Here is a 55748-nt window from a genome sequence, read left to right as displayed (position 1 = left end):
CCGTTTCGACCCGCCCCGTAGGAGCGAAGCTTGCTCGCGATAGCCCCCACGCGGTCCATCTGATGGACCGCGTTTTCGTTGTTCACGGGCAAGCCTCTCCTACGGGGAGTCGTGGCGCTTGCTGCAACCTTCAATTGATTGATTTGTCACAATCCTCGCGCCCTTCGCCCACCTGGCGGCCGGGCGCCCGAATCCGCCGCGGGTCTCGCGGCAGCGGGCCCGATGTGCAAGGATGGCGCGCGGCGCACAGTCGCGCGCTTTGGCGCCCACCGGCGCCTCCTGCTTATCGACATCGACGGCGCCATGTTGCCGCCGATGTATCAACAACGGGTCGGCGAAACGGCCGGCCCGGTCCTCCAGCGGCAACTGCCGATTGCCCGACAGGCGCCTGGAGCTGACCGCCAAGGATTTTTATGACAGCCCACAACACCCACACTGCAGAGCAACAGATCAGCCCCGGCCGCCTGGAGCAGATGGCCACGCGCATCGCTTTTTTCATCGCCGGTTTCGGCATCGCCGCCTGGGCGCCGCTGGTGCCTTATGCCAAAGCGCGGGCCGGGCTCGATGAAGGCACCCTGGGCCTGTTGCTGCTGTGCCTGGGGGTGGGTTCGATCCTGGCGATGCCGATCGCTGGCATCCTGGCTGGCCGCTTCGGTTGTCGCCGGGTGATGGCCGCCGGCAGCTTGCTGATCTGCCTGGCCCTGCCGCTGCTGGCCACGGTGAGCACGGTGCCGCTGCTGATCGCCGGGCTGTTCATGTTCGGTGCCGGCCTGGGCACGGTGGATTCCACGGTGAACCTGCAGGCGGTGATCGTCGAGCGGGCCAGCGGCCGACCGATGATGTCGGGTTTCCATGGCCTGTTCAGCCTCGGCGGCATCGTTGGCGCCGCCGGGGTCAGCGCCATGCTCGGCCTGGGCCTGTCGCCGCTGGGTGCAACCCTGGTGGTGGTGGCCTTGCTGGTGGTCGCCCTGCTCAAGGCGGCGCCGCACATGTTGCCGTATGGCAGCCAGAGTTCGGGCCCGGCCTTTGCCGTGCCCCACGGCGTGGTGCTGTTTATCGGCTGCCTGTGTTTCGTGGTGTTCCTCGCCGAAGGCGCGGTGCTGGACTGGAGCGCGGTGTTCCTCAGCGCCGAACGCCAGGTCGATGCCGCCTATGCCGGCCTTGGGTATGCAGCCTTCGCCCTGACCATGACCGTTGGCCGCCTGACCGGCGATGCCATCGTGCACAAACTGGGGGCCAAGCGGGTGATCGTCATGGGCGGCTCGGTGGCGGCCGCCGGCCTGCTGCTGGCGACCCTGGCACCGGCCTGGGAAGCGGCGCTGGTGGGTTATGCGCTGGTCGGTGTCGGTTGCTCGAACATCGTGCCGGTGCTGTACACCGCAGTGGGCAAGCAGACCGTCATGCCCGAGGCCATCGCCGTACCGGCCATCACCACCCTGGGTTACGCCGGCATCCTCGCCGGCCCGGCGCTGATCGGCTTTATCGCCCACGGCAGCAGCCTGAGCATCGCCTTCGGCCTGATCGCGCTGATGCTGATCGGCGTGGCGGCCAGTGGGAAAGTGTTGAAGGTCTGAGCCCTTTCGCGGGCAATCGAGCGTCCATTGCGTTTTCAAGATTGCAGGAAGGCCCTGCGGGCCTTATCGCAGCCTGCGGCAGCGGCTACAGGGATTGGCGCCGTGCATCAGAACGCGGGTAACCCCCGGTCCCGTAGGAGCGAGGCTTGCCCGCGATACGCCCGTCCAGCCAACACGTACCCCCATGTACCCAGCTGTGTTTTCAGGATTGCAGGAAGGCCCTGCGGGCCTTATCGCAGCCTGCGGCAGCGGCTACAGGTTTGCGCCAGGCATAAAAAATCGCAGGCAAACCCGGCCCCGTAGGAGCGAGGCTTGCCCGCGATTGGCGCGACGCGGTCTGTCAGAAACCGACGCTGGCCTGGACGAAGAAGGTCCGTGGCGCGCCGACATACATGCCGGCGTTGTTGTCGCTGGAGCGGGTGAAGTACTGCTTGTCGAAGACGTTTTTCACCCCGGCGCCGAGCTTGAGGTTCGACAGCTGCGAACCGAAGTCGTAGCCGCCCCGCACATTCCAGGTGACATAGCCCGGAATGTCGCCGTACTGGCCATCGGCGGTGCCTTCGGTGATGTAGTCGTCGTTGAAGCTGCCGTCGGCGTTGACCATGCTGCCCGGCGAACGTTGCTTGGACTGGGCGAAGGCATCGACGTTGTAGGTCCAGCGGTTGACGTCGTAGCGCAGGCCCAGGGTCGCCACCTGGCGCGAGTAGAACGGCAGGTCGCGGCCCTTGAACGCCGAACCGCCGGCTTCATAGGTCGCGCGGGTGTAGGTGAAGCCGGCGTTGGCGGTCAGGCCGTCGAGGCGCGGGTCCAGCGCGGCCAGGTCGTAGTGCACCGAAGCCTCGATGCCCTGGTGCTTGGTCGCCCCGAGGTTGGTCCAGCCGACATCGTTGCTGATGTATTGCAACTCGTCCGAGAAGTCGATGTAGAACGCCGTCAGCTCACCGCCCCACACCGCATCGTTGTAGCGCGTACCGATCTCGTAGGTCTTGGCCTTCTCCGGTTCCAGGCCGTTGGCGGTCTGGTCGCCCACGCCGCCCTGGCCCAGCTGGAAGTACTGCAGGCTGCCGAACGAGGTCTCGTAGTTGGCGAACAGCTTCCACGCATCGGAGAGGTGATACATCACGCTCAGCGCCGGCAGCGCCTCGTTGCTGTTGATCTCGCGGCGCTTCTCCTGCACCCGCACGCCGTTGGTGCCGAGCACCGGGCGGTCGTGCCATTCGGTGCGGATGTTCTCGAAGCGGATGCCCGGGGTGATGGTCCACTTGCCGACGTCGATCTTGTCGTCGATGTAGAAGGCGTTGGCCTCGGTGCCGCCGGTACGGTCCTGGTACACATGGCCGTCGGAGCCCGGGCGCACCACCGGCTGGTTGTTGACCAGGGCCAGGCGGCTGGCCTCCTCGTGCATGCCTTCCTTCAGGTAGCGGTAGCCGACGCTGGCTTCCTGGGTGGTCGGGCCGAGGTCGAACACATGGGACAGCCGCGGCTCGATGCCGAAGGTGTAGTAGGTGCGCGGATAAGAGCTGATGGTCTTCTGGTCGCGGGCGGCGATATTGCTGCCGCGGAAGCTGTCGGAATAGTAGGTCAGCACTTCGAACTGGGTGCGATCGTCGACCTGGCGCAGGTATTTGAACGACACATCCTTGCGGCGGCCGGCGAAGTTGTCCCAGTCGCGGTCCGACTGATAGGGATCGGCGTCGTACTGCTTCTGGGTCAGGCCGCCGGGCATGTCGGCCTTGGCGTCGTAATAGTGGAAGTTGAGGCTGAAATCGTCCTGGTCGGTGGGCGCCCAATGGGTCTTGAGGATCACGTCATCGATATCGTTGTCGTTGTTGCTGGCGCGATACCCGTTACCGTTGACCCCGGAATACAACAGCGCCACGCCCATGCCGTTGTCCGCGGTGCCGCCGAGGAATGCCGTGTCGATATGCTTCCAGCCACCGCGCTGGGAGGTTTCCAGGGTGGTGCCGATTTCCCCGGTGGCCTTTTCCGGGATGGCCCGGGTCACGAAGTTGATCACCCCGCCGACGTTCTGCGGCCCGTAGCGCACGGAACCGGCGCCGCGCACCACGTCGATGCTGTCGAGGTTGCCCGAGGAAATCGGCGCCATCGACAGTTGCGGCTGGCCGTAGGGGGCGAACGCCGCCGGCACGCCGTCGATCAGCACCGTGGAGCGTGGCGACAGGCGCGATGTCAGGCCGCGCACCCCGACGTTGAGGGAAATATCGCTGCCGCCGGTGCCGTTGGCGTCCTGCACCTGTACCCCGGGCACCCGGCGCAGCACGTCGCCGACGTTCATCGCGCCCTGCTCGAGCATGGCCTCGCGGCGGATCACCGTGCGCGCGCCGGGGTGGTTCTGCACCACCGCCTCGTTGGCGTCGCCCAGCCAGTCACCCACCACGCTGATGCTGGTGGCGCCCAGTTCCAAAGGGCCGTCACCCGCTGCCGACGGCGCCGGGCTCAGAGTCACCGAACCGCCATCGATCTGGTATTGCAGACCGCTGCCTTGCAGCAACTGGCGCAGCGCCTGCTCCGGCGACAGGTTGCCATCCACCGCCGGGGCCTGTTTGCCGGCCACCAGCTCGGGGCTGAAAAACACTTGCAGCGAGGTTTGCAGCCCCAGTTGGCTCAGGGCCTGGCCAAGCGGCTGGGCCTGGATATGGATCGCGCTCGGCGCCTGCTCGGCGTGGGCCTGGGGCAGCGCGGCACTGACGGCCAGGGCCAGGGCCAGCGGCAGCCAACGAGTGGAGGACGGGCAAGGATTGTTGTTATTCAGGTCGAGGCGTTTCAAGTTCGAGCAGTCCTGTTGATCGCAAGAAGATGCGTCTGTTAATGCAAACCAGTTGCAGTTGGACAAGAAGACGAAGAACTCGAAAAAAACCTGAATCTATCGCGCAATTATTTCCTGGCTACCGTCGGCCAGGGTCTGCACGGCCACCGGCAGGATGCTCGGCAAGGCCTTGAGCAGCGCGTCGGTGTCGTCGGATTTGAACACGCTGGTCAGGCGCAGCCTGCCCACCGCCTCGCTGCCGACCCGCAGCGGCTGCCCGCGATAGCGCGACACCTCGGCGACCACTTCGCTGAGGCTGGCGTTGTTGAACACCAACTTGCCACTGCGCCAGGCGGTCAGCGCCTGGGCGTCGACCGCGTAGGCCGCGGCCACCTGGCCCTGGGCATCGATGCGCGTTCCCAGGCCCGCGGTCAGGCCGACGAACTCATTGTCGGCGGCATCGCGTCCCTGCACCTTCACGCTGCCCTGCTCCACCGCCACCCGGGTCTGGCTGGCATCGCGGCGCACATCGAAGCGCGTGCCGGTGACCGTGACCTTGCCCGGCCCGGCCGTCACCACGAAGGGCCGGTGGCTGTCGTGCTCGACGCTGAACATGGCCTCGCCTTCGCTCAGCTCGACGCTGCGCTGGCCTTGTTCATAACGCACCCGCAAGCGGCTGCGGCTGTTCAAGTCCACCTGTGAGCCATCGGGCAAGGCCACATGGCGGCGCTCGCCCAGGGCCGTGGTGAATTCCGCGTCGTACAACGCAGGCCGGTTCACGCCGCTGAACAGCCCCAGGCCCACGGCCGCTGCCAGCACACTGGCCGCCACGGCATAACGCAGCAACGGCCGGCGCTTGCCGGCGCTATTGGGGATGGCCTCGGGGGTGGCGCAAAGCGCCTGCAAACGCGCCCTGGGCAGCAGGTCGGTGGCCGACCAGAGCTTTTGCAGAGCCTGGAATTCGTCCTGGTGCGCGTCGTGTTCCGCCAGCCAGGCGTCGAAACGCTGCCGCTCCTCGGCGCTGGTCGCCGGTTCTTGCAGGCGCACGAACCACTGCGCCGCCTCGTCGCGAACCGTCGCTTGCCCGCACGCGCACTCACGAGTCTGCGTCATGAAACATCCTGTTGGGCCGGGGGGTGAACAGTCATGGCATTCATCGCTGCGGTTCGTCCACACGCTCGCGCAGATGCCGCAGGGTGCGGATCATATACTTTTCCACCATGTTTTTTGACAGGCCCAGGCGCTCGGCGATCTCGGCCTGGGTCAGGCCCTCGAGCTTCTGCCAGACGAACACTTTGCGGCAGTTCAACGGCAATTCGCCAAGGGCCCGCTCGATGGAGTCGGCCAGCTGGATCGCATGCATGAAATGCTCCGGGTCGCCGCTGGGCGACGCGCCTTGATACACCGCCTCCAGCTCCATGGCGCCCCGCCGGTCCTCGCGCCGATAGGCATCCACCGCGATATTGCGCGCCGTCTGGTGCAAATACGCCCGCGGCTGCTGCACCGCCGTCGCGTCCGATTCCAGCACCCGGACAAAGGTGTCATGGGCCAGGTCTTCCGCCTGCGCACGGTTCTTCAGCCGACGCGTCCAGGTGCCGATCAACTCTTCATAGTGCTCGAAAAAGCCTGGTCGGCCGGAAGGCTTGGGGGTCATTGCGCTGTGCTGAGGGGTAAAGAGGCGCGAATAGTAATGCTTCTTATTAAAGCCAGCAATTGGTTCGGGACGAGCGTCCTGGGTGAAGGCCCTCCAGCCTTTTTCGCTCGACTGGCCGGCAAGCGAGTCGCCCTACCCGCCCGGCAAGCCGGCAGCCCCGGAGCGCGAAGGCGCAGGACCCGCTCGCTTGCCTTGCTCCAGACTTGCGCCAGGGTCGTGAAGAGGACTTAACACGTCGTTTTGGTGCATATTTATTGGAGGCAGCGTGGCAAGCTGTCCTTATATGCCCTGAAGAGGTGCGGCCAAGACCGCACCGGGCTCAACAAGATGCCCACTCAGGGTGCCTGGCCAACGGCCTGAAAATGCCACGATACCGTGACGTGGCGTGAATGCCGCAGCCGACACTTTCGGACGACCGACAGCCGCCTGGTTTGTCCGTGACCGTGAGGAGTGCCGTATGCCTGATGAGATGTTGCACCTGCCTATGGTCAACAGCCTGCTGGAGCGCCACAAAGGCCGCCCTGGCGCACTGTTGCCGATCCTGCATGAAATCCAGGAAGGCATCGGTTACATCCCCGATGTCGCCATCCCCGAAATTGCCCACGCCCTGAACCAGAGCCAGGCCGAAATTCGCGGGGTCATCAGCTTCTACCATGACTTTCGCACCGCCCCTCCCGCCCGGCATATCCTGCGCCTGTGCCGGGCCGAATCCTGCCAGAGCCGCGGCGCCGAGCAACTCGCGGCGCAATTGCGCGAACGCCTGCAACTGGACGATCACGGCAGCAGCGCCGATGGCAGCATCAGCCTGCGCCCGGTGTATTGCCTGGGCGCTTGCGCCTGCTCGCCCGCGCTGGAGCTGGACGGCCAGGTGCATGCGCGGCTCGACGCCGAGCGCCTGGACAGCCTGCTTGCTGCCTGCCGGGAGGACGCATGATGCCGCGCCTCTATCTGCCCCTTGATTCCGTTGCCCGCGCCGTGGGCGCCGAGCAGGTGGCCAGCGCCCTGGCGCATCAGGCCGCCGAGCGCAACCTGGCGCTGGACCTGCAACGCACCAGTTCCCGCGGCCTGTACTGGCTCGAACCGCTGCTGGAAGTCGACACCCCCGAAGGCCGGATCGGCTTCGGCCCGCTGACCGCCGCCGATGTGCCGTCGCTGCTCGATGCGCTACAAGGCGAGCCGTCCGCCCATCCACTGGCCCTGGGCCTGGTGGAACAGTTGCCTTATCTGAAGAGTCAGCAACGCCTGCTGTTCGCCCGTGCCGGCATCACCCGGCCGCTGTCCCTGGACGATTACCGCGCCCATGGCGGCTTCGCGGGCCTGGCCCAGGCCATCGCCCTGGGCGGCGAGCAGACCGCCACCGCGGTGTTCGACTCAGGCCTGCGCGGCCGCGGCGGCGCGGCGTTCCCGGCCGGCATCAAATGGCGCACGGTGCGCGCTACCCAGGCGGCGCAGAAATACATCGTCTGCAACGCCGACGAAGGCGACTCCGGCACCTTCGCCGACCGCATGCTGATGGAAGGCGACCCCTTCCTGCTGATCGAAGGCATGGCCATTGCCGGCATCACCGTCGGCGCCAGCCTTGGCTATATCTATGTGCGCTCGGAATATCCGCAGGCCGTGGCCACCCTGCGCGAGGCGCTGGACATCGCCCGCGCCGCCGGTTACCTGGGTGCCGATGTCGGCGGCAGCGGCCAGGCCTTCGACCTGGAAGTGCGGGTCGGTGCCGGGGCTTATATCTGCGGCGAGGAAACCGCGCTGCTGGACTCCCTGGAAGGCAAGCGCGGGATCGTTCGCGCCAAGCCGCCGATCCCCGCCTTGCAAGGCCTGTTCGGCTTGCCGACGCTGGTGCACAACGTGCTGACCCTGGCCTCGGTGCCGCTGATCCTGGCCAAGGGCGCGCAGTTCTATCGCGATTACGGCATGGGCCGCTCCCTGGGCACCATGCCCTTCCAACTGGCGGGCAACATTCGTCACGGTGGCCTGGTGGAACGGGCCTTTGGCCTGACCCTGCGGGAGCTGGTGGAAGACTACGGCGGCGGTACCGCCAGCGGCCGGCCGCTGAAAGCCGCCCAGGTCGGCGGCCCTCTGGGCGCCTGGGTGCCGCCCGGGCAATTCGATACGCCGCTGGATTACGAAGCCTTCGCCGCCATCGGCGCGATGCTCGGTCACGGCGGCGTGGTGGTGGCCGACGACAGCCTGGACATGGCCCACATGGCGCGCTTCGCCCTGCAGTTCTGCGCCGAGGAATCCTGCGGCAAATGCACGCCGTGCCGCATCGGCTCGACCCGCGGCGTGGAGGTGATCGACCGCCTGCTGGCCGCGCCCGACCAGGGCGGTCGCGATGCCCAGGCGATCATCCTCAAGGACCTGTGCGACACCCTGCAATACGGCTCGCTGTGTGCGTTGGGCGGCATGACCGCCTATCCGGTGGCCAGCGCCCTCAAGCACTTCCCCGCCGACTTCGGTCTGCAAGCCTCGGAGGCCGAGCAATGATTACTCTCTTCGACCCGAAAACCGACATCGCCCTGGGCACTCTTGACCTGGGTACGCCGGCCCGCGATAGCCAGGTGCAGGTCACCCTGAACATCGACGGCCGCAGCATCAGCGTGCCCGAAGGCACCTCGGTGATGCGCGCCGCCGCGCTGCTGGGCACCAGTATTCCCAAACTCTGTGCCACCGACAGCCTGGAGGCCTTCGGCTCCTGCCGCATGTGCCTGGTGGAAATCGACGGCATGCGCGGCTACCCGGCGTCCTGCACCACGCCGGTGACCGAAGGCATGGTGGTGCACACCCAGACGCCGAAGCTTGCGACCCTGCGGCGCAACGTCATGGAGCTGTACATTTCCGATCACCCGCTGGACTGCCTGACCTGCTCGGCCAACGGCAACTGCGAGCTGCAGACCGTGGCCGGCCAGGTCGGCCTGCGGGAAGTGCGTTATGGCTACGAAGGCGACAACCACCTGGCCGAGCAGAAGGACACCTCCAACCCGTATTTCGACTACGACCCCAGCAAGTGCATCGTCTGCAACCGCTGCGTGCGCGCCTGCGAAGAAACCCAGGGCACCTTTGCCCTGACCATCACCGGGCGCGGTTTCGAATCCCGGGTCGCGGCCGCCGGCGGCGAGAATTTCCTCGACTCCGAATGCGTGTCCTGTGGCGCCTGCGTGCAGGCCTGCCCCACCGCGACCCTGATGGAAAAAAGCGTGGTCGAGATGGGCCAGCCCGAGCGCAGCGTAATCACCACCTGCGCCTATTGCGGCGTGGGCTGCTCGTTCCGCGCCGAGATGAAAGGCGAACAACTGGTGCGCATGGTTCCCGACAAGAACGGCCAGGCCAACCACGGCCATTCCTGCGTCAAGGGGCGATTTGCCTGGGGCTACGCCACCCACCCGGATCGCATCACCAAGCCGATGATCCGCAAGTCCATCCACGACCCTTGGCAGGAAGTCAGCTGGGACGAAGCGGTGACCTACGCCGCCGGCGAATTCCGCCGGTTGCAGCAAACCTACGGCCGCGACTCGATTGGCGGCATCACCTCCAGCCGCTGCACCAACGAAGAAACCTACCTGGTGCAAAAGCTGGTGCGCGCCGCCTTTGGCAACAACAACGTCGACACCTGCGCGCGGGTCTGCCACTCGCCCACCGGCTACGGCCTGAAACAAACCCTGGGCGAGTCCGCCGGCACCCAGAGCTTCGACTCGGTGATGCAGGCCGACGTGATCCTGGTGATGGGCGCCAACCCCAGCGACGCGCACCCGGTGTTCGCCTCCCAGCTCAAGCGCCGCCTGCGCGAGGGCGCACGGCTGATCGTCATCGACCCGCGCCGCATCGACCTGGTGGACTCGGTGCACGCCCGCGCCGAACTGCACCTGGCCCTGCGCCCGGGCACCAACGTCGCCATGCTCAACGCCCTGGCGCACGTCATCGTCACCGAGGGCTTGCTCAACCAGGCCTTTATCGACGCGCGTTGCGAGGGCAGCGATTTCGCCCGCTGGCGCGAGTTCGTCAGCCGTGCGGAAAATTCGCCGGAAGTCCTTGGCCCCCTCTGCGGCGTGCCCGCGGCCGACATCCGTGCCGCCGCCCGCCTGTATGCCACCGGCGGCAACGCGGCGATCTACTACGGCCTGGGCGTCACCGAGCACAGCCAGGGCAGCACCGCGGTCATGGGCATCGCCAACCTGGCCATGGCCACCGGCAACATCGGCCGTGAAGGCGTCGGCGTGAACCCGCTGCGCGGGCAGAACAACGTGCAAGGCTCATGCGACATGGGTTCCTTCCCCCACGAACTGCCCGGCTACCGGCACATTTCCAACGAGGTGGTACGCACGCAGTTCGAGCAGGCCTGGCACGTCAGCCTGCAACCCGACCCGGGCCTGCGCATCCCCAACATGTTCGAGGCCGCCCTGGGCGGCAGCTTCAAGGGCCTGTATTGCCAAGGCGAGGACATCGCCCAGAGCGACCCCAATACCCAGCACGTCACCGCGGCGCTGTCGGCCATGGAATGCGTGGTGGTGCAGGACATTTTCCTCAACGAAACCGCCAAGTTCGCCCACGTGTTCCTGCCAGGCAGCTCGTTCCTGGAGAAAGACGGCACCTTCACCAACGCCGAGCGGCGCATCTCCCGGGTGCGCAAGGTCATGGAGCCCCTGGGCGGCAAGGCCGACTGGGAAGGCACCGTGGCCCTGGCCAACGCCCTGGGCTACCCGATGAACTACCGCCACCCATCGGAGATCATGGACGAAATCGCCAGCCTGACGCCGACCTTCAGCAACGTCAGCTACGCCGCCCTGGACAGCCACGGCAGCCTGCAATGGCCGTGCAACGCCGAGGCACCGGACGGCACGCCGACCATGCACATCGACCAGTTCGTGCGCGGCAAGGGGCGCTTCATGCTCACCGGCTACGTGCCCACCGAAGAGAAGGTCAACAGCCGCTATCCGCTGCTGCTGACCACCGGGCGCATCCTCAGCCAGTACAACGTCGGCGCCCAGACCCGGCGCACCGACAACGTCGCCTGGCACGACGAGGACCGCCTGGAAATCCACCCGAGCGACGCCGAGAGCCGGGGCATCCAGGAAGGCGACTGGGTCGGCATCGGCAGCCGCGCCGGGCAGACCGTGCTGCGTGCCCGTGTCAGCGAACGGGTGGCCCCAGGCGTGGTGTACACCACCTTCCACTTCCCGGAATCGGGCGCCAACGTGATCACCACCGACAACTCCGACTGGGCCACCAACTGTCCGGAATACAAGGTCACGGCGGTGCAAGTCAGCCGCGTCTACCAACCTTCGGAATGGCAAAAGCGCTACCAGGCGTTCAGCGACGAACAACAACACTTGCTCAGCGAGCGCCGGCAGGCGCGTGGCGCTAAAACGGAGGTCCGCCGATGAGCACCGAGAACCTGATCAAGATGGCCAACCAGATCGCCCAATACTTCTCCTCCGAGCCCGACCGGGGCCTGGCCGTACTCGGCGTGCGCAACCACCTGCAGATGTTCTGGACGCCCGGCATGCGCAAGGAATTGCTGGCCTGGCAGACAACCCACCCAGGCGCGGACTTGCACCCTTTGGCACAGGAGGCGGTCAGCGGCGCGGGTTGGGAGGCTTAGACCGACCGGCACACCGCCGCCCGGAAAACGGGAGCCCACCGGCGCCAATCGAAGATAAGGAGGGATAAAGCAATGCCGCTCCCGGACGGGAGCGGCAAAAGCCCGCGATAAGCAGCGCGGGCCCCGCTACGAAGCTGCCGCGGTTATCTCCAGTTGGCCGCCAGCACAGGCTGCAAGGCTTGCTGCTCGGCAGCGCCGAAGGTCATGGTCGCCGGTGCTGCCGGCGCGAACGCCGCCATCGCCTGGACCAGGTTTTCCACGTCATTGTCGAACAACCGATGACGGTCGCCGGCCATGATGTCCCGTGGACGCTCGGGGGTCGCGGCGTACCAGTTGTGCAGCGTGACCTCCTGCTGGCTGCCGATCACCGAGATCTGCAGGTCCTGCCCTTCGTGCTGGAACCACAGGCGCTCGGGGCTGATGTCCTGGCCGAATACCAGCTGGCCCATGCTACCGCTGAACTCGAGGTCGTTGACCCCGTGCCCGACTTCCACGGTGGGCATGTTGCCGCTGACCAGCACCTTGTTGTTGCCATCGCCCAGCTTCACCGTGGCGAAGGAGCCGCTGTCGGTGATGTCGTTGTTGCCATGGCCGACGGTGAGCTTGTTGATGTCGCCGGCGACCACGTTGTTGCCGTTGCCCAGGGTGATCTCGGCGCGGCGCCCCGTCACGTTGACCTTGTTGTCACCGTTGCCGGCAACCACCTTGGCGTTCGAGGCCTCCACGTTGATGGTCTTGCTCTCGTCCCCCAGAGTGACATCGGCGAAGAACCCCTGGACCGTCATGGTATTGGGGTCGCTGGCCACTGGCGCGGGATCGACCGTCGACAACGGGCTCAGCGTGAGCGGGTCGCGCGACGAAGTCGGCACCGGGTCCACGGTCGTCGGAGTGGGACGTACGCGGATCCGGTCGCGGAGCGACGCAAAGGAGAAGTCCTCGGTATCGGCCACCGCCGGGATATCGTCGAACTTCATACGTGGGTCCTGCACCAACGGGATATCCGGCACGGTGACTCGCGGGTGACTCGCAATATTCAGGTCGCGATGGCTCGTATCGACCATTGGGATATCGGGAATCACAATCGGCCTTGGGCGCGGCACGTCCACCGGGGTCCGTCCCACATGATCACGCCCGACCGGGCCGATATCCGGCACCTTCGACGGCTCCAGCGAACCGATGCCGCGCTCGGCGAGAATCTGCTCGATGGTCTTGCGTTCGGGAACCGTCGGCCCCTGGTTGCCGCCACGCTCGGCCAGGATCTGGTCGATGGTCTTGTGTTCCGGCACTTTCGGATTCAGGTCGACGCCGCGTTCGGCGAGGATCTGCTCGATCGTCTTGTGTTCCGGCAGGGTGATGTCCGGGATCGTCACCGAAGGTCGCAATACCGGATCGACCACCGGAACGTTGATGGTCGGGTGCAGATCAACAGGCGGCAGCGGCGGCACCACAACAGGCTTGTCGACATCAGGACGCTCGACAATCGGCGTCAGCGTACCCGGCACAGTCACCGTCGGCTGCTCGGTCACAGCAGGCACCGGACCTACGGTCGGCACTACATCCGGCGCATGCTCGGCGAAGATGAAGTCCGAAGCGCTGACCTGCGCCACATCCAGCGCGTCCAGGTACAGCAGGTTGACGTTCGAGTCGGCGCCCTGGGCGCCGGTCCGCGTCACATACACGCCATGAATCTGCGTCAGGCCGTTGAGAGTGGCGCGATTCTTGTGCTCGATGGTCAGCTGGCTGAAATCGGTCACCCCGGTCTGGCGCAGGTCGATCTTGTCGATGCCATGGCGGAAGCCGCGCAAGGCGTTGTTGTAGTCCTTGACGCCCGACTGGGCCGCCACCACAAACACATCCGAAGTCGCGCTGTCATGGCTGTAGATCGTGCCGCTCAGCGAAGCCACCATCTTGCCCTGGGCGTCGCTGCTGTACATCACGCCCTTGCCGCCGCCGTTGAGCAGCACGGTGCCCAGGCCTTCCTGCGGCTTGACCGCCGAGGCATCGCTGTTGACGTAGGCCGTCGGGGCGACAAAGGTGTCCTGGAACTTGAAGTTCGCCGCGCCGATGCCGGCCAGCGACTGGTTCTTCAGGACAATGCTCTGGCCCTTGGCCAGGTCGATCTTGACGTCCGCGCCTTGCTGGCTGAGCACCAGGTCGGTGAACTTCTTCCCGACAAAACCCACCAGGTCGATGATCTCGCCACGGGAGGCCTCGAAGTTGTTGATCACATCGCTGCCACCAGCACGGCGATGAACCACAAAGAAGTCCTTGCCCGCGCCACCCGCCAGGCTGTTGTTGCCACGTCCGCCATCGAGCAAGGCATCGGCATTGCCAGCCACCAGCACATCGTTGCCGTCGCCGGTGACGATGTTCTGAATGCTCGCCGGATTTTTCACCGTCAACGCCGCGCCGCCGAGGCTGGCGACACCGGTCAGCAGGTTGACCGAGCTATCTCCCGACACCGCCGCCGCGTTGAGGGTATTGCGCCCGCCCGCGACACCGTTGACCGCGTCGTCCAGGACGCCACGGTTGGCATGCCCGACCACCGACTTGAGGTATTCGTCGGTGTAGAAGTAGGTGTCGTCCGGGGTGCTCTTGCTGCCGTATAAGCGCAGCGACCAGGCATTGAGCGTGACCGGCAGGCCGGAAGCCGAATCGCTCACCTGCAAGGTCCAGTTGCCCGCCGAGCGCTCGCCGAAGTCATGGGTCGTCATGAAGGTGTATTTGAACGATCCCGACTGCGTGCTGCCAAGGTCCGTGGCGCTCGCCCCCGGCATGCCGTCCGGCACCTTGCCCTGGCGGTTGAGCAGGATGCTCTGGGTGCCGTCGGGCGAGATCAGCTTGAGCGTCAGGTCGCCAAGGCGGCCCACCTGGGCGTCGAAATCGATCTCGACGTGCTCGACATTGAGGCCAGCATTCATGGCGATGGACGTGCTCAGCGTGCCCCCCGCCACCAGGTTCTTGCCCAGGGCGCCGCTGGAGGCGCTGTAGACATATTCGTTGGCACCGGTGCTCTGGGTCATCCAGGCTTCGGCCAGGCGCACCGCGGCCCGCGCGTCGACTTCGCCGAAGCCGTAGTCGTTGCTGGTGTGCATGCCGCCGCCGTTCCAGTTGTGGGCGGCGTTGTCGCTCCACTGGGTAGACGGATCGTTGATCTTGCGCGCCGACAACGCGAGGATCTGCTGCACGTCGCGATAGCCCAGGTTCGGGTTGGCCTCGAGCATCAGCGCGACGATGCCGGAGACGATCGGCGCGGCAAAGCTGGTGCCCTGCATGCTGGTGTAGTCGTTGCCGAAGGTCGAGCCACGATCGGTTTCCAGCATATGGCTGGTGGACACCACGTTGCTGCCCGGCGCCGACACCAGAAGGCTGGCGCCCGGGTTGGAGAACGGCGAGGAACCGATCTGCAGGGTCGACAAGTCGCCCTGGGCATTGATCGCGCCGACTTCCACCGAGAAGCGGTTGTTGTTGGTCAAGGAGCCCTGGGCATTGCCGCCGGTCGCGCGGCTGTTGCCGCCGGCCGCGACAATGATCGTGCCCAGGCCGCCACGACCGTTACTCGCGGCGTACTGGGCATTCATGCTCAGCGCCGTGGCGGTGTTGACGAAGCCGTCCTGGAAGCTGCTGAGGGCGAAATCGTTGGTGAAGCCCCAGCTGTTGTTGGCAATGTCGAAGCTGACCATGTGCCCCAGCCCGGCGAGGTCGGCGCCGCTGTTGGCCAGGTAGTAGCCGCCCAGCGTCGCGCCGTAGGCCACCCCTACTCCGCCCGTGCCATTCTTGGCCGCGACCATCACCCCCGCCACCATGGTGGCGTGGTTGGACACCAGGCCCGGCAAGCTGCCGTTGCTCTGCTGGGTCTGCAGCCAGGCCTGGTCGACGTTGGCGGCCAGGTCCGGGTGGGCGATGTCGAAGATCTCCGGCGCGGTGGCGAACTGGCCACCCGGCTCGAACTGACCGATGCGCACGCCCTTGCCGGTGTAGTCCTGCCAGACCGGCAGCACGTTGGTGTCGCTGAGGTACCACTCCTGGGCCGCCAAGGGGTCCAGCGGCACTTCCGGGGTCAGCAAGGTCACCCCGGCGCGCATCGGCGCGGTCTGCCCGCTGCTCAGGTCCACCACCGAAGCCGACAGGTTGCCGGCGGCATCGACCACGCCGTACTTGAAGCTGAGCAGCCCGGTGTAGTGGGCATCCGGAGTGAAGAGCACGTCGCCCTGGGCCGTGAGGCTGACAGTGCCGCCGACCGCGTCACCGACGTTGGCGATGCGCAGCGCGCCCTGGCTGTTGAGATGTTGATCGTTGGCCAGCAAGCTCTGCGCGGCAATCAGGTGGGCCTGGGTCCGGTTGAAGGCCTTGCCGTCCTGGTCGAGGGTCAGCACATCGGCCACCGGCATGGCGTTGGGGGTCTGCAGATCGACCGCCGAGATATCCGAGAAATTCAGCTTCTGGATGTTTTTCAGGGTCACCGTACCGTCGCGCCCGGCGACCTTGTCGGCCACCTCATAGCCGCCGTCAGTGCGGGTGATGCGGTAGTCGCCATGGTTGCCGTGCAGGGTCACCAGGTTGATCCCGCCGTCGCCGTCGATGGTCGCGTTGCCGTGGCCGACTTCGATCACGTCATTGCCGGCACCGCCGAAAATCCGGTCGGCACCGCCACCGGCGTGAATGATGCTGCCGCCTTCGGCGGCGTAAATCACGTCGCCCTGGGGCCCGGCGTAGATCACCGCCTTGCCGCTGCCGCCGATGATGGTGTTGTGGCCGCTGCCACCGACCAGCACGTCGCTGCCCGCCCCGCCCACCAGGGTCGAATTGCCGGAGCCGCCCTTGATGAAGGCACTGCCGCTGCCGCCACTCATGATCGTGTCGTTGCCGCTGCCGCCCTGGGCAATGGTCAGGCCGGCCTGGGCCATGTTCAGCACCACGCCTTTGTCGCCGACGACGATCGCCGTATCGTGGCCGCCGTTGCCGTGGATGTTCTTCATGTCGTCCGAGGCGCTGACCACAAACACGTCGTCGCCCTTGCCGCCGACATAGGTGTTGCTGCCGCCGCCACCCACCAGCCAGCCGCCGGCCGGCGCGGCGATCAGCGTGTCGTTGCCGCTGCCGCCGTACAGGTTGCCCACGCCCAGCTGCGCCGCGTCCAGGGTTTCGCCCGTGGTGCTCTGACTGGCATAGGCGGTGGTGGTGATGCCGTTGCTGGTCGAGGTCACCTTGGTGCCCGCGCCCTGGGCGCTCAGGGTATTACTGACCGGGTCACCGAGGAAATCCACCGCCAGCGCTTCCTGGCTCTTGCCATTGATGGTGAACGAACCGGTGGCGAGTACGCGGTTGCCGTCCCGCACTTCGGTTTGAGTGGACGCCGCGGCCCGCACGTTGATCTGGGTGATGCCCAGCTCGGCCAGGGTCTTGAGTTCGCCGGCATCGACTTTCGCGTCATGGGTGCCGTCGACCCAGACCCGCAGCTTGCTCCAGATCGGATCGCGCTGATCGATCACGCCGTCCTTGTTGCCATCCTCGCTGGCCAGGGCGGCGAACCCATCCTTGAACTTCGCCTCGCCCGCCGCGCCGTTCACCCCGGCCTTGCCGCCGTAATACTCGGAGAACATCTGGCTGACGTCCTTGATCTGGCCGCTGCCATCGTCGATCACCAGCATGCCGGTGCTGCGATCGGCCCAGCCGCTGCGCTTGAGCGTGCCGCTGTGGTCAGTGTCGAACAGCACGCCGTCACGGATGTCGGTCATGTGCACGCCGTTACCGGTCAGGTCCAGCAACAGCGGGTCGACGTAGGTGTTGAAGGTGGTCATGGCCGACAGACCGTTCAGGGTCACGGCATTGCGCAGGCTGAAGTCCGGCTTGGTGCTGTCCGGGGTCTGGTAGAAATTCGACAAGTAGGTGTTGGGCCGGGCATTGGGGTCGAGCTGCATCTCACCGGGACGAATACCGCCCGAGGCCAGGCTGGACATCTGGGTCGAGGTGAAGTCGGTTTTGTTGAGAATGCCGCCGACGGCAAAGATATTGTGCGTCGCGGCGTTCTGGATATAGCCGTTGGCGACGTCCTGCTGGGCTTTGCTTTCGCCCTGGATGTGCTGTTGGGGTTGGGGGGAAGGGTTGATGTCGATGTTGATCAGGCCGGGTGTCTGAGGGGCAGTAGAGACATCACCCACGCCAAGCCATAAACATTGCTGACCGTCTTTCGCTTCATAATATTCGCCGTGACGGGTCAAGTCGTCACGAATGATCTGGGCGCCATACGTATGCAGAAGATTGTTGAGCGGATTTATATTATCTGCTGGAAAAAGAGCGCCTTCGAAACCCTTGCCATTAAAACCAATGGATTTAAGTGAAGCATATACGAAATCCACGCAGCTATTAGTTAGAAGCCTATAACGCGTATTATCAAATCCGAGCGACGTAGGATCCTGCGAAAAACTCTTTAACTTATTAAACTGATCCTCAGTCAACACCACACTTACTTCATATGCTGTCTGCTTGTAACCTGCATCATCATAACCACCTACCTGCCCCTCACCACGCATCTGGTCGTGAACGGACTCAAAACCATAACTTTGCTTATAGCCTGCACCATCACTCAAGGAGTACCACATATGTCCACCAGACGACGAATGAATATCGCCCTCTTTGTGCTCACCTTTATTTTTCTGATATTCGTATTCCGCCCCCGCCCTTGCAACCTTATAGGTAACACTGTATTTCTTTTCCACTTTAACGCTCCCTCTTCAACCTAAGATTGCTTCAATGCTTTGGATTGTAATAAGAAAACTTCACAAACCCCTCGATACCTCGAAAAGCCTCCAACTCTTCAAGGGTACTGACTTCAACCGAATAACTTCCAGGCGCCAACTCCAGAATTTCAATCAACCTAACTGCCACATTAATATTCCGTCCTTCATAATCAATCCCCTGCCCCCACTGCACACCTGTTGTCACTAACTCCTCATCAAAAAAAACCTGCTCATCTTTCAAGACCCGAAGATGGATGGGAATAGCTACACCTTCATGATCAAGATCACCCCATATTTCAATTTGCTTATTTATCTCGGCTAAACCATGTCCCTTCGTAAATAACAAAGCGAATCTGTAGTCGCCGGCTTTGTTAACCACAAACTGCGCACTGGCGAACTGATTAGCCCGAGAGACATCCAGGGGCTTCACTATCGATACAGGTGCTGAACAGGCGGTCAGCAAAAAACATACAGCACCTAAAACTCCGTTACGCAAAACACTGATCAGTCCATGCATAACCCACTCTCCCCGAAAGTTTTAATAAATTTGCCCACCCTTGTTCCCAACAAATTCAACTACCACTTAAACCTTCCCGTCATCCCATTTCCAGCAAGTACCTGGAGAGGCAAGCACAAGAACAATGCAATAACAAAAGCCCACAACCAAGGCCTGTGCACTACAGCTCCGAAGCAGCTGCCATATACCAAGGCAGATCACCAGCAAATATGGCTTAAGAACAAGAGGCATCTTTTCCTGGAAGGCAGTACGCCGGGAACTTCCCTTCAACCGTCCTAGCGCTCACGCAGACTCTCATCCACATGCTGTTGCAAGGGGCTCAGGAAGTAGTCGATCACTCGGCGCTGGTCGGTCTTCACTTCCGCGGTGATCGACATGCCCGGCGACAGCGCCACGCGTTGGCCATTGACCAGCAGGTGATCGGACTTCAGGCGAATGCGGCTGCTGTAGATCGGCCCGCGCTTCTCATCTTCGATGGCGTCGTTCGAGACATTCAGCACTTCGCCGTCGACGGTGCCGTATTTGGTGAAGGTGAAGGTTTCCACTTTGACCGTGACCGGCTGGCCGGCGCGGACGAAGCCCACGTCCTTGTTTTCCAGCATCGCTTCGACTTCGACCGGTTGGTCGGCGGGGACTATGACCATCAACGGCTGGGCCGGGGTGACCACGCCGCCGACGGTGTGGATCGCCAGTTGTTGCACGGTGCCGTCCACCGGGGCCTTGAGGCTGGTCAGGGTTTCCTGGTAACGGGCCTTGGCCAGTTCCTGGACCAGGCTCGCGGCTTTCTGATTGGCTTCCTGTTGCAGGTCGAGCATGGCCCGGCGGTTCTGCGCCACCACGCCGTCGCGCCGGCGCCGCGCCTCAGCCTGGGCGGCGGTGGACTGCAAGACACTGGCCTGCTGTACGCTCAGCTGGCGCAGCAGGTCGAGGCGCGCCTGCTCCTTTTCCAGGTACTCATGGCGCGCCACGTACTGTTGCTCCAGCAGCCGCCGGTAGTCCTCGGCCAATTGCGTGGCGATCGGCACCGTTTGCCGCAGGCTGGCCACCTGGGCCTGGGCCGACTGGATTTCGGCGCTGCGCTGGAGGATTTCCGCGTCCACCAGCTCCAGGTTGCTGCGGTACTCCTGGTACTGCCCCTGCAACCAGCGCTGGGCGCTCTGCACCTGCTCCGGGTTGGCGTTGGCGCCGGCGTTGGCAAGCGGGCCGAGCAGCGAGGCCGGCGGCTGTTGCTGGTTGATCGCATCGAGCATGGCCGCGCCACGGGCGCTGTCGACACGGGCCGCCAGCAGCTCGCTCTGAATCCGCCTGACGTCGGCATCCGCCGCCGTCGGGTCGAGCTCCACCAGCAGTTCGCCGACTTTCACCGCCTGGCCGTCACTGACATGGATTGCCCTGACCACCGCCGTTTCGCTGGACTGAATCAGCTTGGTCTTGCCATTGGGCACGATCTTGCCCGGCGCCACCGCCACCACTTCGATCTTGCCGATAAAGGCCCACAGCAAGGCCAGCACGGCAAAGCCGAGGATGCTCCAGATAAAGATCCGCGGCGCCGGGTGCACGGGGGTGTCCTGCAACTCCAGGGCGGCGGGCAGGAACTGCGCCTCATGGGGCAGGCGCTGCACGCTGTCCATGCTTTTGCGCTGGCGCCAGGCGTGCTGCCAGGCGTCGCGGTAGCGCTGCAATAACGAAGGAGTGGCGCTCATGGGCAATCGGTCCTTGAATCCGGATGGCATCCAGCCCCGCACCCTGCGGCGAGGGCCTTGGCTGAACAAATAACCTGTGAATCGGGCGCTGTTCAGCCCTGCTGCATACGGTGCAGGCGCGAATAGTGGCCGGCCTGGTGTGCCAGCAGTTCGGCATGGTTGCCCTGCTCGACGATCTGCCCGCGGTCGACCACCAGGATGCGATTGGCGTCGCGTACCGCCGACAACCGGTGAGCGATGATGATCACCGTGCGCCCGGCGCAGATGCTTTGCATGTTCTGCTGGATGATCCGTTCGGACTCGTAGTCCAGCGCACTGGTGGCCTCGTCGAAAATCAGGATCCGTGGGTTGCCGATCAAGGCCCGGGCGATGGCGATGCGTTGCCGCTGGCCACCGGACAGCGAGGTGCCATGCTCCCCGACCATGGTGTCGTAGCCTTCGGGCAACTCCAGGATGAATTCGTGGGCCCCGGCCATGCTGGCGGCATGCATCACCGTTTCCAGCGGCGCGCCCGGATCGCTCAGGGCGATGTTTTCGCGGATGCTGCGGTTGAACAGCATGTTGTCCTGCAACACCACGCCGATCTGCCGGCGCAGCGAGGACACGTCCGCCAGCGCCAGGTCCATGCCATCCACCAGCACCCGCCCACGCTCGGGCACGTACAGGCGCTGGAGCAAGCGCGTCAGCGTGCTTTTGCCCGAGCCGGAACGCCCTACCACGCCAATCACCTCGCCAGCGGCGATCTGCAGGTTGATCCCGCGCAGGATCTCCGAGCCGTCGGCGCGATAACGGAAATGCACCTGGTCGAATTCGATCTGCCCCCGGAGCGGCGGCAAGGCGCTGCGGGTCGCCTGGGAAAGCTCGGTGCGGGTGTTGAGGATATCGCCCAGGCGCTGCACCGAAACACCGGTCTGCTGGAAGCTGGTCCACAACTGCGCCAGGCGCATGATCGGGCCGCTGACCCGGCCGGCCAGCATGTTGAAGGCGATCAACTCGCCCACCGAAAGCTGTCCGTCGATCACCAGCCGCGCGCCCAGCCAGAGGGTCGCGACCGTGACCAGCTTGCCAATCAGCGACACGCTCTCGTTGGCGATAGTGGACAAGGTCTGGGTCTTGAACCCGGCCGCGACATAAGCGGCCATCTGGTTGTCCCACTTGCGAATAGCCTGGGGCTCGACGGCCATGGACTTCACCGTGTCGATGCCGTTCACCGTTTCCACCAGGAACGCCTGGTTCTCCGCGCCGCGGGTGAAACTGTCCTGCAAGCGGGCGCGCAGCAGCGGGGTGACAAATAGCGAGACCAGCACGTACAGCGGCAGCGACAACAGCACCACCAGGGTCAGCCAGCCGCTGTAGTAGAACATCACCAGGATGAACACCAGCGAGAACAGCACGTCCAGCAACAAGGTAATGGCGTTGCCGGTCAGGAAGCTGCGGATGTTCTCCAGCTCGCGCACCCTGGCCACCGAATCACCGACCCGGCGCGCCTGGAAATACGCCAGCGGCAGGTTGATCAGATGGCGGAACAAACGCGAGCCCAGCTCCACATCGATACGGCTGGCGGTATGGGCGAACACGTAGCTGCGCAAGCCGCTCAAGGCCGACTCGAACAGCATGATGCCGAGCAATCCGGCGGCGATGACATCCAGGGTGGTCAGCCCGTGGTGCACCAGCACCTTGTCCATCACCACCTGGAAAAACAACGGCGTCACCAGGGCAAACAGCTGCAGGGCAAAGGACACCAGCAGCACCTCGCCCAGCAACTTGCGGTATTTGACGATGGCGGGAATAAACCAGGTGAAATCGAACCGCGAGGTTTCCCCCGGCAACCCGGCTTCGGAACGCAGCAGCACCAGCTCGCCGGTCCAGCGTGCGGCCAGGGTCTCGAAGGAGATGACCTCAGGCCGATCCGCACGCGGGTCCTGGATCAGCGCCTGGCCCTGGTCCAGCTTGGCAATGATGAAAAACCTGCCGTCGCCATCGGCCGCGATCGCCGGCAAAGGCGTGCGCTCCAGACGCGCGATGGAGGTGCTGACCGACTTGGCCCTGAGCCCCAGCTTGCGGGCGGCGAGCAGCAGTTCGCGCTGGGTGAACGGCTGGTTCTCTGGAGCGAATTCGTGGGCCAGTTGCTCGGCGGACGCCGCCACCGAATGAAACCGGGCCAGCATCACCAGACAAACCAAGCCAGTGTCTGGCGTGGGCGACTCGGCGCCCCTTCCTTGTTCGCTCATAAGCTTCCATGCATTGCCGCGTTGCGGCCGTAAAGTCCTGATATTTCAGGATGTTATATCAAACAAGAAACAATTAGTATCAATATGACATCATTGATTGAGATTTATTTCATTCATCTGTATGAGAGGCACCCGTCACAGCGCTTTGCGCTCCTGTGGTGGCAGGAAATCCCGATCGGCGTCGTAGTCCTTGGTCAGGTACATCGCCAGATCGCTCAGGTCTTTCGGGCTCAGGGTTCCCGCCGCCTGCTTGAGCTTGAGGGTGTCGATGATGTAGTCGTAGCGCGCGTTGTTGTACTCACGCACCGCGTTGTACAACTGACGCTGGGCATTGAGCACGTCCGCGGTGTTACGCGAGCCCAGGTCCCGCCCTACCTGGTTGGCCTTGACCGAGGCCTGGCCGGAACGAATCGTCTGCCGCCGGGCAACGACCTGCTCGATATCGGAATTCACCGCGCGGTAGAAATTGCGTGTGTTCTGCACCACTTCTCGGCGACGGTCCTCGCGCTCGTCTTCACTCTGGGCCAGCCGCTCGGTCGCCTCGCGCACCTGCGAGCGGGTCATGCCGCCGGAGTACAACGGAATATTCAGCTCCAGGCCGATGCTGCTTTGCGTGACATTGCCCCGATAGCCATCGCGCCCGAAATCGGTGGGGTTGCTGTAGCCGAAGCTATCGTTTTCACCTTTGCGCCAGGACGCCACCGCATCGACGGTCGGCGCATAACCGGCCTTGCGCTGGCGGTTGGTCTGTTCGGCGGCCAGCACCGCGTAGCTGCTGGCCTGCAACGCCAGGTTCTGGCGCACCGCGCGGCTGACCCATTCGTTGGCATCGTTGGGCACCGGTAGCTCCACCGGCAACTGATGTTGAATGCCCTCGATCGTCGAATAATCCTGGCGGGTCAAGCGGGACAAGGCCTCGAAGGCATCGTCGACCTTGCGTTCGGCGAGTTTGCGATTGGCGCCGGCGTTGTCATGGGCGGCTTGGGCATCGAGTACATCGGTGATGCTCGATGCACCATTTTCCAGGCGGGCCTGGGCCTGTTGCTGTTGACGCTTGAGCGCCGCTTCCTCGGCCTTGGAGGCGGCGAGCAGGTCCAGGGCGCGCAAGGTTTCGAAATAGGCCTGGGCCGTGGTCAACACCAGCCCCTGCTCCTTCGCGCCCAATTCAAGCTCGGCCTGGGCGGTGCTGGCATGGGCGGCTTCCAGTTGAAACCAGCGATCGGCACGAAACAGCGGCTGGTTGAGATTGGCCTGGAATACCGTGGTGCTGCGCGTGCGAGTCAGGCCGGGTTCATCCCGCTCCAGGCGCACCGATTCCACGGTGCTGCCTGCATTGAGTGTGGGGAGCAAACCGGCCCGAGCCTGGGGGATGCTCTCGCGCTGGGCCTGGTACTCGTGGCGCGCCGCGGACAGCTGGGCGTCATGCTCGACGGCCTGGCGGTAAACCTGCAGCAGCTCGGCACGCTGGGCACCGGGATCGGCGAAAGCCGGCATCGTCGCCATTGCCAGGATGAGCAACGGCGAGAAAAAACGGGGGGAGTGGGTCATAACAATCCATGTCGCATTCGGGTAAAACGGTTCAGCCAGGCTGATCAGGGCGCGCATCCTACGCCGTGCCCTGGGCTGTCACAAGCTCGATTGTGGCTATTAGCCATCAATCTCGCGAACAAATGATCAATCCCTGGCATTGGCCTGCCCGCAACAGGCGCCTGCGGCTAATCGGCCAGCCCCCCGTCCCCTCACTTATGAAACGTCTGCCCCAACGCCTCCAGGCGAATGGCGATCGGCGGCAGGCGCTGGCTGCTCAGGGCCAGGCTGCCCATGTCGTCGGCGGGCCGGGCGCTTGTCAGAAAGTCACGCTGGCGCTCAGGCGGGCGGTGCGCGGCTCGCCGACGTTGACCTGCAACTGGCTGCCGGTGGACGACGGGTAGTACTGCTTGTCGAACAGGTTGTCGACGTTGAACTGCAGGCTGGTCTGGTAGCCGAACAGCGGCGATTCCCAACGCACGAACGCATCGGCCACGGTGTAGCTGCTGAGCCAGAAATCGTTGGCATTGTTGGCCGCGCGCTCGCCGACATAACGCGCCCCGCCACCGGCATGCCAGGCGCCGAACTGCGCGGGCACATTCAGGTGGTGGCTCAGGTACAGGCTGGCGGTGTGCTTGGGCGCGTTGGCCAGGCGATGGCCTTCGTTGCTCGGGTCGTCGAGGATCTCGGTGTGGTTATAGGCGTAGGTGCCGATCAGGTCCCAGCGCTCGGCGATGCGCCCGGTCACGTCCAGTTCCACGCCCTGGGAGCCGACCTTGCCGGCCGCTTCCGAGAGGCTTACGCCGTTGACCGTGGTGGTGGTCACCACGTTTTTCTTCTCGATGTCGTACAGCGCCAGGTTGATGTTCAGGCCCGGCAGCGGGTCGTACTTGGCGCCCACCTCGTAGCTGCGCCCCTCCTCCGGATCGAAGGTGTTGCCGGCGTCGTCGACATCGGTGTTGGGCTTGAACGAACGGCTGTAGTTGCCGTACAGCGACAGGCTGTCGGTGGCCTTGAACACCAGGCCGAGGAACGGCACGAAGGTGTCGCCGTTGCTGTCGCGGTTGACCGTGTAGCTCTTGCCCAGGCCCTGGTCGCTGTATTGGTCGTAATGCTGCTGGCGACCACCGAAGACCAGGATCCACTGGTCGTCCAAGTGCCAGTTGTCCTTGAAGTACACCGAGCTGGAAGTCAGCTGGTTGCGCAGGTTGCTTTGCGTGGCGCTGACCAGGCTTGGCTCGGCCAGGTTGCCGTAGACCGGCGCGGTGATGTCGAAGCCGCCACGGGGGGTGTTGCGGTAGGTCTTGCCGCGGTACTGGTCGGAGTGCTCGCTGTCGACGCCCACCAGCAGGTCATGGCGCTGGCCGAACAGCTCCTGCTGGCCGATGAAGTCCCAGCTGGCATAGCGGGTTTCGTCGTCGTAATGGGCGCCGTTGGCGGCGCGGCGCAGGATGTTGCCGCTCAAGCTGTTGGGCTGGGCGATCGACAGGCTGTAGCGGTCGTTGTTCCAGCCGTAGGTAACGCGGGTTTTCCAGGCATCGCTCAGCTGGTATTCGAAGCGCGCGCTGGCCACTTCGCGGATGCCGACGCTTTTCGCCCAGCGCTCGTCCAGGCGCTTGTCGTAGTCGATGTCCGCCGGATGGCCGTTGGTGAACACGGTGCCGCGGTCGAACGGGCTGGAGTAGTCGTTGTATTCGTAGCTCAGGGTCAGGCTGGCGCGCTCGCCGGTCCAGGTCAGCGACGGCGCCACCAGGGTGTGTTCGTTGACCCCGTAGTTGCGCCAGTAGTCTTCATGGCCGCGCTCGGCGATCAGGCGATAGGCCAGGCCGGTATCGCCCAGCGGCCCGGTGGTGTCCAGGGCCATGGTGCCGCCGCCTTCGCTGTAGGCCGAGCCGCTGAGGGTGGTGCTCTGGGTGTACTGCGGCTGCTTGCTGATGATGTTCACCAGGCCGCCCGGCTCCAGCGCGCCGTAGAGCATCGAGGCCGGGCCCTTGAGCACTTCGACCCGTTCGGTGGTGGCGCTGAAGTTCTGCCCCAGGTTGGAGCGCACGCCATCGCGCAGGATCGAGCCATCGTCGTTGGTGCCGAAACCGCGCTTGACCAGCGAGTCCCGGGAGCCGCCCAGGGTGTTGCCCTGGCTGACGCCGCTGACGAACTTCATGGCGTCGTTCAGCGAGCGCACCTGATAGTCGGCCAGGGTCTGCTGGGTCACCACGTTGATCGACTGCGCTTCCTCCTTGATCGGCACGTTGCTTTTGCTCGCCGTGCTGGCTTGCGAGGTGGTGTAGCCGGTGTCCTGGGCGAGGCGGTCGGCCTGGATGTCGGTGGTCGGCAGTTCGACGGTGTCCTGTGCCCACAACGGGCTGGCGACCAGGCAGCAAGACAGTGTCGGCAACATGCGTTTGATCAGGGTTTTACGGCGGGCACGCGGACAGGATGACTTCAAGAATGGGCACTCGAGGGAGGGAGACATGAATAGCAATGATTATCATTGTAAAGAGCGTCAGATTCTCAGTAAATCCCTGCCCTGCCTCGGTTGCGGCTTTTTTTAAGCCTTCCTCCCGGGATTTCGGACTATCGGCGCCCGCCGGCCGTCTTTGACCCGCCTGGCAGATCGCCCGCCTGCGCCACGGCCTGGGTCAAATGCTCGATCAGCGCCCGCGCCGCCGCCGACAACTGGCGGTGCGGCGGGTAGATCACCGAGAACGGTCGCGAGCGGCCGCCCGCCTCCGGCAGCACCGCCACCAGGCGGCCGCTGGCGATTCGTTCGCGGACGATGAATTCATAGGTCTGGCAGATGCCCATGCCATGTTCGGCCAGGGACACGATGCCCAGCACATCGTCGGCCACCTGGATATTCGCCTGGGGCGTCCACTCCAGGTCCCGCCCCTGATCGCGCAACAGCCAGGCACCGACCCGGCCGCTGCTGGGCATGATGAACGGCAGGCAGACATGGGTCGCCAGGTCCTCCAGTTGCCGCGGCGTGCCGGCGCGTTGCAGGTATTGCGGGGACGCCACCAGGCACAGCGGCGCATCCTCCAGCTTGCGCCCCACCAGGCCGCTGTCGGGCAGTTGGCCAAGGCGGATCGCCAGGTCATAACCTTCGGCCACCAGGTCGACGTTGCGGTTGCTGATGCTCAGTTCGATGCGCACCTGCGGGTAATGCCGGGCAAAGCCGGCGAGCAGCGCCGGCAGCCGGTAATGCCCGTAGGTGGTCGGCACGCTGAGGCGCACCCGGCCATTCAACTCGCCCTCCTGGCCCTGGATGCTGCGCTCCGCGCCGTCGATCAATTCGAACGCCGCCCGCGATTGCTCGAGATACAGCAGGCCGGCCTCGGTCAGGCTCAGGCGTCTTGTGGTGCGGCGCAGCAACTGCACGCCCAGGCGCGCCTCCAACCGCGAAATCGCCCGGCTGACCACCGAAGGAGTGGTGCCCAGCGCCACCGCGCCGGCGCTCAAGGAGCCCTTTTCCACCACGCTGACGAACACCTCGACGTCAGCCAGATAATCGAATCGACGGCTCACCCTAACCTCCAGAGAACAAGTGATTTCCACTGGCGCGAGTTTATCGCCCGCAAAGGCATGAATACAGTGAGCCATCCGTCGCAATTGCCACGCTCCCTCCCCCATGCTCAGGAAATTCCATGCGCCCGCTCAGCAAACTCGCTCTAGCCCTGACCCTCGCCACCGCTGCGTTCAACGCCCACGCCGCCAATGTGCTGGTGGTGCTGTCGGATTCCGACCACCTCGACCTCAAGGACGGCAAGGTGTTTTCCACCGGCTTCTACCTCAACGAACTGATGCAGCCGGTCAAGCAACTGCTCGACGCCGGCCACTCGATAACCTTCGCCACCCCGCAGGGCAAGGCGCCGACGCTGGACCGTTCCTCCACCGACAAGATGTATTTCAACAACGATGTCGCCGCGCTGCAGGCCCACCAGGCACTGCTCGACCAGTTGAAAATCACCGTCCCGGGCGAGTCGCCGGTGATCAGCCTGGCGCGGGTCGAACAGATCGGCTACGAGCACTTCGATGCGCTGTACGTGCCCGGCGGCCATGCGCCGATGCAGGACCTGCTGCACAGCCCCGAGCTGGGCCGGCTGCTGAGCAACGTCCACCAGAACGCCAAGACCACCGCGCTGGTCTGCCACGGCCCCATCGCCCTGCTGTCGACCTTGCCCCAGGCGCAGGATTTCACCCAGCAGTTGGCCAGTGGCGGCAAGGCCAGCGCCCCGGGCTGGATCTACGCCGGCTACCAGTTCACGGTCATCAGCAACCAGGAAGAAGAATTGGCCAAGGGCCTGCTGGGCGGCGGCGCCATGCGCTTCTATCCGCAAACCGCGCTGGAGCAGGCCGGAGGCCTGTACCGCAGCAACCGCTCGCCATGGAGCGAAAACGTGGTGATCGACCGCGAGCTGGTGACCGGGCAGAACCCGGCCTCGGCCCAGGGCGTGGCCAAGGTGTTGCTGGAACGCCTGAAGACACCGGCCGGCAAAGGCGCGTAATGGAAGGCGGATCCGACGAGCCGGCATGACGCCAGCCGTCCTGCGCGGCACTTGTTGTCTACGCTCAAGGCGACTGTCCGAAAGGAATCCCGTGCCCGCCAGGAGGTGCCCTTGAGCAAGACCCCGGATGCCATTGCCACTGCCCGCAGAAGCAACATGGCCAAAGCCCTCGCACGCTGGAACCAGCAGGCCGGGGCACGCAACGAATCGCAGTCGCGCCTTCGCGAACTGGGCCCCGGTGCCGGCGACTCACCGCAACAGCTGGCCAAGTGGGTCGCCCGCGAGAACGCCCGCGCCCTGCTGGCCAAGGCTGGGCTGGAACGGCGGATCGGCACCTGGGACCCGAGCTTCTTCGCCCCCAGCGAAGCCGCCCGCCTGGCGGCAAGGCCCGTGGCCCGGCTGGTCAATGCGCCACGCCCGGGGACGGTGGTCGAGGGTTTCGCCACCGGCTTCCTGGTATCGCCCAACCTGTTGCTGACCAACCAGCACGTGTTCCCGCGCTATGTGGACGCCGTGGATTGCGCCGCCAACTTTCTCTACGAAAAACAGGAGCGCGGCATCAACGAAGGCAGCTACTTCCATCTGCAACCGGAGCAGTTCTACTTTGCCGACGAGGCGCTGGATTTCTGCCTGGTGGCCATCGCCCCCCAAGGCACCCGCGGCGAGGCGCTGTCGGACTACGGCTGCATCCGCCTGATCGAAGCCACCGGCAAGACCCTGCGCGGCCGGCCGATGAACATCATCCAGCACCCCGACGGCGGCCCGCGCCAGTACGCCACGACCAACAACCGCCTGCTGGACATTCTCGACCAGGGCTTCTTGCACTACGAGACCGACACCGCCGAAGGCGCCTCCGGCTCACCGGTGTTCAGCGACAACTGGGAGCTGATCGCCCTGCACCATTGCGGCATTCCCAGGACCGATGAAGCCGGCAACATCCTCAAGCAGGATCGCAGCATCTGGAGCCCCGAGGGGGATGAGGAAAGCACGGTCGACTGGGTGGCCAACGAGGGCACCCGGGTCAGCAGCATCGTCGGCGCGCTCAAGGCCCTGCAACTGACCGGCAAGCCAGCCGAGCTGCTGGCCCAACTCATGGAGCAGACCGCCGACCCGCTGGCCACATTCAGCGTTACCGAAGCCCTGTCCGCTGCGCCGCGCCGCCAAGGAATGCCCGATATGTCGCAGAACATCTTTCATATCTCCGGCCCCACCACCATCAACATCCTCAGCCACCCCGCGGACAGCCCGGCCAGCCTCGCCGCGAGCCTCGGCGTGGCGCCTGTCGCGGCGGTATCGGGCGAACCGGCCCCAGCCGCCGCGGCCCTGGAAAAGACCCTGACCTTCGACCTCGACTACGAGGCCCGCCCCGGCTACGACCCGGACTTTCTCGGCGTGCCGGTGCCGCCGCCCTTCGTCGAGGGCGACCTGCTGGCCCAGCTCTACCGGGTCGGCGACTACCGCGAACACGCCGCCTCGGCGCGCAACGTGCCGGCCATGCGGCTCGCCGGGCTGAACGACGACGCCGCGCTGCCATTGCCCTATCACCGCTACTCGCTGGTGATGAACAAGCACTACCGCATGCCGATGTGGGCCGCCTCCAATGCCGACTACCGGCCCGAGGTGCGTGGCGATGCGCGCGGGCGCCGCGGCTTCGGTGGCGAAAGCTGGCGCCTCGACCGCCGGGTACCGAGCCGCTTTCAACTGACCAACAGCGATATCTACGCGCCGGCCGGCAACTTCGATCGCGGCCATATCGTGCGCCGCGAAGACAGCTGCTGGGGCCAGCCGGGAATCGATACCGAATACGCCAACGCCGACACCTACCACTGGACCAATTGCACGCCGCAGCACGAACTGTTCAACCAGGAGTCGCCCGACGGCGCCCACTACCGCAATCGCAAAGGCATCTGGGGGTATTTCGAGGGCGAGCTGGCCGAACAGATCGAAGCCGGGGGCGGCCAGGCCATCATTTTTGCCGGCCCGGTGCTGGGGGCTTCCTGCGTCGAGAAGGATTTCGGCAAGGGCCCGGTGCATTACCCGACCCGCTTCTGGAAAATCATCATCGTGCCCAAGGATGAGTCGCGGACTCCAGAACTGCTGGCCTATGGCTTCCTGTTCGATCAGAGCGAGGTGATCAAGGAGTTCGGCCTGGACATCCAGGAAGCTGCGCTGGACCTGGCCAAGGCCTTCGACAAGCAAAAGGCGACGCTCGCGGACATCTGCCAGATGACGGGCATTTCCCTGGCCCCCTCGATCATGGCCGCCGACCAGCACAAGCCGGCCTGAGCGCCCGGCTCCGAGCCTGGGGCCAAGCCGGCCTCAGCCCTGCCCCAGGCGCTCGCGCACCAGCGCCTGGGCATTGCGGGTCATCTGGTCCAGGTGGCGGTCGCGCTGTTTTTCGGCATCGAGCATCGCCCGCTTGCCGTGCTTTTGCAGCAGGTAGCTGTGAATCTGCCGCACTTCCAGCGAGCGGTAGATCGGCGCCACATCCAGCAGGCCCATCAAGCCGTCGGTGGCATGGTCGCGGGTGTTCATCAGCACCTGCGGACCGCGCACGCCCAGCACCTGGAAGCCCAGGGCCTCGAACCAGGCAACCTTGGCCGTCGAGCACGTCAGCTCGGCATGCGGGTAGCGCTCGCGCATCTGCGCCAGCAGCGCCCGCGCAATCCCCTGCCGGCGATGGCTGGCACGCACCGCCATATAGGCCACGCCACACGCCTCGGGGTCGTCCTTGACCGGCAGGTACAACAGGAAACCCAGCACCTGCTGCGGATCGTCTTCGTCGCTGGCCACCAGCAGTTCCACGGCGATGCCCCGGGAGCCGTCCAGCGCCTGCAGATACAGATGCACCTCGTAGCCGATGGCGTACTGGTAGATGTTGTACAGCAGGTTGCTGGGCGGGATCGCCACGGCGCTGATATCGGTCAGGTAATCGACCACCATCTGCAGGATCTGGCTGTTGACGGCCTCCGGGCACGGGGTCTGGAAGTGGCTGATGATCGGCATTGCGCGGAGGGCTCCAAAGATTGCGGCACACCCGTGGGATCGGGCGCTGACAGCGGGCACGCATGATACCCAACACCATCGCGCAGGAGCCAGGCTTGGGCGACGCGGTCGTAGGAGCCAGGCTTGCCGGCGAAGAAGACGGCGCGGTGGGTCTGGGCGGGCGCTTTTCGCGGGCAAGCCTCGCTCCTACGAAGATGTACCGCGCCGTTGTAGGAGCCAGGCTTGCCGGCGAAGAAAACGGCGCGGTGGGTCTGGGCGGACGCTTTCGCGGGCAAGCCTCGCTCCTACGAAGATGTGCCGCGTAAACGTAGGAGCCAGGCTTGCCGGCGAAGAAGGCGGCGCGGTGTATCTGGACGGACGCCTTCGCGGGCAAGCCTCGCTCCTACGAAGATGCACCGCGTAAGCGTAGGAGCCAGGCTTGCCGGCGAAGAAGACGGCGCGGTGGGTCTGGGCGGGCGCTTTTCGCGGGCAAGCCTCGCTCCTACGAAGATGTACCGCGTAAACGTAGGAGCCAGGCTTGCCGGCGAAGCAGGCGGCGCGGTGGGTCTGGGCGGACGCTTTCGCGGGCAAGCCTCGCTCCTACTTGCTGCCTGAGGGTTTGTAGAACAGGAACTTCCCGGTCTCGGCGGTCTTGCGGTATTGCCTGGCCCAATCGGGCCGTACACTCCGGTCGTGGAAATACAGGGCGCCGTGGGTGCGGTCCCGGAGCTGCTGGTTGAGCGCCTTGCGCGCGATTTCCTTGGCCATCGCGTAAGGCTCGTCTTCCTGCACCTGATCCGAACGCCCGTCGCACCACCAGGAAAACTGGCAGGCACCCTGCTCCACGCCCTGCTTGACCACCGCGCACACCGTGTCGGGAAAACCCTCATGGCCGACCCGGTTGAGCACCACGCTGGCCACCGCCTCCATATCGGTGGCGGTCCCGCCCTTGGACTCCCAGTAGATGGAGCGCGCCAGGCAGGTAATGGCATCGTCCAGCGGCGCGGCGCCGGCCGGGTCCACCGCCTGGGCCTCGGTTGAGGTAATGGTTTCGCTGCGGGGCGCCTGTTGCTGCTGCGCGGCTTTCTGCTCCAGGACCTGCGCCTTGTCGACCGCCGTTTCGGCAGCCGCCGCTTCGCCCGCGGCAATTGCCAGCCCCCCGCAAAGAAGGATCACAAGACCGCAGGCAATCGTCGTCGAGCGCATGTCCGCACCTTTGCCACACGCCCGGCCCGGGCACAGGAAAGCCGCCCCGACCGGCCCTGAAGGCAGCAGCCCGGTGGCAACTCAATATCAGTGTAGTTCGCCGCCAGCCCCCGTGGCCCGTGCCTCAACGGCCCCACGGCGGGCCGATGAATATCCCCGCGCAAGGAAAAAAGACCTTGCGCCGCCCGGGGCGAAATCGCGCATCATGAGCACAATTCGCTCACGGGAGACCTCCATGCGCCGCCCATCATCCATTCTGCCGCTGACCGCGTTGTCGCTGGGGTTGGCATTCGCCACCGCCGCGGTCGCGACCGAAGAAACACAGCTGGTGACCTCGATCAACACCTACCGCAGCCAGGTCCAGCGCTGCGCCGGCCAGGTATCGCAGGAGCTGCCGCCACTGGCCGCCGACCCGCGCCTGGTGCTGCCGGCCAGCGGCATCGACAACCTGCAGCAGGCCCTGGCCAGCAGCGCCTACCCGATGGTCAACGTGCAGGCCATCAGCCTGTCCGGCCCGCGCGATGCGCAAGCGGCCATGAAGGCGGTGCAGGAAAGTTTTTGCCAGGTGGTGCTGGACCCGCAGTTCGTCGATATCGGCGTCAGCCGCAGCGGCCAGCAATGGCGCATCGTCCTGGCCCGGCCGCTGCTCACCGCGCGCCTCGGCGACGGCCAGGCGGAAGGCCAGAAGCTCTTGCAAACCCTCAACAGCGCCCGCGCGCAGCCGCGCCAGTGCGGCGGCCAGGCTTTTGCCGCCGCCACCCCGCTGGCCTGGAGCGCCGCCCTGGCGAGCGCGGCCCAGGACCATAGCCGGGACATGGCCAATAACAACTTCTTCGACCACAAGGATCGCAACGGCCGCACGCCCGGCGACCGCGCCGAACTGGCGGGTTATGCCGGCCAGCAGATCGGCGAGAACATCGCCGCCGGCCAGGACACGGTGAGCAAGGTGGTCGACGGCTGGCTGGCCAGCCCTGGCCATTGCGCCAACCTGATGAACCCGCAATTTCGCGAACTGGGCGCGGCGTATGCGCTCGACCCGAAAAGCGACGCCGGCATCTACTGGACCGCGCTGTTCGGCACCCCGTAACGGCGACAAGGCCCCGCCCGAGGCGATCGGGCGGCCAGAAATTCCTTACGCCCCGGGCTGGTGGCTGCCCCTTATCGGACAACCAGATGGCGCTCCGCCAGCGTACTAGACTCACCTTACCTACCGCCCAGGAGCGCCGTCCCCGAGCGTTCGCAAGCCCGCTGCGCGCCACGCCGGCGACCTCCAAACGCTGGCCGGCGCCGTCATCCTGAGCAGTACCCGCGCACCGCGCCGCAACTGGCGGCGGCGGTGCATCCGTTGGTCAGGGCGAGGCCTGCCTGAGCAGGCTCGCTTCTTTCGGCAGCCTCGGGACATGGCCTCCCGATGTGCGCCGCGTGCATCCATCCGGCCACTGCCGGGCCGTCTGCGACAGTGACCCTCACAGCGGAGGACAAGGCCATGGACGAAGCCAAGCTCAATGATTTCATGGGCAAGCTGGTGTCAGACATGGGCGGCGCGGCAATGCTCGCCAACATGATTCTCGGCGAGGAACTGGGCCTGTACCGGGCCATGGCCGACAGTCAATTCGTCAGCCCCGAGACGCTGGCCGACAGGACCGGCTGCAACGCGCGCCTGCTGCGCGAATGGCTGAGCGCGCATGCCGCGTCCGGCTACATGGAACACCGCGACGGCCAGTTCCGCCTGCCGGAAGAACAGGCCCTGGCGCTGGCCATCGAGGACTCGCCGGTGTACGTGGCCGGTGGTGCCGTGGTGGTCTCTGCGCTGTTCCACGACAAGGACAAACTGCTGGCGGCGATGCGCGGCGACGGCGCCCTGGCCTGGGGCGACCATCATCCGTGCATGTTCAGCGGCACCGAGCGTTTCTTCCGTCCGGGCTATCGGGCGCACCTGGTGGCCGAGTGGCTGCCGGCCCTGGAAGGCGCGGTGGAAAAACTGCAGGCCGGGGCCAAGGTGGCGGACATCGGCTGCGGCCATGGCGCATCGACCGTGATCATGGCCCAGGCCTATCCCGCCTCGCAGTTCTTCGGCTTCGACTACCACCAGCCCTCCATCGTCACCGCGACGCAACGGGCCGAGGAAGCCGGCGTGGCCAGCCGCGCGCATTTCGCCCAGGCCAGCGCCAAGACCTACCCCGGCAACGACTACGACCTGATCTGTTTCTTCGATTGCCTGCACGACATGGGCGACCCGGTGGGCGCCGCGCAACATGCCTATCAAGCGCTCAAGGACGACGGCAGCGTGTTGCTGGTCGAGCCGTTCGCCAACGATCACCTGGACCAGAACATCAACCCGGTCGGCCGGCTGTTCTATGCCGCCTCGACCTTTATCTGCACGCCCAACTCGCTGTCCCAGGAAGTCGGCCTGGGTCTCGGTGCCCAAGCCGGCGAAGCGCGCCTGCGCCGGGTCTTCAGCGAAGCCGGCTTCAGCCAGTTCCGCCGCGCCGCAGAGACGCCGTTCAACCTGATTCTCGAGGCGCGTAAATAACGCTTTCGCGGGCAAGCCTCGCTCCTACGACGATGTACCGCGTAAACGTAGGAGCCAGGCTTGCCGGCGAAGGGGGCGATGCGGTGTATCTGGGCGGGCGCTTTCGCGGGCAGGCCTCGCTCCTACGAAGGTGTACCACATAAACGTAGGAGCCAGGCTTGCCGGCGAAGGAGGCGATGCGGTGTGTCTGGGCGGGCGCTTTCGCGGGCAAGCCTCGCTCCTACGAAGGTGTACCGCATAAACGTAGGAGCCAGGCTTGCCGGCGAAGGGGGCGGCGCGGTGGATCTGGGCGGGCGCTTTCGCGGGCAAGCCTCGCTCCTACGACGATGTACCGCATAAACGTAGGAGCCAGGCTTGCCGGCGAAGCAGGCGATGCGGTGTATCTGGGCGGGTGCTTTCGCGGGCAAGCCTCGCTCCTACGAAGGTGTACCGCATAAACGTAGGAGCCAGGCTTGCCGGCGAAGGGGGCGATGCGGTGTGGCTGGCTTGCTCGCCTAATGCCCGACCGGCCACATCGCCCTGCCCGCTCAGGCATTCACCAACATCTTGAACCCGCCATAAATCATGCGCTGGCCGTCGAACGGCATCGGGCAGACGTCGGGCTTGAGCCGTGGGTCTTCCATGGCTTTTTGCATGCCAGCGTCGCGGATTTCGCGGGATGGCCAGATGATCCAGCTGAACACCACCGTCTCGTCGGCCTTGAGCTTGACCGCCATGGGGAACGAGGTCAGCTTGCCTTCGGGCACGTCGTCTCCCCAGCAATCGACCACGCTCAGGGCGCCGTAGCCCTTGAACACCTTCGCCGCGGTCTGCGCATGCTGCTTGAACGCTTCGAGGTTGGCGGTGGGAACCGCCAGGACACAACCATCGACATAAGACATGATTCTGCTCCTGCTGATTGGGGTTGAACCTGCGGACCCGGCCTGGGTGTCGGTCGGCCCTTGTGTGAACTAGTCGCCCGGGCATGCGGCAAATCGACAGCCCGGCGAAAAAAACCTTGGGCCTGCCCAGTGCCCCTGATGGAGCCAGCAGGCTGGGGCGCAGGCCTTGGGCGATGTGCCGGGCAAGGCGCTTTCGCGAGCACGCTTCGCTCCTGCGGGAGCGATCGGCGCGGCGCCGCTCACGGCTGCGGTGTCCATTGCGAGTCCGGGCCTGGCTGCGGAACGCTCACCGACGAGCCCTGCGCCTGCGGCGCCGCGACCTCGGTCGGCAGCTCCTGCGTGGCACGTTTACCCAACTCGCCCTCGACCTGCCCGGCCAGGTAATAGACCCCGGCCATCACGCCGTTGCCGGTGTTGTTCATCAGCTTGAGCCAGGCCTGGTCGAACTCCTTGCCCAGGCTCTGGCGAATCTGCGCCTCGGTCTCGGCCCGGTCGCTCTCATGGGCAATCGCGCGAAAACCGGCGGCGCCCAGGGAAATCACCGCGCCCGCGACCTTGCCGGCCACCGCCGCCGCGGCGCTGGTAATGCCACGACCGGCCATCTGCGCTTCGAACTTTTCGCTGGCCTGCCGGGCCACCGAGACAATCCCCGCCTCCGACGACACCTCGCCGGTGCCCGCCGGGGCGTTGTGGATCTGCTGGTACAGCGCCGAGTAGGCCGGCAAGCTGTTCAAGGGTTTGCTCCGCAGCACCTGGTACAGCGACGCATCGCGCGCCGGCGGCGGCCCCAGGCGAATCGCCTTGATACCGTTGAGCCGCTGGTTGAGCTGCGCGGCCGGCACCCGGTAGCGCTGGGCGATGAGCTGTATCTGCTTGTCCAGCAGCTCGATATAGAACTCCGTGGCCTGGCCGAGGATCGCATCCGGGTCGATCTCCACCGCCACCGGCGCCAGCACCTGCTCCTGGTATTGCTTCTGCAGGTAGGCCGCCAGCCGCTTGGCCGCCATGTCCTCCTCGTCGCCGGCGCTGAGGCTGTACCAACTGACTTTCATGGCCATCCATTCCTGGGTCCAGTAGCTGCTGAACCAAGGGATGAAGGTTTCTTCGGTGACCGCATAGACGCGTATCCGCCAGTGCTCCATGGAGCCGCGGGCGAACACCTTGACCTGGAGCACCGCCTGTTGCGAGGCCTGGGCGATTTCCCGGTCGACCTGGCGCCAGGTGCTGGGCGAAATCACCACCGGCGCCACCGCCTCGCGCACGCGCTGGGGCGTGCTGCATCCAGACAGCACCAGCAGCATCACGACGATCAGCACACGCAGGCCCAAGATGGCAACCCTCGCACAGCGTCGGCCACGGCCACCCGCTCGCAACGGGCAGGCTTGAACCGGGTACCGCACGACCATGCCTGGATTGAGTATAGGTGCTGGGACTTGCCCGCCCGGCTTCGACAGCGGCTCGGGAACAGCGCAGCCGACCAGCTGCCTGCTCATTGCGCGGGCTTGTCAGCCCCGGCATTGAGGGCAGGCGCGCCCGTGCAAGGTTTCCGATACACGGTTTTCGATACACAGTTTTCAACACAAGGTTTTCGCTACCGGCCGCAGCCTTTTTCCGGCGTCAATGGCGCGCCTGGGCCGCGGCCTCGCCGTTCGTCGGCAGCGCTTGCGGCCGGCGCAGGGTCAGCACGCCATGGGCCGCGAGGCCGAACAGCAATCCCCAGAAGGCCGCCGACAAACCGAACAGGGACATGCCCGAGGCCGTCACCAGGAAGGTGATCAACGCCGCTTCGCGATCCCGCGGCACGGCCATGGCGCTGCTCAGGGCGCCACCGATGGCGGCGAACAGCGCAAGCCCGGCCAGGGCCGCGATCAACGCCTGGGGGAAGGCGCTGAACAGCGAAACCAGCGTCGCGCCGAAGATCCCCAGCAGCAGGTAGAACAGCCCGCCCATGACCCCGGCCACGTAGCGCTTGCCCGGGTCTTCGTGGGCTTCGCGGCCGGTGCAGATGGCCGCGGTGATGGCCGCCAGGTTCAGGCCGTGGCAACCGAACGGCGCCAGCAGCAGGCTGGCGAAGGCACTGCTGGCGATGATCGGGCTGGCCGGCGTGCGGTAGCCGTCGTTACGCAGCACGGCGATGCCCGGCACGAACTGCCCGGTCAGGACCACCACGACCAACGGCAGCGCGACGTTGAGCACAGCGCTCCAGCTGAACGCGGGGCTGATCCAGTGCGGCGTGGCCAGGCCGATCACCAGCGCCGTGCCGTCGATATCGCCCATCGCCAGGGACATCGCGCAACCCACCAGCAACACCGCCAATACCGCGTAGCGCGGCACCAGGCGCTTGCCCAGCAGATAGGTGGCGAACATCGCCCCGACCAGCAGCGGTTTGTCCTGGATCGAGCGGAACAGCCCGGTACCGAAACTGAACAGGATGCCCGCCAGCATGGCCGCGGATATCGCTGGCGGCAGCCGGCCGACGATCTTGTCGAAGATGCCGCACAGGCCGATCAGCAGGATCAGCGCGCTGGCCACCAGGTAGGCGCCCACCGCCTGGTCGAGGCCGATGCCCGGCAGCAGCGCCACCAGCAGCGCCGAGCCCGGCGCCGACCAGGCGATGACCACCGGCACCTTGAAGCGCAGGCTGAGGACGATGCCCAGCACCCCGCTGCCGATGGAAATCGCCCAGACCCAGGACGACAACACTTCCTGGGGCAGGCCCGCGGCCTTGGCCGCCTGGAAGATGATCACCAGCGGCCCGGCGTAGGAAATCAGCGTGGCGATAAACCCGGCCACCAGCGCCGACAACGAAAAATCCCTGATCCATTGCTGCATGCAAACTCCAAGGCCCTGAGGCATGGCATGACGAAACAATCGGCGCAGGCACCTGGGCGATTCACCCAAAGGCCCGCGCCCATCCTGGGCCCGGCTACAGCGACGGCGCGCTGGCCTGGCCGACCGGCACCGCCTTGGCCGGGCGCTGATAGACGAAACACATGGCCAGCGCCGCCACCGCCCCTGGAATGGCAAAAGCCATGAAGTTGTAGTGCAACGGCAACTGGATGCCCACCAGGGCGCCGCCCAGCAGCGGCCCGACAATCGCTCCGCTGCGACCGACGCCCGAGGCCCAGCCAAGGCCGGTGGAGCGGATCGCCATCGGGTAGAACTGGGCGACACAAGCGTAGGCCAGGATCTGCGTGCCGATGGTGGTCGCCCCGGCAATCGCGATCAGGCCGTACAGCAGCCCGGTCGGGCTCTTGAAGCCGAGCAGGCTGATCGACAAGGCGGCCACGGCAAAGAACGTCACCAAAACCTTTTGCAGCTTCAGGCGATCGCCGATCCAGCCACCGCCCACGGCGCCGAAGATCGCCCCGAAGTTCAGCACCAGCAGGAACATCAAGCTCGAACCCAGGCCGTAGCCGGCGCTGGCCATCAGCTTGGGCAGCCAGGAGTTGAGCGCGTAGACCATCAGCAGGCAGCAGAAAAACGCCACCCAGAGCATCAGCGTGCTCAGGGCGCGGCCTTCGCGGAACAGCTGCACCACCGGCGCGCCGGCGGCCTTGAGCGCGGCCTTGACGAACTGGTCGCCGGGTTGCGGCACGAAGCGCGGTTCGATGCGTTGCAGCACCTGGCGCGCCTCCTCTTCCCGGCCCTGGCGCAGCATGAAGCCCACCGATTCGGGGAGGAATTTGAGAATCAGCGGCAGCAGCAACAGCGGGATCGCCGCCACGTAGAACACCGACTGCCAGCCGAAGTTCGGCAGCAGCACTATCCCCAGGCCGGCGGACAGCATGCCGCCCACCGAGTAGCCGCTGAACATGATCGCCACCAGGGTGCTGCGGATTTTCTTCGGCGCGTATTCATTCATCAGCGCCACCACGTTAGGCATCACCCCGCCGATGCCGAGGCCGGCGATAAAGCGGCAGATACCGAACTGCGTGGGGTTGCTGGCGAAGCCGTTGAGCACGGTGAAACCGCTGAACAGCACCACGCACATGGCGATGACTTTCTTGCGCCCGATGCGGTCCGACAGCGAGCCGAAAAACAGCGCGCCGAACATCATGCCGAACAGCGCATAGCTGCCCAGCGCCCCGGCCTGCAACGGGCTCAGGCCCCACTCCTGCATCAGCACCGGCAGCACCACGCCGTAGATCACCAGGTCGTAGCCGTCGAAGATAATGATCAGCGCGCACCAGAACAGCACGCGCCAGTGAAAGGCGTTGAACCGCGCCTCGTCGATCAATTGATTGCTGTCTATGTTTCGCATGGCATCTGACTCTTGTTGTTGTTTTAGGAGAAACCGGATGTGCGTTTGCGCAGTCCTGTAGGAGCGAGGCTTGCCCGCGATTGGAGCGCTGCGGTGTGCCAGGCCGGACGCCATCGCGGGCAAGCCTCGCTCCTACGGTCAGGGGGTGATTTTCGATGCGTCTGCCCCTTCAGCCCTGGTCGCCACCGCCTACCGGCATGACCAGGCCGGTGATGTAGGAGGCTTCGTCGGAGGCCAGGAACAGGATCGCCGCGGCCTGCTCGTCGATGGTGCCGTAGCGTTTCATCAGGGTGCTGTCGACGGTCTGGTCGACGATCTGCTGGTACCAGGCCTGTTCCTCGGCGCTCTGCTCGGCGCTGTTGCGCGGGATGCGCCGTGGCGGCGCTTCGGTGCCGCCGGGGGCGGTGGCGTTGACCCGCACCCCGCGCCCGGCGGTCTCGAACGCCAGGCAGGCGGTCAGGGCGTTGACCCCGCCCTTGGCCGCGCCGTAGGGCACGCGGTTGATGCTGCGGGTGGCGATGGACGACACGTTGACGATGGCGCCGCTGCCCTGCTCCAGCATGTACGGCAGAGCGGCGTGGCAGCACCACAGGGTGGGGAACAGCGAGCGGCGCACCTCGGCTTCGATCTGCTGCTCGGCGTAGTGCTCGAACGGCTTGGCCCAGATGGTGCCGCCGACGTTGTTGACCAGCACGTCGAGGCGCCCGAAGCGCTCGACGGCCGCGGCCATCGCCCGGCTGCATTCGGCGTATTGCTCGAGGTCGGCGGTCAGCGCCAGCACCTCGCAGCGGGTGGCCAGCTCGGCCTGCACTTCGAACACCAGCTCGGAGCGATCCACCAGCACCAGCCGCGCGCCCTCCTCGGCCAGGCGCTCGGCTACCCGCCGGCCAATGCCCTGCGCCGCCCCGGTGACCAGGGCGACCTTCTTCTCGAATCTGCTCATCTCAAAACCTCATGCCAATGTACCGACGCCCCACCCCCTCCATCTGTAGGAGCGAGGCTTGCCCGCGATCAGCCGACAGGCTGAAAGGTCAGCGTTGCCCCACTATCGCCATCGCGGGCAAGCCTCGCTCCTACATAGGGCGCGGGGGCTGTCAGGCCGCGCTGGCGGCGAATTTTTCGTAGTAGAAATTGGCCGGGGCGATGCCCTGGTCGCGGATGAACTGGCTGACCGCCTCGACCATCGGCGGCGGGCCGCACAGGTACACGTCCACATCGCCGTGGTTCAGGTGTTTGGGCTCGATATGCTGGGTCACGTAGCCCTTGAGCGGATGGCGGCTGTCGGGGTTGGCCACGCAGGCGCTGAAGCTGAAGTTGGGGATGCGCGCAGCAAAGGCTTCCAGGCGATCGATTTCCACCAGGTCGAAATCGTTGGTCACCCCGTAGATCAGGTGCAGCGGATGCGTGCTGCCCTGCTCGGCGATCTTCTCCAGCATCGCGGTGAACGGCGCCAGCCCGGTGCCACCGGCCAGCAGCAACAGCGGCCGACGAATATCGCGCAGGTAGAAACTGCCCAGCGGCCCGGCCAGGCGCATGGGGTCGCCGGCTTTTGCAAGGCCGGTGAGGAAGCTGCTCATCAGGCCGCCCGGCACGTTGCGGATCAGGAAGCTGACCTCGCCGTCGCGCTGCAGCGAGCTGAAGGAATAGGCGCGGCTCTGCTCGCTGCCGGGCACGCCGAGGTTGACGTACTGCCCCGGCAAAAACGCCAGCTTGCCCAGGGCCTCGCCCTTGATCGACAAGGCGATGGTGCTGTCGGACAGCTGGCGCACCGCGCTGATGGTGGCGTCGAAGGTGGCCTGGGCGGTGCGGCAGACTTCGGACGAGGCCGGCACCCGCACCACGCAGTCGCTCAAGGCGCGCATCTGGCAGGTCAGCACGAAGCCCTGCTCGGCTTCGTCCGCGGTCAGCGCGTCGTCGATGTATTCCTCGCCAAGCTCGTAGCGCCCGGCCTCGGCGAAGCACTTGCAGGTGCCGCAGGCGCCGTCGCGGCAGTCCAGGGGAATGTTGATGCCCTGGCGATAGGCGGCATCGGCCACGGTTTCGCCGGCGTTGGCGGCGACGAAGCGGGTCACCCCGTCTTCGAAATTGAGTGCGATTTGATGAGTCATGGCAGTCGCCTCAGAGGTGGTAGACATCGACGACCTGACGAACGTAATCGTTCTTCAGGATGACTTTCTTGGCCAGGATCAGCGGGTTCTCGCCGCGCACATCCAGGGTGTAGAAGCTGGTGCCGAAGTAGCTGTCGACGGTCTTGTAGCGAAAGCTCAGGGTGTGCCAGTTGAAACGCACCTTGCACTGGCCGTCGGCCTGTTCCAGCACCTCGATGTTGCTCAGGTTGTGCGAGGTGCGGGTGTCGGGAATGCTCGCGCTGGAACGCTCGGTCTTGATCCGGAACACCCGATCTTCCAGGCCGCAGCGGCTGCCGTACCAGATCAGCGAGATCTCGCGCTGCGGGTCTTCGGTGAGCTCGTCGTTGTCGTCCCAGGACGGCATCCAGAAGGTCGCATCGGCGGCGTAGAGCTCCAACCAGCGGTCCCAGTCCTTGTCGTCCAGGTAGCGCGCTTCGCGGTAGAGGAAATCACGCACGGCGTCATGGGAAATGCTCATCACACGGCCTCCACGGCAATGGTTCGCGCGGCTTCGGCGGCAACCGCCTCGAGCATGGTTTGCTGCCAGTACTTGTGCTGCATCACGAACAGGCCTTCGTCTTCGGTGCGCACGCCGCTGAGGATCGGTTGCAGGTCGATTTCCCGGGCCGCGTCGTCCGCGCCCTCGACCCAGTGTTCAGCGCCGCGGGACATGTCGTTCCAGGCGCTGCCGCTACCCTGGTAGCCCATCTGGCAGGAACGGAATTCCTCCAGGTCGTCGGGGGTGGCCATGCCGCTGACGTTGAAGAAATCTTCGTACTGGCGGATGCGCGTGGCGCGGGCTTCGTCGCTCTCGCCTTTGGGCGCGATGCAGTAGATGGTGATTTCGGTGCGGTCCACCGAGATCGGCCGGGCAATGCGGATCTGCGAACTGAACTGGTCCATCAGGTAGACGTTGGGGTACAGGCACAGGTTGCGCGAGTTCTCGATCATCCAGTCGGCGCGGGCCTGGCCGAAGTCCCGGGCCAGTTCGTCTCGACGCTCGTAGAGCGGGCGGTCCTCGGGGTTGGCCCAGCGGGTCCAGAGCAGCATGTGGCCCTTGTCGAAGGAGTAGAAACCGCCGCCCTGCTTGGCCCAGCTGCCGGCGCTCATGGTCTTGATCTCTTCGCCGGCTTCGCGCTGCTTGCGCTGGCTCTGGGTGGCCGCGTAGTTCCAGTGCACGGAGCTGACGTGGTAGCCGTCGGCGCCGTTTTCCGCGGTGAGTTTCCAGTTGCCTTCGTAGATGTAGCTCGAGGAACCGCGCAGCACTTCCAGGCCATCGGCGGACTGGTCGACGATCATGTCGATGATCTTCGCCGACTCGCCCAGGTGCTCCACCAGGGGCAGCACGTCGGGGTTGAGGCTGCCGAACAGGAAGCCACGATAGGACTCGAAGCGCGCGACCTTGGTCAGGTCATGGGAGCCTTCGCAGTTGAAGCTCGACGGGTAGCCCGCGGCGGCCGGGTCCTTGACCTTGAGCAGCTTGCCGGAGTTGTTGAAAGTCCAGCCGTGGAACGGGCAGGTGTAGGACGACTTGTTGCCGGTCTTGTGCCGGCAGAGCATGGCGCCACGGTGGCTGCAGGCGTTGAGGAAGGCGTTGAGCTCGCCGTCCTTGTTGCGCGCGATGAAGATCGGCTGCCGGCCCATGGTGGTGGTGTAGTAGTCGTTGTTGTTGGGGATCTGGCTCTCGTGGGCGAGGTACAGCCAGTTACCCTCGAAGATGTGCTGCATTTCCAGGTCGAACAGCCGGGGGTCGGTGAACATCTCCCGCTTGCAGCGGTAGACGCCCCGGTCACGGTCTTCTTCAAGCAGGGAGTGAAGGTATTCGGGTCGCAGGGACATGGCCGCCGCCTCCATTGTTTTTATTCAGGCAAGGCTCATGCTAGGGCGCGGCCAGCAGGACCAATATCCATTGCCTGCAGACCCCTATCCGTTTTCTGCAACACCTGTGGCACACTGGCCCGCGAAAACGCCAAACCAAACGCCGCAATCCATCGCCAACCCCCAACCGACGGCGCATTGCAAACCGCGCCTGCTGCGCAGGCGATCGCAGCCTCGCGGGCTCGGCAGCGGCTACAGGCGAATCACATGGCTTTCGCCGCCGACATTCACACGTCGACCGGGCGGTTCCTGATGGGGCGTATCAATGCCGGCTCCTGAGGGTGTCGGACGGCAGTTCGCCGAACTGTTTGCGGTAGCTTTCCGAAAAGCGCCCCAGGTGCAAAAAACCAAAATCCATGGCCAGTTCGGTGATGTTGCGCACGTTGCAGCTGGGGTCGCGAAGGCAGGCGTGGACCTGCTCCAGTTTTTTCTGGCGGATGTAGCGCATGGGCGTGGCGCGGGCATTGCGCTCGAACAGCGCGTACAGCGAACGCAGGCTCATCTGCGCCTGCTGCGCCAGTTCTTCGCAGCCGATGTCCTGCTTGAGGTTGCGCTCGATGTAGTCGGCGATCGCCTCGAAAGTCGCCGACGACGAACCCAGCCCCGCGCGGTGGACGTTGGTCTTCATCAGGCTGAGCATCTTGCTCGCGACGATCTGCGCGTAATGCTCCTGCACCCGTGGAATGCACTCGATGGCCTCGGCCTCGCGGCAAATCACGCTCAGCAAGTCGATAAAACCCTCCAGCTCCGCCAGCTGGTAGCGGTTGCCGACAAAACGCACGCCCTGCCCCGGATACAGCCAGCGCTGCTCCTCGCACACCGACTCCAGCAGGCGGGTGGGCACCTTGATGATGAATTTCTCGCAATCGTCGGAATAGGTCAGGTCCACCGGGTCGTCGGGGTTGATCAGCAGCAGCTCGCCCGGGGCGAAGTAATGTTCCTGGCGATGGCCGCGCCACAGACAATGGCCGCGCAGCAGCACTTGCAAGTGGTAGATGGTTTCCAGCGCCGGCGAGGTGACGCGCACGCTGCCGCCATAACTGATCGAACACAAATCGAGGCTGGCGAACTGCCGATGATTGAGGCTGGCCTGGGGGCTGCCGGCCTTGGGCAGGCGGATGCAGTGGCTGCCCACATGCTGGTTGACGTAGCCGGACACAGCGTAGGGATCGGCCTGGGCAAATACCCTGCTGCGCTCGCTCAACAGAAGCGTTTCCATAAGCGGGTCACTCCCCGGTTCTTATTATTGGAAGGGTTGTCTCGGGCGGTGAGCGTTGGTCACCGCGGGCACATCACGCAAAACATCGACCACGGGCCTGCAACGGCAAAAGCCACGGGGCACCCGCAAGGGTATCCCGTGGCCCGGACGCGGCATACGCCGCCGGTCAGGCTTCCAGCGCCCGCACCCGCTCGTGGCGCTGCTGCTCCTCGGGCTGGGCCGACGGCTGCAGGGTGAAGTCGAAGTCGATCTCGGCAAAACGCCCGCTGACCCCGTATTGCGCCGCACGCTGCTGGTCGTCGCTGAAGGTGATCCTGGCGATCAGCTCGTCGCGAGTGGCATAGGCGAAGTCGTCATGCAGGTACTGGTCGCCATCGAGGTTGATCTGGGTGGTCAGGTGACGGTGGTCGTCGGCCGAGATGAAGAAGTGGATATGCGCCGGACGCTGGCCATGGCGGCCCAGCTGGTCGAGCAGTTGCTGGGTCGGGCCGTCCGGCGGGCAGCCGTAGCCCGAAGGCACGATGCTGCGAAAACGGTAGCGGCCTTCGGCATCGGTGACGATGCGCCGGCGCAGGTTGAACTCCGACTGGGCGGCGTCGAAGTAGGAATAGGTACCGCCGGTGTTGGCGTGCCAGACATCGACAATGGCCCCCGCCAGCGGTTCGCCGGCGGTGTTGCGCACCTGGCCCTGCATGAACAGCACCACACCCGGATCGACGCCATCGTCCAGGCGCGCCTCGCCCTGGCTCAGCGGCGCGCCGGCCACGTACAGCGGGCCTTCAATGGTGCGCGGGGTGCCGCCGGTCTTGCCGGCCTGCTCGTCGGCGGCGTCCATCAACAGGTCCAGGTAATGCTCCAGGCCCAGGCCGGCCACCAGCAGCCCGGCTTCCTGGCGGGCGCCGAGCACGTTGAGGTAGTTGACCGCCTTCCAGAACTCTTCCGGGGTCACATCGAGGTCTTCGATGATGTTCACCGTGTCACGCAGGATGCGGTACACCAAAGCCTTGGTGCGCGGGTTGCCCTGATCGTTGAACTGGCCACTGACTTCTTCGAGAAATTTCTGGGCGCTGGCAGTGTCGGAAATTCGGACGTTCATGGTTATTCCTCATCTTGTATTTATTAGAGTGTGGAGCAGGCTGGCGCGGGCTCAGCGGTCATCCGCATGAATGGACGAAGGATGCCTGCACAGCGCGTTCACTTCGAGAGCCATGTACGGGTACAGCGGCAGTTGCATCAGCAGGTCGTGCAGTTCCTGCACGCTGTCGACGTCGAACACGCTGTAGTTGGCATACAGGCCGGCGATGCGCCACAGGTGCCGCCACTTGCCCTGCTCCTGCAGGCGCTGGGCCAGGGCCTTTTCGTCGGCCTTGAGCTGGGCGGCGCGCTCGGGGTTCATGTCGACCGGCAGGTTCACGGTCATTTTGACGTGGAACAGCATGGTGCTCTCCTTAAGACGTGATGAATGGCAGTTCAGGCTTTGTCGCGGCGCAGGAACGCCAGGCGATCCTCGTCCAGGCTCAGGCCGAGGCCCGGCGCCCGGGATACGTGCAGCTGGAAATCGCGGTACAGCGGCGGCTCGACGAGGATGTCCTCGGTCAACAGCAGCGGGCCGAACAGCTCGGTGTCCCAGCTCAAGGTATTGAGGGTGAGGAAGGCGTGGGCCGAGGCCAGGGTGCCGATGCCGCCTTCAAGCATGGTGCCGCCGTACAGGCCGATGCCCGCCGCCTCGGCGATCGCCGCGGTGCGCAATACCGCGCGCGGGCCGCCGTTCTTGGCGATCTTCAGGGCGAACACTGAAGCCGCGCCTTCGCGGGCCAGGTTGAAAGCGTCTTCCACGCATTCGATGGATTCGTCGGCCATGATCGGCGCCGGGCTGATGGCGTTCAGGCGCACCATGCCGGCGCGGTTGTTGCGCGAGATCGGCTGTTCGATCAGGTCGATGCCGTTACTGCCCAGCACCCGGCAGGCACGCACCGCGACGGCCTCGTCCCAGGCCTGGTTGACGTCGACCCGCACGCTGGCGCGGTCGCCCAGGGCCTTCTTGATCGCGATGACATGGGCCAGGTCGCGGTCCACCTCGCCGGCGCCGATCTTCAGCTTGAAGATGCGGTGGCGGCGCAGGTCGAGCATTTTTTCCGCTTCAGCGATGTCCTTGGCGGTGTCGCCGCTGGCCAGGGTCCAGGCCACCGGCAAGGCGTCGCGCACCCGGCCGCCGAGCAGTTCGCTGACCGGCAGCCCCAGGCGTTTGCCATGGGCGTCGAGCAAGGCGCTTTCGATGCCGGACTTGGCGAAGGTGTTGCCGCGGATGCTGCGCTCCAGGCGCTGCATGGCGGCATTGATGTTGGCGCCGTCATGGCCGAGCAGCAGCGGCGTGAAGAAACGGTCGATATTGGTCTTGATGCTGTCCGGGCTTTCATTGCCGTAGGCCAGGCCGCCGATGGTGGTGGCTTCGCCCAGGCCTTCGATGCCGTCGGCGCAGCGCAGGCGGATCAGCACCAGGGTCTGGTGCTGCATGGTGTGCATCGCCAGCTTGTGCGGGCGGATGGTTGGCAGATCGACGATGATCGTTTCGATCGATTCAATGGCACTTGAAAGCATTTCCATACCCATCAGGTTCTTGAAGTTATGGCGTCGATTCTCGTACGGCTTTTTCCGGGGTTCCAATATAGAATTGGTCTGGCTCGATACCTTAAAGGTATTCATCTTTTGCCTGCGGAGGCCTTATGGAACTGCGTCATCTGCGTTACTTCCAGGTGCTGGGCCAGACCCTCAACTTCACCAAGGCCGCCGAGCGCCTGCACATCGCCCAGCCGCCCCTGAGCCGGCAGATCCAGCAACTGGAAGAGGAACTCGGGGTGTTGCTGCTGGAGCGCGGCCGGCCGTTGCGCCTGACCGAGGCCGGGCGGTTTTTCTATGAGCACTCCAGCGTGCTGCTGGAACAACTGGCCAAGGTCTGCGACAACACCCGGCGCATCGGCCATGGCGAAAAGACCTGGCTCGGCATCGGCTTTGCCCCCTCGACCCTGTACGGCCTGCTACCGGAATTGATCCGCCGCCTGCGCAGCCACGAGACCCTGGCCCTGGAACTGGGGCTGTCGGAAATGACCACCCTGCAGCAGGTGGAAGCGCTCAAGGCCGGACGCATCGATATCGGCTTCGGGCGCATTCGCATCGACGACCCGGCCATCGTGCAGAAGGTGCAGACCGAAGACCGCCTGGTGGCCGCCCTGCCCGCCGGCCATCCGCTGATCGGCCAGCCGGTGAGCCTGGCGCAACTGGCCGACGAACCTTTCGTGCTCTACCCCGGCAACCCGCGCCCGAGCTACGCCGACCACGTGATCGCGCTGTTCAACACCCACGGCCTGAACATCCGCATCGTGCAATGGACCAACGAATTGCAGACCGCTATCGGCCTGGTGGGCGCCGGTATCGGCATCACCCTGGTGCCGGCTTCGGTGCAATTGCTGCACCGCGACGACATCGGCTTCAGCCCGCTGCTGGAAGCCAACGCCACCTCGCCGATCATCATCAGCCGGCGGGTGGGCGATGTGTCCGCGGGGCTCAGCCACTGCCTGCGGATGATCGACGAACTGCGCGCCGAACACTCCGCGACCTGACGCCTTCCCTCGACGCGCGGCGCCCTCTGCCCGGGGCGCCACCGCGTGCAGAAAAGGGATACAGGTCTGCACGCAACGGATAGTCCCCCTCCCGCCCCCGCCCCTAGCCTGCCGGGCAGTGAACTGCTTTCCATAACAATAAGAGTAAAAGCAATGAAACCTGCAAAGACCCTCGCCGTGCTGGGCGCCAGCGCAGCGTGCCTGAGTGCGCCCCAACCGCTGCTGGCCGAAGAAGGCGGCTTGATCAAGGACGCCACCGCCACCCTCCAGGCCCGCAACTACTTCTTCAGCCGCGACTATTCGGATATCCGTGGCACCGAGCAGTCCATGGCCCAGGAATGGGCCCAGGGTTTTATCCTCAACTTCAAGTCCGGCTATACCCCCGGCACCCTCGGCGTGGGCCTGGATGCCATCGGCACCCTGGGGCTCAAGCTCGACAGCGGCAAGGGCCGGGTCAACAGCGGCCTGCTGCCGGTGCAGGACGACGGCGAGGCCGCCGACGACTACAGCCGCCTCGGCCTGGCACTGAAACTGCGCCTGGCGAAAAGCGAACTGCGCATCGGCGAGCTGCAACCCAACCTGCCGGTGCTCAGCTTCAGCGACATCCGCCTGCTGCCGCCGTCCTACCAGGGCGCGAGCATCGTCTCCAACGACATCGACGGCCTGACCCTGCAAGGCGGCCACCTGCGCTCCACCAGCCTGCGCAACGAGGCCGGCGAAAGCGATCTGCAAGCCATGCTCGGCCACGTGCCGAAACGCGCGGTCAGCAGCGACGCCTTCAACTACGCCGGCGCCGACTATGCCTTCAATAACAAGCGCACCACCGTCAGCGCCTGGTACGGCCAGCTGGAAGACATCTACCACCAGCGCTTCCTGGGCCTGAAACACAGCCAGCCCGTCGGCAACTGGACCCTCGGCGCCAACCTCGGCTACTACGACAGCGAAGAAGACGGCAAACAGCTGCTCGGCGCCATCGACAACCAGGCGTTCTTCTCACTGCTCTCGGCCAAGCGCGGCGGCCACACCTTCTACATCGGCTACCAGGGCATGTTCGGCGACAGCGCCTTCCCCCGCGTCTTCGCCAACATCACCCCGCTGGGCAACGAAGTGCCCACCTACGAGTTCGCCTACACCGACGAACGCTCCTGGCAACTGCGCTACGACTACGACTTCGCCGCCAGCGGCCTGCCCGGCCTGACCACCACCGTGCGTTACATCCGCGGCGACAACGTCGACACCGGCAAAGGCTTTGAGGGCAAGGACTGGGAGCGCGACCTGGATATCGGTTACGTGATCCAGTCCGGGCCGCTGGGCGGGCTGGGGATCAAGGTGCGTAATGTGGTGGCGAGGTCGAACTATCGGACCGATATCAATGAGAACCGGTTGTTGCTGAGTTATAGCTGGAAGTTGTTTTAAGGCAGGGTGGCGAGCGCGATATGGGATATCGCGCTCGGCCTGAGAGGATTATCCCCTTCACTTGGAAATGTACTTGTCCTGCGTCTTGATGAAGTCGTCGAATGCCTTGGAGTTATAGATAGCGAGGCAGGCATAAAATACGACTTTCTTGTCCGTATGCTTGCTGCTGGCTTGTGTTTTTTCATACTGGGAGAACACAAAACCCGTCGTTGCGTCATACGGGTTATGCAGCGTCTCCAGGGTATCTTCATTCTGAAGAACGGTATGCATACCACTGCCCATAAAGGAATAGGCGCCAATGGCGGACTCAATATCGCTCTTCACATCGGACTCGTCCTTGAATTGATTGACGATGCAATAACCTAGACCGTAATTCTTCAACGACTGCCGGGCTGCTGCAACATCAACCCCAGCGTAAGCGACGCTACCCATATTGCCTGCGGTCAAAAGCAACACCGCTAAAATCCGTTTCATCCTTTCAACTCCCAATAGTTGGTCTTCACCAGTGATGCGGTGGAGTTCTCATAGGCATGACTATCCAGACGCTGATAATCAGAACCATCGCTCGTCTCTTCCCCATTCCAAAGAACGACATGGCCCCGAGCATCATTCCAACCAGAAACTTCGACAATGATCAACCCCTTCTTTGCGGATATATCCTCATTCTTACCAGGAGCCATAACCAAATCCGGCGCCCCCCAGTTGAACTCAAGGAAATCGATAATGTCATTGACCCGTAGAATGTAGGGCATTCCATCGTCCCCGCGTACCCTATAAATGTTCTTGTTCTTAATGATCGTACCCCGCGGAATTCTGTAACCTCCGTTGTTGAAGGCCCTGCTCATTCTAAGAGCACAAGCGTTTGCATAATCAATAGGCTTTTGCCTTCTCAGTGCAGCCGCCTCCCCTCCAACGAGCTCATATACAGCCCCCGCCTCCCTATACCCCACTTCAGCATAGGCGGCCCACAAGTCACTGAAACGTGGCCTTCTGATCGTAACCGCCGAGGACACCTCACCCGAACGTACAATTATCCTGGCCATTAAATTTCCCCTTCCATGTCAATTCGGTCACGGGCGAAAACCTCAGAAATGACAGCGATACCATCCTCTCCAACTACTGCCGACAAAGTTCGCTCGGTATCGCCGCTTAAACCTACAGTCACTATTTCGCCGATTGCATACCCTGAAGTCTCTACATGAATATTCAAGTCAACATAAAATCGCGAAAACGCATCAAGCGGTACCCGCTCACTTCCATATGAAAAAGAAATACTTCTGATCAACCTCGGCTTTTTCAGAGCCCCGGCAATGGCCATAAAGCCGGCACTGTTATGCTCAGCCCCACCATACACAGAGGACTGTGCAGAAATTAAAGTATTGACAAGAGGTGGGCAGCCACAAGCAACGTAGTCACCTTCCAAAGCGACCAATCCAGCAGGCAAGGTAATCGTTCTGGGTCCCACAGCGACTATGGGCCCTTTGCCTTTACTACAAGCAGAGCAACTTGCAATATGTCCTACTGACGTCGTACTGACCGAACCATCGATATCAATACCTATGTTACCTTCCAGTACACGCCCTCCAGTCGATGTTGGCGCTCCAAGCCCGATCATTTTCCGCCCCATATAAATCTCCTTTACTTACAAAAAGTCGCGCCCAAACCAGAACGACAACTTCCTAATAAATAATTTATTCGGAACAGAAATCAATCAGAACAATCTTAAACCCACCTAAGATGTATCCAGAGCAACCACCTATTATCAGCACACTCTTGGCATAACGTTACCCTTCAATATCCAAACGGCGAACTCACAACAAAGGCCATGATTAAAAACATGGATAATCTTCTCGCCAAATGGAGAAAGGAAATTCAGATCCATGAATGTAGATAAACGTCAGCCGCTCTATATTTGGCGCCAACTGTTCATCCCGACAGAACTCACGTGCCTGATTTGGTACGTATCGGTCCCAAGAGTAGACAGTCACTTATCCGACACAGTAGATGCCAGTAGCATCTAGGCCAGGTCCGATAAACTTTAACCGCCTCCCTGGCAGTTCACTTCAAAAATGAGGATTCACCCATGATCGACTTCAACAACAAAGGCTTCTTCAAGCTCAAGCAGAACGACGAATACGCCGAGCGGGTCAGGGACCTGTTGCTGGAAGGCGAGCACGTGATCGACGCCTATAAAGCCATGCGCGACGGCGTGGTGTTTACCAACAAGCGCATCATCGCAGTCAACGTGCAGGGCATCACCGGCAGCAAGAAGGACTTCACCTCCCTGCCCTACAAAAACATCGTCGCTTACTCGGTGGAAACCTCCGGGACCTTCGACCTGGACTCCGAGCTGGAGATCTACTTTTCGTCGCTGGGCAAGGTGAAGTTCGAGTTCACCGGCAAGACCTCGATGGTGGAGATTTCGAAGTACATCTCCAAGCATCTACTGGGCTAAGCCGGCCCGCCATCAATCGGCGCTCAGCCCCCACAACACCTCCAGCACATGCTGGGTCGAGCGCTCTACGTCCCCGTCCCGATGGGCAATGCCCAGCTGGCGCCACAGGGGCGGTTGTAGCTGGCGCATGGCGATCCGCGTGTCGGGCAGCGGCGTGGCGGCTTCATGGGGCAGTAAGGTGGCGCCGTAACCGGCAGCGACCAGGCTCTTTATCGCGTCGTTGTAGTTGAGCTGGATGCGCGCCGTGGGCTGCTGCCCGCCCAGGGCGAACCACTCCGAAGTCAGGCGCGACAACCGGGTGCTGTGGTCGTTGAGGATCAGCGGTTGGGCAGCCAGCCATTGCGGCGTCACCGGATCGGGGCATTGCCAGCGGGCCGGCAGGAAGGCCATGACCGGGTCCTTGCGCCAGGGCTCGATGCGCAAACCCTTGACCGGGGTTTGCGGCAGGGCCACCAGGCCGATATCCAGCGAACCTTCGGCGAGCTTCTTCAAGCTCTCCAGGGAGGTCAGCACCGCCACCTGCAGGTCGATACCCGGATGGCGCTGGCCCAGGGTTTCCAGTGCCTGGGGCAGCAACTGGGCAATGGCGCCGGTAGATGCGCCCAGACGCACCCGCCCGGCCAGGCCCAGCACCTGGCGCTGCACATCTTCCAGCGCCTGCTCGGCATCGGCCAACAAGCGCCGCGCCCGCTCCACCAGGGTTTCGCCAATGGCCGACGGCTGCACCCGACCGCGGGTACGCGACAGCAGCGAACCGCCGACCCGCGCCTCCAGGTCGGCGATATGCAGGCTGACCGTGGGCGGCGCCAGGTTCAACGCCCGGGCCGCTTCGGCGAAGGAGCCCAGGTCGACAATCGCCACCAGGGTGCGCAACCGGTCGAGGCTGATCTCACGCATGGCCCACTCCAGATTCAGAAAAACTGAAGCTTAGCGTTATTAAATTCAACTTTCTCTATTGCAGCTGCAGCCGGAAGATTTGCCCAATCCATTCCCGCTTGCGAGTACACAGCATGAACACCCCTCTCGTATTTATCGACGGCGACCAGGGCACCACCGGGTTGCAGATCCATCAGCGCCTGCGCGATCGCAACGACCTGCATCTGCTGACCCTCGCCGCCGACCAGCGCAAAGATCCGCAACGTCGCGCCGAAGCCATCAACGCCTGCGACATCGCCCTGCTCTGCCTGCCCGACGATGCCGCCCGCGACGCCGTCGCCAGCATCCGCAACCCGGCGGTGCGGGTGATCGACGCCAGTTCGGCGCACCGCACCCACCCCCACTGGACCTACGGCTTCGCCCAGATGCACCCGCAACAGGCACAGCGCATCGCCAACTCCAAGCGCGTGAGCAACCCCGGCTGCTACCCCACCGGTGCCATCGGCCTGCTGCGCCCCTTGCTGCAAGCCGGGCTGCTGCCGAAGGACTACCCGATCAGCATCAACGCCATCTCCGGCTACTCCGGCGGCGGCCGCGCCGCGGTCGAAGCCCACGAAGGGCCGAATGCCTCCCAAGCCGCCCCTTTCCAGGTCTACGGCCTGGGCCTGGCGCACAAGCATGTGCCGGAAATCCAGCAACACAGCGGCCTGAGCGAACGGCCGCTGTTCGTTCCGGCCTATGGCGCGTTTCGCCAGGGCATTGTGCTGACCGTTCCTCTACAGCTGCGCCTGCTTGCTCCAGGTGTGGATGCCGCGCGGATTCATGCCTGTCTGGAGCAGCACTACGCCGGCAGCGGTTGTGTGCAGGTGATGTCGATGCAGCAGGCGCAGGCGCTCTCCGGGCTTGATCCACAGGTGTTGAATAACACGGATGAGATGCGGCTGATGGTGTTTGAGGGTGAGGGGCAGGTGTTGTTGGCGGCTGTATTCGACAATTTGGGTAAAGGCGCAACTGGGGCGGCGGTGGAGAATTTGGGGTTGATGATTGCGGGGGAGAATCAGTAGATCGAGGTTAGAGACTTTAGGTCGCTTAATGTGGTCGTCTTAGTCCTCTTTCGGCTGTGGATTCAACCGGTCGACGCAACAGATTGGCTAAATCGTTCAGCGGGTGTTTCGTAGTCTAGTGTTTTCCGAGGGCGGCTATTTAGCTGCCTTGCGACTTCATTGAGCGTGGCTTGCGAGTGATCCGCAAGGTCGGTTCCTTTCGGGAAGTACTGCCTTAACAACCCGTTGGTGTTCTCATTCGATCCCCGTTGCCAAGGACGATGAGGATCGCAGAAGTAGACCTTGATGTCGGTAGCCACCGTAAAGCGCTTATGGTCAGCCATCTCTTTTCCGCGATCCCACGTCAGCGATTTGTAGAGTTCTTGGGGTAAGTTGCGGGCGCTTTCGATCAGGGCGCTGATG

Annotated in this window: 42 protein-coding genes; 13 read left to right on the top strand and 29 right to left on the bottom strand. The window is 64.3% G+C overall.

Going from position 1 to position 55748, the window contains the following annotated elements; translation table 11 throughout:
- The first annotated feature begins 413 nt into the window (after positions 1–413).
- Complete coding sequence (locus BLV20_RS29380; RefSeq protein ID WP_092305873.1) at positions 414–1574, top strand: MFS transporter; 1161 nt, start codon at positions 414–416, stop codon at positions 1572–1574.
- A gap of 340 nt (positions 1575–1914) precedes the next feature.
- Here BLV20_RS29380 and BLV20_RS29375 read toward each other — a convergent pair whose 3' ends face one another.
- The 3 genes from BLV20_RS29375 to BLV20_RS29365 all read right to left on the bottom strand — a co-directional run bounded on the left by BLV20_RS29375 (position 1915) and on the right by BLV20_RS29365 (position 5995).
- Positions 1915–4362, bottom strand: a complete 2448-nt coding sequence (locus tag BLV20_RS29375) for a TonB-dependent siderophore receptor (RefSeq protein ID WP_092305872.1) — start codon at positions 4360–4362, stop codon at positions 1915–1917.
- Positions 4363–4458: 96 nt separating this feature from the next.
- A complete protein-coding gene (locus tag BLV20_RS29370) occupies positions 4459–5454 on the bottom strand; it encodes a FecR family protein (protein ID WP_092305871.1) in 996 nt (331 codons plus the stop codon).
- A gap of 40 nt (positions 5455–5494) precedes the next feature.
- A complete protein-coding gene (locus BLV20_RS29365) occupies positions 5495–5995 on the bottom strand; it encodes a sigma-70 family RNA polymerase sigma factor (RefSeq protein WP_092305870.1) in 501 nt (166 codons plus the stop codon).
- 457 nt (positions 5996–6452) lie between these two features.
- On the opposite strand from BLV20_RS29365, the gene BLV20_RS29360 reads away from it, so the two are divergent.
- Genes BLV20_RS29360 through BLV20_RS29345 form a run of 4 tightly spaced genes read left to right on the top strand, consistent with a single transcriptional unit; the run spans position 6453 to position 11600 of the window.
- Positions 6453–6929: a formate dehydrogenase subunit gamma gene (locus BLV20_RS29360; RefSeq protein WP_092305869.1), complete on the top strand. Its 477-nt coding sequence runs from the start codon at positions 6453–6455 to the stop codon at positions 6927–6929.
- Positions 6926–8488, top strand: a complete 1563-nt coding sequence (locus tag BLV20_RS29355; protein WP_175540280.1) for a formate dehydrogenase beta subunit — start codon at positions 6926–6928, stop codon at positions 8486–8488. The genes BLV20_RS29360 and BLV20_RS29355 overlap by 4 nt, the downstream gene beginning before the upstream one ends.
- Entirely contained in the window at positions 8485–11382 is a 2898-nt protein-coding gene (gene fdhF / locus BLV20_RS29350) for a formate dehydrogenase subunit alpha (RefSeq protein ID WP_092305868.1), read from the top strand. The genes BLV20_RS29355 and fdhF overlap by 4 nt, the downstream gene beginning before the upstream one ends.
- On the top strand, positions 11379–11600 hold the full coding sequence (locus BLV20_RS29345) for a formate dehydrogenase subunit delta (protein WP_092305867.1): 222 nt from the start codon (positions 11379–11381) through the stop codon (positions 11598–11600). The genes fdhF and BLV20_RS29345 overlap by 4 nt, the downstream gene beginning before the upstream one ends.
- 143 nt (positions 11601–11743) lie before the next feature.
- On the opposite strand, the gene BLV20_RS29340 is transcribed toward BLV20_RS29345, so the two are convergent.
- The 7 genes from BLV20_RS29340 to BLV20_RS29310 all read right to left on the bottom strand — a co-directional run bounded on the left by BLV20_RS29340 (position 11744) and on the right by BLV20_RS29310 (position 27843).
- Entirely contained in the window at positions 11744–18319 is a 6576-nt protein-coding gene (locus BLV20_RS29340) for a S8 family serine peptidase (RefSeq protein WP_092305866.1), read from the bottom strand.
- A 31-nt stretch (positions 18320–18350) separates the two neighbouring features.
- Positions 18351–18857 carry a DUF5625 family protein gene (locus BLV20_RS29335; protein ID WP_092305865.1) on the bottom strand — a complete coding sequence of 169 codons (507 nt, stop codon included), beginning with the start codon at positions 18855–18857 and terminating at the stop codon, positions 18351–18353.
- Between the two features lie 275 nt (positions 18858–19132).
- Entirely contained in the window at positions 19133–20560 is a 1428-nt protein-coding gene (locus BLV20_RS29330; protein ID WP_092305864.1) for an HlyD family type I secretion periplasmic adaptor subunit, read from the bottom strand.
- 92 nt (positions 20561–20652) lie between these two features.
- Complete coding sequence (locus BLV20_RS29325) at positions 20653–22791, bottom strand: type I secretion system permease/ATPase (RefSeq protein ID WP_092305863.1); 2139 nt, start codon at positions 22789–22791, stop codon at positions 20653–20655.
- A 135-nt stretch (positions 22792–22926) separates the two neighbouring features.
- Entirely contained in the window at positions 22927–24339 is a 1413-nt protein-coding gene (locus BLV20_RS29320) for a TolC family outer membrane protein (protein WP_092305874.1), read from the bottom strand.
- A 298-nt stretch (positions 24340–24637) separates the two neighbouring features.
- Positions 24638–26716, bottom strand: coding sequence for a TonB-dependent siderophore receptor (locus BLV20_RS29315; protein ID WP_175540279.1), 2079 nt, complete (start codon positions 26714–26716; stop codon positions 24638–24640).
- 176 nt (positions 26717–26892) lie between these two features.
- The gene (locus tag BLV20_RS29310) at positions 26893–27843 is read right to left on the bottom strand and encodes a LysR family transcriptional regulator (RefSeq protein WP_092305861.1); all 951 of its coding nucleotides are present in this window, start codon (positions 27841–27843) and stop codon (positions 26893–26895) included.
- A gap of 119 nt (positions 27844–27962) precedes the next feature.
- Here BLV20_RS29310 and BLV20_RS29305 point away from each other — a divergent pair, with 119 nt between their 5' ends.
- Together BLV20_RS29305 and BLV20_RS29300 are read left to right on the top strand one after the other, a co-directional pair.
- Complete coding sequence (locus BLV20_RS29305; protein ID WP_092305860.1) at positions 27963–28823, top strand: type 1 glutamine amidotransferase domain-containing protein; 861 nt, start codon at positions 27963–27965, stop codon at positions 28821–28823.
- 111 nt (positions 28824–28934) lie between these two features.
- The gene (locus tag BLV20_RS29300; RefSeq protein ID WP_092305859.1) at positions 28935–31109 is read left to right on the top strand and encodes a DNA/RNA non-specific endonuclease; all 2175 of its coding nucleotides are present in this window, start codon (positions 28935–28937) and stop codon (positions 31107–31109) included.
- A gap of 33 nt (positions 31110–31142) precedes the next feature.
- Here the strand turns inward: BLV20_RS29300 and BLV20_RS29295 are convergent, their stop codons facing one another.
- Both BLV20_RS29295 and BLV20_RS29290 read right to left on the bottom strand, forming a co-directional pair.
- Positions 31143–31829 carry a GNAT family N-acetyltransferase gene (locus tag BLV20_RS29295; protein ID WP_092305858.1) on the bottom strand — a complete coding sequence of 229 codons (687 nt, stop codon included), beginning with the start codon at positions 31827–31829 and terminating at the stop codon, positions 31143–31145.
- A 579-nt stretch (positions 31830–32408) separates the two neighbouring features.
- On the bottom strand, positions 32409–33014 hold the full coding sequence (locus BLV20_RS29290) for a cell wall hydrolase (RefSeq protein ID WP_092305857.1): 606 nt from the start codon (positions 33012–33014) through the stop codon (positions 32409–32411).
- Positions 33015–33249: 235 nt separating this feature from the next.
- Here BLV20_RS29290 and BLV20_RS29285 point away from each other — a divergent pair, with 235 nt between their 5' ends.
- Both BLV20_RS29285 and BLV20_RS29280 read left to right on the top strand, forming a co-directional pair.
- Positions 33250–34101: a CAP domain-containing protein gene (locus BLV20_RS29285; protein WP_092305856.1), complete on the top strand. Its 852-nt coding sequence runs from the start codon at positions 33250–33252 to the stop codon at positions 34099–34101.
- A gap of 399 nt (positions 34102–34500) precedes the next feature.
- A complete protein-coding gene (locus BLV20_RS29280) occupies positions 34501–35547 on the top strand; it encodes a class I SAM-dependent methyltransferase (RefSeq protein ID WP_092305855.1) in 1047 nt (348 codons plus the stop codon).
- 527 nt (positions 35548–36074) lie between these two features.
- Here the strand turns inward: BLV20_RS29280 and BLV20_RS29275 are convergent.
- The 12 genes from BLV20_RS29275 to BLV20_RS29220 all read right to left on the bottom strand — a co-directional run bounded on the left by BLV20_RS29275 (position 36075) and on the right by BLV20_RS29220 (position 48516).
- Positions 36075–36428 carry a DUF1428 domain-containing protein gene (locus BLV20_RS29275; protein ID WP_092305854.1) on the bottom strand — a complete coding sequence of 118 codons (354 nt, stop codon included), beginning with the start codon at positions 36426–36428 and terminating at the stop codon, positions 36075–36077.
- Between the two features lie 239 nt (positions 36429–36667).
- Positions 36668–37756 carry a hypothetical protein gene (locus tag BLV20_RS29270; protein ID WP_092305853.1) on the bottom strand — a complete coding sequence of 363 codons (1089 nt, stop codon included), beginning with the start codon at positions 37754–37756 and terminating at the stop codon, positions 36668–36670.
- A 289-nt stretch (positions 37757–38045) separates the two neighbouring features.
- Positions 38046–39260, bottom strand: a complete 1215-nt coding sequence (locus BLV20_RS29265; protein WP_092305852.1) for a benzoate/H(+) symporter BenE family transporter — start codon at positions 39258–39260, stop codon at positions 38046–38048.
- A gap of 94 nt (positions 39261–39354) precedes the next feature.
- Positions 39355–40692: an MFS transporter gene (locus BLV20_RS29260; protein WP_092305851.1), complete on the bottom strand. Its 1338-nt coding sequence runs from the start codon at positions 40690–40692 to the stop codon at positions 39355–39357.
- Positions 40693–40861: 169 nt separating this feature from the next.
- A complete protein-coding gene (locus tag BLV20_RS29255; RefSeq protein WP_092305850.1) occupies positions 40862–41635 on the bottom strand; it encodes a 1,6-dihydroxycyclohexa-2,4-diene-1-carboxylate dehydrogenase in 774 nt (257 codons plus the stop codon).
- A gap of 151 nt (positions 41636–41786) precedes the next feature.
- Entirely contained in the window at positions 41787–42800 is a 1014-nt protein-coding gene (gene benC / locus BLV20_RS29250; protein ID WP_092305849.1) for a benzoate 1,2-dioxygenase electron transfer component BenC, read from the bottom strand.
- A gap of 10 nt (positions 42801–42810) precedes the next feature.
- Complete coding sequence (gene benB, locus BLV20_RS29245; protein WP_092305848.1) at positions 42811–43299, bottom strand: benzoate 1,2-dioxygenase small subunit; 489 nt, start codon at positions 43297–43299, stop codon at positions 42811–42813.
- The gene (gene benA, locus BLV20_RS29240; RefSeq protein WP_092305847.1) at positions 43299–44660 is read right to left on the bottom strand and encodes a benzoate 1,2-dioxygenase large subunit; all 1362 of its coding nucleotides are present in this window, start codon (positions 44658–44660) and stop codon (positions 43299–43301) included. Before benA ends, benB begins: the two co-directional genes overlap by 1 nt.
- 301 nt (positions 44661–44961) lie before the next feature.
- Positions 44962–45918 (bottom strand): AraC family transcriptional regulator, encoded by a 957-nt coding sequence (locus BLV20_RS29235; protein ID WP_092305846.1) that lies wholly within the window; start codon positions 45916–45918, stop codon positions 44962–44964.
- A gap of 166 nt (positions 45919–46084) precedes the next feature.
- On the bottom strand, positions 46085–47014 hold the full coding sequence (gene catA, locus BLV20_RS29230) for a catechol 1,2-dioxygenase (protein ID WP_092305845.1): 930 nt from the start codon (positions 47012–47014) through the stop codon (positions 46085–46087).
- Between the two features lie 51 nt (positions 47015–47065).
- Positions 47066–47356 (bottom strand): muconolactone Delta-isomerase, encoded by a 291-nt coding sequence (gene catC / locus BLV20_RS29225; RefSeq protein WP_092305844.1) that lies wholly within the window; start codon positions 47354–47356, stop codon positions 47066–47068.
- 32 nt (positions 47357–47388) lie between these two features.
- Positions 47389–48516: a muconate cycloisomerase family protein gene (locus tag BLV20_RS29220; RefSeq protein WP_175540281.1), complete on the bottom strand. Its 1128-nt coding sequence runs from the start codon at positions 48514–48516 to the stop codon at positions 47389–47391.
- 125 nt (positions 48517–48641) lie between these two features.
- Between BLV20_RS29220 and BLV20_RS29215 the strand changes: the two genes are divergently transcribed.
- Together BLV20_RS29215 and BLV20_RS29210 are read left to right on the top strand one after the other, a co-directional pair.
- Positions 48642–49535, top strand: coding sequence for a LysR family transcriptional regulator (locus BLV20_RS29215; protein ID WP_092305842.1), 894 nt, complete (start codon positions 48642–48644; stop codon positions 49533–49535).
- A 153-nt stretch (positions 49536–49688) separates the two neighbouring features.
- Positions 49689–50951, top strand: a complete 1263-nt coding sequence (locus BLV20_RS29210) for an OprD family porin (protein ID WP_092305841.1) — start codon at positions 49689–49691, stop codon at positions 50949–50951.
- Positions 50952–51008: 57 nt separating this feature from the next.
- Here BLV20_RS29210 and BLV20_RS29205 read toward each other — a convergent pair whose 3' ends face one another.
- The 3 genes from BLV20_RS29205 to BLV20_RS29195 are packed head-to-tail and all read right to left on the bottom strand — an operon-like array spanning position 51009 to position 52578.
- On the bottom strand, positions 51009–51425 hold the full coding sequence (locus tag BLV20_RS29205) for a hypothetical protein (protein WP_092305840.1): 417 nt from the start codon (positions 51423–51425) through the stop codon (positions 51009–51011).
- Positions 51422–51994: a T6SS effector amidase Tae4 family protein gene (locus tag BLV20_RS29200; RefSeq protein ID WP_092305839.1), complete on the bottom strand. Its 573-nt coding sequence runs from the start codon at positions 51992–51994 to the stop codon at positions 51422–51424. The genes BLV20_RS29205 and BLV20_RS29200 overlap by 4 nt, the downstream gene beginning before the upstream one ends.
- A complete protein-coding gene (locus BLV20_RS29195; protein ID WP_092305838.1) occupies positions 51994–52578 on the bottom strand; it encodes a PAAR domain-containing protein in 585 nt (194 codons plus the stop codon). Before BLV20_RS29195 ends, BLV20_RS29200 begins: the two co-directional genes overlap by 1 nt.
- Positions 52579–53034: 456 nt before the next feature.
- Between BLV20_RS29195 and BLV20_RS29190 the strand changes: the two genes are divergently transcribed.
- Positions 53035–53406, top strand: coding sequence for a PH domain-containing protein (locus tag BLV20_RS29190; protein ID WP_092305837.1), 372 nt, complete (start codon positions 53035–53037; stop codon positions 53404–53406).
- A 12-nt stretch (positions 53407–53418) separates the two neighbouring features.
- On the opposite strand, the gene BLV20_RS29185 is transcribed toward BLV20_RS29190, so the two are convergent.
- A complete protein-coding gene (locus BLV20_RS29185) occupies positions 53419–54303 on the bottom strand; it encodes a LysR family transcriptional regulator (protein ID WP_092305836.1) in 885 nt (294 codons plus the stop codon).
- A gap of 113 nt (positions 54304–54416) precedes the next feature.
- Here BLV20_RS29185 and argC point away from each other — a divergent pair, with 113 nt between their 5' ends.
- Positions 54417–55346: an N-acetyl-gamma-glutamyl-phosphate reductase gene (gene argC / locus BLV20_RS29180; RefSeq protein ID WP_092305835.1), complete on the top strand. Its 930-nt coding sequence runs from the start codon at positions 54417–54419 to the stop codon at positions 55344–55346.
- A 62-nt stretch (positions 55347–55408) separates the two neighbouring features.
- Here the strand turns inward: argC and BLV20_RS29175 are convergent.
- On the bottom strand, positions 55409–55748 hold a 340-nt coding region (locus tag BLV20_RS29175; protein ID WP_139192764.1), incomplete at its 5' end, for an IS30 family transposase.

This window comes from Pseudomonas sp. NFIX28 (assembly GCF_900107395.1).
GTDB lineage: Bacteria > Pseudomonadota > Gammaproteobacteria > Pseudomonadales > Pseudomonadaceae > Aquipseudomonas.
This window is presented reverse-complemented; position numbering and strand designations above follow the sequence as displayed.

Bases quoted from the DNA above. Each gene is read 5' to 3' on its own strand.
- BLV20_RS29335 (WP_092305865.1), bottom strand. From the start codon at position 18,857: ATGCATGGACTGATCAGTGTTTTGCGTAACGGAGTTTTAGGTGCTGTA.
- benA (WP_092305847.1), bottom strand. From the start codon at position 44,660: ATGTCCCTGCGACCCGAATACCTTCACTCCCTGCTTGAAGAAGACCGT.
- argC (WP_092305835.1), top strand. From the start codon at position 54,417: ATGAACACCCCTCTCGTATTTATCGACGGCGACCAGGGCACCACCGGG.
- BLV20_RS29370 (WP_092305871.1), bottom strand. From the start codon at position 5,454: ATGACGCAGACTCGTGAGTGCGCGTGCGGGCAAGCGACGGTTCGCGAC.
- BLV20_RS29205 (WP_092305840.1), bottom strand. From the start codon at position 51,425: ATGAAACGGATTTTAGCGGTGTTGCTTTTGACCGCAGGCAATATGGGT.
- BLV20_RS29285 (WP_092305856.1), top strand. From the start codon at position 33,250: ATGCGCCGCCCATCATCCATTCTGCCGCTGACCGCGTTGTCGCTGGGG.
- BLV20_RS29235 (WP_092305846.1), bottom strand. From the start codon at position 45,918: ATGGAAACGCTTCTGTTGAGCGAGCGCAGCAGGGTATTTGCCCAGGCC.
- BLV20_RS29380 (WP_092305873.1), top strand. From the start codon at position 414: ATGACAGCCCACAACACCCACACTGCAGAGCAACAGATCAGCCCCGGC.
- BLV20_RS29325 (WP_092305863.1), bottom strand. From the start codon at position 22,791: ATGAGCGAACAAGGAAGGGGCGCCGAGTCGCCCACGCCAGACACTGGC.
- BLV20_RS29185 (WP_092305836.1), bottom strand. From the start codon at position 54,303: ATGCGTGAGATCAGCCTCGACCGGTTGCGCACCCTGGTGGCGATTGTC.
- BLV20_RS29360 (WP_092305869.1), top strand. From the start codon at position 6,453: ATGCCTGATGAGATGTTGCACCTGCCTATGGTCAACAGCCTGCTGGAG.
- BLV20_RS29315 (WP_175540279.1), bottom strand. From the start codon at position 26,716: ATGTTGCCGACACTGTCTTGCTGCCTGGTCGCCAGCCCGTTGTGGGCA.
- benB (WP_092305848.1), bottom strand. From the start codon at position 43,299: ATGAGCATTTCCCATGACGCCGTGCGTGATTTCCTCTACCGCGAAGCG.
- BLV20_RS29265 (WP_092305852.1), bottom strand. From the start codon at position 39,260: ATGCAGCAATGGATCAGGGATTTTTCGTTGTCGGCGCTGGTGGCCGGG.
- BLV20_RS29255 (WP_092305850.1), bottom strand. From the start codon at position 41,635: ATGAGCAGATTCGAGAAGAAGGTCGCCCTGGTCACCGGGGCGGCGCAG.
- BLV20_RS29305 (WP_092305860.1), top strand. From the start codon at position 27,963: ATGCGCCCGCTCAGCAAACTCGCTCTAGCCCTGACCCTCGCCACCGCT.
- BLV20_RS29320 (WP_092305874.1), bottom strand. From the start codon at position 24,339: ATGACCCACTCCCCCCGTTTTTTCTCGCCGTTGCTCATCCTGGCAATG.
- BLV20_RS29365 (WP_092305870.1), bottom strand. From the start codon at position 5,995: ATGACCCCCAAGCCTTCCGGCCGACCAGGCTTTTTCGAGCACTATGAA.
- catC (WP_092305844.1), bottom strand. From the start codon at position 47,356: ATGCTGTTCCACGTCAAAATGACCGTGAACCTGCCGGTCGACATGAAC.
- BLV20_RS29330 (WP_092305864.1), bottom strand. From the start codon at position 20,560: ATGAGCGCCACTCCTTCGTTATTGCAGCGCTACCGCGACGCCTGGCAG.
- BLV20_RS29190 (WP_092305837.1), top strand. From the start codon at position 53,035: ATGATCGACTTCAACAACAAAGGCTTCTTCAAGCTCAAGCAGAACGAC.
- benC (WP_092305849.1), bottom strand. From the start codon at position 42,800: ATGACTCATCAAATCGCACTCAATTTCGAAGACGGGGTGACCCGCTTC.
- BLV20_RS29215 (WP_092305842.1), top strand. From the start codon at position 48,642: ATGGAACTGCGTCATCTGCGTTACTTCCAGGTGCTGGGCCAGACCCTC.
- BLV20_RS29295 (WP_092305858.1), bottom strand. From the start codon at position 31,829: ATGCCGATCATCAGCCACTTCCAGACCCCGTGCCCGGAGGCCGTCAAC.
- BLV20_RS29195 (WP_092305838.1), bottom strand. From the start codon at position 52,578: ATGGGGCGGAAAATGATCGGGCTTGGAGCGCCAACATCGACTGGAGGG.
- BLV20_RS29355 (WP_175540280.1), top strand. From the start codon at position 6,926: ATGATGCCGCGCCTCTATCTGCCCCTTGATTCCGTTGCCCGCGCCGTG.
- BLV20_RS29260 (WP_092305851.1), bottom strand. From the start codon at position 40,692: ATGCGAAACATAGACAGCAATCAATTGATCGACGAGGCGCGGTTCAAC.
- BLV20_RS29220 (WP_175540281.1), bottom strand. From the start codon at position 48,516: ATGCTTTCAAGTGCCATTGAATCGATCGAAACGATCATCGTCGATCTG.
- BLV20_RS29275 (WP_092305854.1), bottom strand. From the start codon at position 36,428: ATGTCTTATGTCGATGGTTGTGTCCTGGCGGTTCCCACCGCCAACCTC.
- BLV20_RS29200 (WP_092305839.1), bottom strand. From the start codon at position 51,994: ATGGCCAGGATAATTGTACGTTCGGGTGAGGTGTCCTCGGCGGTTACG.
- BLV20_RS29280 (WP_092305855.1), top strand. From the start codon at position 34,501: ATGGACGAAGCCAAGCTCAATGATTTCATGGGCAAGCTGGTGTCAGAC.
- fdhF (WP_092305868.1), top strand. From the start codon at position 8,485: ATGATTACTCTCTTCGACCCGAAAACCGACATCGCCCTGGGCACTCTT.
- BLV20_RS29345 (WP_092305867.1), top strand. From the start codon at position 11,379: ATGAGCACCGAGAACCTGATCAAGATGGCCAACCAGATCGCCCAATAC.
- catA (WP_092305845.1), bottom strand. From the start codon at position 47,014: ATGAACGTCCGAATTTCCGACACTGCCAGCGCCCAGAAATTTCTCGAA.
- BLV20_RS29290 (WP_092305857.1), bottom strand. From the start codon at position 33,014: ATGCGCTCGACGACGATTGCCTGCGGTCTTGTGATCCTTCTTTGCGGG.
- BLV20_RS29210 (WP_092305841.1), top strand. From the start codon at position 49,689: ATGAAACCTGCAAAGACCCTCGCCGTGCTGGGCGCCAGCGCAGCGTGC.